This window comes from Williamsia sp. CHRR-6 (assembly GCF_018474015.1).
Classification (GTDB): domain Bacteria; phylum Actinomycetota; class Actinomycetes; order Mycobacteriales; family Mycobacteriaceae; genus Williamsia_A.
Map to the genome: position 1 here is coordinate 57,672 of NZ_JAHCSG010000005.1, position 57,406 is coordinate 115,077.

The window sequence follows — 57,406 nt, forward strand, 5'->3', positions numbered from 1 at the left end:
TCGGTGAGCCGCGCTGGTCCACGCTCATCGTGGCGGTGGACCGTGACACCGACGAACTCGATGAGCGGTTGCGGCGGCGGACCGAGCTGATGTTCGAGGCGGGGCTCGTCGACGAGGTGGAGGGTCTGGTGCAGCACGGTCTGCGAGACGGGGTGACCGCGTCGCGAGCCATCGGGTACGCCCAGGTGTTGGATGTTCTAGACGGTCGGCTCGATGTGGACACCGCGCGTGAGCAGACGTTCTTCGGCACCCGCCGCTACGTGCGTCGCCAGCGGAGATGGTTCCGGCGTGACCGTCGCATCCATTGGTGCGACGGTGCCGACCCGGCGCTGGTGGACAAGGTCAGCGACCTGCTGCGCCGCCCACCCAGCGGGTAGCCTCGCAGGATGCCTTCATTCGCCGGCGACGGGATCGATCGTGGTGGCGTGCCCTTCGTCAAGGCGCACGGCACGCAGAACGATTTCGTCGTGCTGCACGATCCCGAGGCCGCGCTGACGTTGGGGACCGACACCGTGGTCGCGCTGTGTGATCGTCAGCGCGGCCTCGGGGCGGATGGGGTGTTGCGGGTGGCGCGCGCACATGCGCTCTGTGCGACGGGCGTGCTCGACGAGTTGCCCGCCGGTGTTGCCGGTGACGACTGGTTCATGGATTACCGCAACGCCGACGGGTCCATCGCCGAGATGTGCGGCAACGGTGTGCGCGTCTTCGCTCACCACCTCGTCGTCTCCGGGGCGTTGACGGGTCCGGCGGCGGCCGGTGAGTTCACCGTTGGGACCCGGGCGGGTGCGCGCGGGGTGCGCGTGCACTGCGCCGATGCGGTCGGTGCCGACGTCACCGTGGACATGGGTCCGGCGACGCTGGGCGTGGCCAGCGACGTGCAGCTCGGCGAGGTGTCGCTGCGCGGGGTCGCCGTCGATGTCGGCAACCCGCATCTGGCCTGTGTGGTGCATGGCCTCGATCCCGATGGACTGGCGCGTTTCGACCTGCGGGTGGGCGCACACCTCGATCCTCAGGTGTTCCCGGCGGGGGCGAACCTGGAGATCATCACCCCTGCGGTCGACGGTTCGGTACATCTGCGGGTGCTCGAACGCGGGGTGGGGGAGACCCGCAGCTGTGGCACGGGGATCGTGGCCGCCGCGGCGGCGGCGTTGGCCGCAGCGGCGGGCTCGGCGACCGCGGTGCCTGGCGAATTGTCCGTGACCGTCCCGGGTGGTCGTCTGGCGGTGCGCATCACCGAGGACACCTCCTACCTGCGCGGAGCTGCGGTGCGGGTGGCGACGGGCACCCTGGTGTCGGGGTGGGATCTCGGGTGACCCGGTTCGGCGTGGGTGCCCGGCTGCGTGCCGGTGGGTGCTGCGGGACCGAAATTCGGATGCGCCTCACCCCGACGATGTGCGATACATGATGTCCCAGAGACGAACCGATCCGATCGAGGAGCACACCTTCTTCACCGACACGACACCAGCCGCGCCGCCCGCCGAGGCGGCCGGCGCGACGACGAACCCAGACCATGCCGCTGACCCGGCGGCCGACATCCCTGCGGTGACGCACGATTCGCGCTCCGACGACGCCCAGGGCGCCTCGTCGAGCCGGTGGCGGCGGACCCCAACCATTGGTGAGCAGCAACTCGACGAGCGGTCCTCGCTGCAACGTGTTCCCGGGCTGTCCACCGAGCTCACCGACATCACCGAGGTCGAGTACCGCCAGCTCCGACTGGAACGTGTTGTGCTGGTGGGGGTGTGGACCGACGGATCAGCCGCCACCGCTGCGGCCCGGATGGCGGAGTTGGCCGCGTTGGCCGAGACTGCGGGCTCGGAGGTGCTCGACGGGGTCATCCAGCGCCGCGACCGACCTGACCCGGCCACTTACATCGGCTCGGGCAAGGCCCACGAGCTGCGTGACGTCGTGGTGTCCACCGGGGCCGACACCGTGATCTGTGATGGTGAGCTGACACCGGCGCAGCTGACCGCGTTGGAGAAGGTGGTCAAGGTCAAGGTCATCGACCGCACGGCGTTGATTCTCGACATCTTCGCCCAGCACGCCACGTCGCGGGAAGGCAAGGCGCAGGTCGCGCTGGCTCAGATGGAGTACATGCTGCCGCGTCTGCGTGGCTGGGGTGAATCGATGTCGCGGCAGGCCGGTGGTCGAGCCGGCAGCAACGGCGGTGTGGGTCTGCGCGGACCGGGTGAGACGAAGATCGAGACCGATCGTCGTCGTATCCGCGAGCGGATGGCCAAGCTGCGCAGAGAGATTCGTGAGATGAAGACCGGTCGTGTAGTCAGTCGCAAGAAGCGGCGGCGCGCAGTGGTCCCGGCCGTCACCATCGCCGGATACACCAACGCAGGCAAGTCAAGTCTCATCAATGCCATGACCGGATCTGGCGTGCTGGTGCAGAACGCGCTGTTCGCGACACTCGATCCCACCACCCGGCGCGCCGAGCTGACCGACGGGCGCGAGGTGGTGTTCACCGACACCGTCGGGTTCGTTCGACACCTGCCCACGCAACTCGTCGAGGCGTTCCGGTCCACGTTGGAGGAGGTGGTGGGGGCCGATCTGGTGCTGCACGTGGTCGACGCCTCCGATCCGCTCCCGATGGAACAGATCTCCACCGTGCGTGGCGTCATCGACGAGGTGGTGCGTGAGGAGGGCGGTACCGCACCCCCGGAATTGTTGGTGATCAACAAGATCGACGCCGCCGATCCGTTGACCTTGGCCGCGTTGCGCAGTGAGTTCCCCGACGCGGTGTTCGTTTCGGCCACCACCGGTGTGGGCCTGCCCGAGTTGTTCGACCGGGTGCGGGCCGAGATCGGCAAACGAGACGTGGAACTGACGATTCTGGTGCCGTACGACCGGGGGGAGGTGGTCTCGCGTATCCACGCTCACGGTGACGTGCTGACCACCGAGCACCGCACCGACGGCACCTTCCTGCGGGTGCGGGTCCCGCAGGCGCTGGCCGGTGAACTCGTCGACTACGCGGCCACCGCCTGAGCACGACGGTCTAGACACTCCCGGCCCGATTGGGACCTTCTGTCGCAGAACGCCATGACCCGACCGGTGGAGCCGGTCGGGTCATGGCGTGCGTCGTGGCCGGACGTGCTTACTCGGCGTCGAGGTCCTTGGCCACCAACTCGGCGATGGTGTCGAGTGTCGCCTGATCGTCGGCGCTGACCACGATCTCGGTGCCCTTCTCGGCGCCGAGGGTCATGATCATGAGCGCCGATCCGGCGTCCACTGGCTCACCACCGGCGACCGCCAGGGTGACCGGCGTTTCTGCGGCGGCCACGGCCTCGGCGATGATCGTCGCCGGTCGGGCGTGCAGGCCGACGGCGGAACCGACGGTGACGGTGGTGCTGGGCATGAATCCTCCTGATGTGTGATGTGCCTTCGAGTGTGCCGCGACCGGCACCCCGTGTCACGGGTGATGGTGAGTCGGAGCGTTGATCAGGCCGCGACGGCAGCGGCCGGGGTGGATTCCGTCGAGGGCGCGCCAGATGTCGCCCGGTTGCCGAACTGCTTGGCCGCCACCACCGCGAGAGCGCCCACCACAGTGCCCGCGGCCAGCGAGATGAAGAAGCCGGCCACATTGCTCATCGCGAAGATCACGAACACCCCGCCGTGCGGAGCCCGCAGGCCAACGTCGAAGGTCATGATCAGGGCGCCGGTCACCGCACCACCGGCCATCATCGACGGGATCACCCGCAGCGGGTCGCCGGCCGCGAAGGGAATGGCCCCTTCGGAGATGAACGATGCACCCAACAGCCAGGCTGCCTTGCCGTTCTCACGCTCGGGTTCGGTGAACAGCGTGGGCCGCAGCACCGTGGCCAGGGCCATCGCCAGCGGGGGAACCATGCCGGCAGCCATCACCGCGGCCATGATCCGTAGCTCGGCCGATCCGCCGGTGGCCAGACCCTGCACGGCGAACGCGTACGCCGCCTTGTTGACGGGGCCGCCGAGGTCGAAGCACATCATCAGGCCCAGCACGATGCCGAGGATGATGACCGAGCTGCCGGACATGTCGGTCAGGGCCTTCTGCAGCTCGTCGGTGATCCACTTGAGGGGACGGCCGAGGACCATGAACATCAGACCACCGGTGATCAACGTTGCCAGCAACGGGATTATCACCACTGGCATCAGGCCACGTGCCCACTGGGGCAGCGGGATTCGGCTGATGTAGAGCGATACGAAGCCGGCGATCAGACCGCCGACGAGGCCTCCGATGAACCCGGCGCCCACCGTCGAGGCGACGTATCCGGCGGTGAAGCCGGGAGCCAGACCGGGGCGATCTGCGATGGCGAAGGAGATGTAGCCCGCCAAAGCCGGGACCAGGAAGAAAAACGCCAACGATCCGAGCGTGAAGAAGACGCCGCCGAGATAGTGGGCGAACCCACCGTCGGGCAGGTTGGTGAGGCTGTTGGTCAGCGCGATGGTCTTGCCGATCGAGTCGGTGGCACCCTCGGGCGTGTTGGCCATCTCGTAACCGCCGAGGAGGAATCCGAGCGCGATCAGCAGGCCACCTGCGGCGACGAACGGGATCATGTAGCTCACCCCGGTGAGCAGGATCTGTCGGATGCGGGTGCCCCAGCCCAGGTCACCGCCGCCGGCGGCGGCGGCCGCGTCGGTGGCCGACCCGGACACCCGGCGGGCATTCGGGTTTCCCGCGGCGGCAACGGCTTCGCCGATCATCGTGTCGGGCTCGTTGATCGCGCGCTTGACCCCGGACTCGATCACCGGTTTGCCCGCAAAGCGTTCGCGCCCCTTCACCCCCACGTCGGTGGCGAAGATGACAGCGCCTGCACGGGCGATGACGGCTGGGTCGATCGGCGTGGACTTCGACGAGCCCTGGGTCTCGACCACGAAGTCGATCCCAGCTCGCTCGGCGGCGTAGGTGAGGGAGTCGGCGGCCATGTAGGTGTGGGCGATTCCGGTCGGGCACGCGGTGATGGCCACCACCGTCACCTTCTCGGCTGCGGGCGCGGTCGGCTCGGAGGCCGGCGGGGTGGCCGCGGTGGCCCCGTCCTGAGCGTGACGCGATGTCGTCGAAGGTGCGGCGGTGGTCGGCGAGACGACGTCGTGGACGAGGTCGACGACGGTGTCGGCGTCGGCGGCGGCGCGCAATGACGCCACGAAGTCGGGGCGGACCAGCGCACGAGCGAGCGCGCTGAGCAACTTCATGTGCTCGGAGCCGCCGCCTGCGGGAGCGGCGATGAGGAAGACCAGATCGGCGGGGGCGTCAGAGGCGCCGAAGTCGACCGTGGGGGCCAGTCGCGCGAAGGCCAGGCTTGGACGCAATGCCGATGTGCTGCGGCAGTGCGGGATCGCGATGCCGCCGGGCAGCCCGGTGGCCGACTGCGCCTCGCGGGCCATGGCGGCGCTGATGATGCCATCGGTGTCAGATGCGCGGCCGGCCTCGACCAGCCGCTGGGCGAGGTAGGTGATGACCTCTTGACGGTCGGCGCCAGCGTCGACGTCGAGGGCAACGGTGTGGCGTTCGATGATCTGGGTGGGATCGGCGCCGGCGGGCGCCGGTTCGCTGATGGTGTCGGACATGGGATTGCCTGCTTTCGGTGTGATTCTCGGGGTCTGGTGCTCGCGGGTGTGGTGGCAGGTGGTCCGGCGGCTGATGTGCGGCCGGTGGGTTGTCACGCCGGTGCTCGGGCGACCTCGCGGACCGTGACCCCGCCGAGGGCGAGGTCGGCGACGGTGGGGGGTTGGGTTCCGGCCAGCCCCGCCGCGGCCGAGCCGTAGGCCACGGCCCGTCGTAGCGCCTCGCCTGGCCCGACCCGATCGAGGTCGGCGAGCAGGTATCCGGCCAAGGTCGCGTCGCCGGCGCCCACCGTGCTGACCGGGACGATCGGCGGTGGTGTGGCCGACCAAGCGCCGTCGGCGGTGACCAGCAGGGCCCCGGCCGCGCCGAGGGTGGCCAGCACCGTGCATCCACACCGGCGTTGCACCGACTGGGCTGCGGCCAATGTCGGTCGTAGGTCGCCCGACGCCGAGGTCGCCTCGAGTTCGGCGGCATCGGTTCCGCTGATCTCGGCCAGTTCCTCGGCGTTGGGCTTGATCAGATCGATGTGACCGGCGTGCGCCGCCTGCGCCACCGCCAGCAACGGGGCACCTGAGGTGTCGACTGCCACGCGTGCCACCTGCGATGCGAGTTGCTCGGCCAGATCCCGGTACCAGGCGGCGGGCACCCCCGGTGGTAGCGACCCACACAGGGCCACCCACGTCGCATCTGCACCGGTCTGCAGTACCAGTTCGGTGAGGGCGTCGAGTTCGCTTGGGGCGAGCCGAGTTCCGGGCAGGTTGATCTTCGTCGTGGTGCCGTCGGGTTCGGTGATGGTGACGTTGTTGCGGACTTCGGCGTCCACCGGGATCGCGCGATACGACAGCCCCACCCCGTCCAGTGCGGCCAGCAGGGGATCGGAGCGGTGAGCGGGGAGGATGGCCACGGTGGCCACGCCGGCGACCTGGGCGATCCGAGACACGTTGACGCCCTTGCCGCCTGGCTCATGGCGAGCCGACTGGGCCCGGGTGACGCTGCCGCGGACGAGGGGGGCGGACAGGCTGACGGTGCGGTCGAGGCTGGGGTTGGCGGTGACGGTGACGATCATGCGATCACCACCTCCACGCCGAGGGCTGACAGTCGGGCGGAGAATCCGGGGTCGATACCGGCGTCGGTGATCAACACGTCCACCTGGTCCACAGCGGCGAAACCGGTCAGGTCCTCGTTGCCGATCTTGGATGAATCTGCAAGCAACACAACTCGATTCGCCGCTGCGATCATGGCTGACTTCATTGCTCCCTCGTCGGGGTCGGGGGTGGACAGTCCGTGCCGTTCGGTCAGGCCGTTGGTCCCTATGAAGGCCACGTCGATGCGATAGCCCTGCAGCGCGCTGATCGATGCGATCCCCACGGCGGCCTGGGTGATCCCGCGGATCCGGCCACCGAGGAAATGCAGGGTGGCGGTGGGGTGGTCGGCCACCGAGGTGGCCACGGGCAGGGAGTTGGTGAACACGATGGTGTTGCGGTCGCGGGGCAGGCGCAGAGCGGCCTGCAGTGTGGTGGTGCCGGCGTCGATGAGCAGGCTGCCTCCGTCGGAGGGCACAAATCGGGCTGCGGCGGTGCCGATGCGCACCTTCTCGTCGGGGTGGCTGCTCGACCGTTCCACCACACCGAGCTCGGTCATGCGCACCGAGTCGAGGGGTACCGCACCGCCGTGCACCCGGCGCAGACACCCGGCGCGCTCTAGGTAGGCGAGGTCGCGGCGGACGGTCTCGCTGGTGACGTCGAACTCTTCGGCGAGCGCGGTGACCGATGCGCGGCCGCGCTGATGCACTCGTTCGGCGATCGCCTGCTGGCGTTCCTCGGCGTACACGATCACCCCTTACGTGGGAATGTGTGGATATCCGGTGTTGATATCGCTTTGTTTACGCCTGTATGTGTTGACATGTCAAGTCTATGGAGTAATCTGGATCACATCGATGACCCGACGTGAGCGCATCGCTGGCCCGATGTGTGTGCCCATGGAATGCGCCGGCCCCAGCCGCGGTGGGTCCGGAGCTCGATGGCCCCCGAGTGCGGTGGGTCTGGGTGTAAGGCGCGCCTACATGTGGTGGGGTTGGAACACACCGGATCGGTGGGCCAGCAGTACCGATCGCGCGCAGGAACAGATCGTGCATGAGTAGATGAGGTGGAGATGATCGGTCAGATGACGAGCACCCAGGGAAACGGCGGTGGCGAGTCGATCACCGCCATGACCGCCCCGGACCGCGTCACGGTCCGGGGCACGCCGGTGGTCGGTGGTGTCGCCTATGCGCCGGTCATGTGGCCCGGGCCACGGCCCGCACTACCGGCTCCGGGGCCGGCTCCCGAGGACCTCGATGCCGAGGTCGACCGGTTCCGTTCGGCTGCCGCATCGGTCGCCGACCGGCTGCGTGCGCGTGCCTCGGCTGCCACCGGGGTCGCCGCCGAAGTGCTGTCTGCGACAGCCGCCATGGCGGAGGACCGCGGATGGATCGGGACCGCGGAGAAGAGCATTCGTGCCGGTTCCCCCGCCCCGAACGCGGCAGCAGAGGCCACCGAGACCTTTGTCGCCATGTTCACCAAGCTCGGTGGCCTGATGGCCGAACGGGTGACCGATCTCAAGGACGTCCGCGATCGCGTCCTCGCCGAGTTGGCCGGACAGCCCGAACCCGGAATCACCACCCCCGACCACGAGGTGATCCTCTTCGCCGACGATCTGGCCCCGGCCGACACCTCGGGACTGGATCCGAATCGGGTGCGGGGCTTGGTCACTCGCCTCGGTGGGCCGACCAGTCACACCGCGATCATCGCCCGCCAGCTGGGTATCCCGTGTGTGGTGGCGGTCGGCGACCTGCACACGGTGCCTGAGGGCACGCTCGTGGTGGTGGACGGGTCAGCCGGCACCATCGTCGTCGAACCCGACGCCGAGCAGGCGCGTGCAGATGTGGCCGCGTCCCGGCGGGCGGCCGAGGAGACCGCTCGATGGACTGGCCCGGGACGGACAGCAGACGGTGTCGATGTCGCGATCCTCGCCAACGTGCAAGACGGAGCATCGGCGCGGACCGCGGCCACACACCCGGTGGCCGGTGTGGGTCTCTTCCGCACCGAGCTCGCCTTTCTCGACCGGGCGTCCGAGCCGACGCATGACGAGCAGACCGCGCTCTACCGCGAGGTCATCGAGGCGTTTGCGGCGTCGGAGGCCGGGTCCAAGGTGGTCATCCGCACTCTCGATGCGGGGTCGGACAAGCCGTTGCTGTTCGCCGACAGCGGGACCGAGGCAAACCCGGCTCTGGGGGTGCGAGGCCTGCGTGTCGCGTTCGCCCATCCAGGCCTGTTGGAACGACAACTCGACGCGATCGCGGCGGCGGCCGAGCAGACCGGCGGATCGCCGTGGGTGATGGCTCCGATGGTGGCGACCGCGGCCGAGGCCCGCGACTTCGCCGCCGATGTGCGCCGCCGTCGGCTGGTGGCCGGTGTGATGATCGAGATCCCCTCAGCGGCACTGCTGGCTCCGGCGATCCTGGCCGAGGTGGATTTCGTGTCCATCGGCACGAACGATCTGACGCAGTACACGATGGCCGCCGACCGGATGTCAGCCGAGTTGGCGCAGCTGACCGACCCGTGGCAGCCGGCGGTCCTTGCTCTGATCGAACGGGTGGCTGCGGCGGGTCGAGCCGCCGACAAGCCCGTCGGGGTATGCGGCGAGGCCGCAGCAGATCCGTTGCTCGCCTGTGTTCTGGTCGGGATGGGCGTGACCTCGCTGTCGAGCGCACCTGCCGCGGCGGCCGGAGTCGGCGCAGCGCTGGCTCGCGTCACCATGGCGCAGTGCATGGCGGCGGCTCACGCCGCTCTCGACACCGCGGCGCCGGCCGATGCCCGAGCCGCAGCGGCGGCGGCTCTGCGCAGCTGAGGCAGCGCAGACAACCGCCGCGCGTGGCGGTTGTCTGCGATCAGATCCGTCGCATGACGGTGACGACCTTGCCCAAGATCGCGGCGTCGTCACCGGGGATCGGGTCGAACGCCTCGTTGTGCGGCATCAGCCAGACATGGCCGTTGGTGCGTTTGAACGTCTTCACGGTGGCCTCGCCGTCGATCATCGCGGCGACGATGTCACCGTTGTCGGCCACGTTCTGTTGCCGGACCACCACCCAGTCGCCGTCACAGATGGCCGCGTCGATCATCGACTCGCCCACCACCTTCAGCAGGAACAGGGCCCCGTCGCCGACGAGTTCGCGCGGCAAGGGGAACACGTCTTCGACTGCTTCTTCCGCGAGGATCGGACCGCCGGCGGCGATCCGACCCAGCACCGGGACGTAGGTCGGGGTGGGTAGGGCGGAGGCCTCGGTCACCTCGGTCGGATCGTCTTGGACGTTGACCGCGCGCGGTCGGTTGGCGTCGCGTTTGAGGAAGCCGCGTCGCTCGAGTGTGCGCAACTGGTGGGCCACCGACGACGTGGAGTTGAGTCCGACCGAGTCGCCGATCTCGCGGATGCTCGGCGGGTAGCCCCGGTCGCGGACCGATGCGCGGATGACCTCGAGGATCTTCATCTGGCGGGGCGTGAGATCCGCCTCGCTCAAGGGTGCGTCGTCGGCCTGATCCGCGGTACCGGACCGGTCGATGGAGCGGGTGCTGTCGGACACGATGTCCCTCCTGTCACGGCGTGCGGTGGTCGAACATCTGGGCTGTTCGAATCCGGCACACCTGCCGTCACCAGCGACAGTAGAGGAAAAGATCACAAGTCTCAAACATTTGTTCGACCGTGTCGGGACTTTGTCAGACCGGCGTGATACAAATCGAACAGACATTCTTTCGAACGCCTGGTCGATGAGGAGACTGACATGAACGACACCCTGGCTCACCCCCGTCCCATGACCGGGCTCACCGGGGGCGCGGCGGCGTCACATGGCCCTGAGCTGCACACACGCCCTGTCCGGCGCCCGACCGCACGTCCGGCCGGGACGCCGCGACCCGTGGCGGGCACCGCGTCGACACGGCCCTCGGACACGGCGCGCAGCGCGACGTCGCAGCATCGATCGGGCACCCGCTGTGCAGATGCCCGTGTCCGCACCACAACCATCAGTCCGGTCGGATGGTTCGCCGCCATCGCGGTCGGATTCGTCCTGGCCGCGCTCGTGTGGGCGCTGGCCATCGTCGGCTCCGAGATCTCCGACGCTCACACACCTGCGGTGGCGGGAACCTCGGTCGTCCATGTTCGCTCGGGTGAGTCGCTGACCGCGCTGGCCCAGCGTGTCGCCCCGGATGAGCCTGCGGCTGCGGTCGTCGCCGACCTCCGCTACCTCAACCACCTCGACAACTCCGCGGTGGTGGCCGGGCAGCCGCTGCTCGCCCCGGTCTACCGCCGCTGACGCCGACGCCACGTGATGATCGACGACGTCGACGACGTTGGGTGGGCGGTGCCCGGGTGCGACGCCCCCCGGTCGGTATCCTTGCGGCCACGGGTTCGCCCTGAGCCCGTTGGTCGCACACCCGGCCGGCCCGACGTGGTCAGGATGTGCCGTGGAGTCGAGGACACATCGATGCATTGCCCTTTCTGCAAGAACGAGGACACCCGCGTGGTGGACTCGCGGGTCGCCGACGAAGGGCAGGCGATCCGGCGGCGTCGGTCATGTCCTGAGTGTGGTCGGCGGTTCACCACCGTCGAGAGTGCGGTCCTCGCGGTGGTCAAGCGCAACGGCGTGACCGAACCCTTTTCTCGCGAGAAGGTGATGAAGGGTGTTCGCCGAGCGTGTCAGGGTCGCGCCGTCGACGAGGACCGACTGCAGCAGCTCGCTCAGCAGGTCGAGGACACCGTGCGCAGTTCCGGATCTGCCGAGATCCCCAGCAACGAGGTGGGTCTGGCCATCCTCGGCCCGCTGCGTGAACTCGACGAGGTGGCCTACCTGCGATTCGCCTCGGTGTATCGCTCCTTCGAATCCGTCGAGGACTTCCAGCGTGAGATCGACGATCTGCGTGCGGCGTCGTCGACCGGCGCGGTCAGCTCATCGACACAGGGCGGCGATCGCCGCTGAGGTCCGCTTCTCCGACGCCGGGTAGGCGGTACCGACCTGCTCGGCGAACAGACTGATCCGCATCTCCTCGATCATCCAGTGGATCTGCTCGTTGACCACTGCGCGTCTGTCCGGCGTCACCCGGGCGACAGCCCGGTTCCATTCGGCCACAATGCGATCGACTGCCTCGAGGCCGCGTCGGTCGGTGGCCGCAGCCGCAGGCAGCCGCGACAGTCGCCGTTCGATTCCGTCGAGATAGGCCGGTAACCGCGCCAGGTGTACACCGGCGGTCTCGGCGATGAATCCGTCGTAGATCAGGTGATCGAGTTGATCACGAGCGTCCTCGGTCGCGTCTGCGGCACCCAGCCGCTCCAGTTGGGCTCGGATGGGTGCCACCCAGACCAGTGCCTGCGCCGCAGACCGCAGCACCGAGCGAGCGTCGCCGCGAGCGCGTTGGGCCACCGCGGCGCGCAATGCTGCGAACTGCTCGGGCGTGCGCACCGATCCGGTGTCGCCGACCGCATCGCGGATGGCCGCGCGCATGCAGTCGGCGAACAGTGCGGTCGCATCACGGTAGGGGCTCTGCGACAACGCGATGCGCTGCTCCACACTCAACTCCGCCACCGCTCCGGCTTTCAGCGGCGGGATCGACAGCTCGAGCAGCCGCCGGATGGCCAGGTGAGTCTGGGCCCGGGCGGTCGCGGCCGAGGTGGCAAGGTCGGTGACGACCCCGGTCTCGGTGGCGCGCAGGGTTGGATAGCTCGTCACGCGCTGGCCGGCCACGGTTTCGGTGATCGACTCATCCAGCGTCCCGATGCCCGCTGCGCTCCACTCGGTGTACACGATCGGGGCCGCTCGAGGCGTCGCGGCCGGGGTCGTGTGGGTGGACGATCGCCCGCGCGTGCCACCGGTCGTGCGGGTCGGCTCACCGCGTGCAGCGGGCCGCAGGGCGGCGGTGAGCTCGGCCAGGGTGGGTGCGGTGGCCAGCACCGAACCGTCGGCGTCAGTGGCCGCGAACGCCATCCGCAGATGATCGGGTAGCCGGGTCTGATCGAAATCATCGGCGCCGACCACCACACCGGTCTGCCGGGTGAGCTCGCGGGCCAACCCGCTGGTCAGGGGTTCGCTGCGCGGGGTCAGTGCAGCCAATGCTCGCACTGCGACGTCGGCGGCCGGCCCCAGCTGTCGGCGCACCGATTTCGGCAGTGTCCGTACCAGCGCCACCGCCAGTTCGTCACGCAGTCCTGGCACCAGCCAGTCGAAGCCGGACGGGCGGATACGAGGCAGCAGCGGCAGCGGAATACACACCGTCACGCCGTCGTGTTCGGATCCCGGGGTGAACTGGTAGACCAATGGCAACCGAGCCTCACCCTGCTGCCAGTGGTCGGGGAAGTCGCCCGAGGCGACGGTCGTGGTGTCGGAGATGTCGGCGATCGACAGATCAAGCAGTGTCGGCTGCTTCTTGCGGGTGCGCTTCCACCAGGTGTCGAAGTGGGCTCCGGAGACCACCTCTGCCCCGATCCGGGTCTCGTAGAACTCGAACAACTTCTCGTCGTCGACGACCAGATCGCCACGGCGCGAGCGGGTCTCGAGTTCACGGGCCTCGTCAAGCACGGTCTGGTTGCGGGTGAAGAAGGCGTGGGGGGTGCGCCAGTCGCCCTCGACGAGAGCGTGCCTGATGAACAGCTCGCGCGACTCCTCGGCGTCGATTCGGCCGTAGGGCACCGCGCGGCGGGCGACCAGCGGCACACCGTAGAGCGTCACCCGCTCGTAGGCCATGGCGGAGGCTCGCTTGGATGACCAGTGCGGTTCGCTGTAGGACCGTTTGACCAGCGGCCCGGCCAGCTTCTCGGCCCATTCCGGTTCGATCGAGGCGACGGTCCGGGCGAACAGCCGCGAGGTCTCGACGACCTCGGCGGCCATCACGAACCGTGGCGGCTTGCCGGCAAGCGGTGACCCGGGAAACACGACAAACCGAGTTCCGCGGGCGCCCTGGAATTCTCGGCTGTCGCCGTCGCGTACACCGATGTGGCCCAGAAGACCCGCGAGCAGCGACTGGTGGACCGATGTCGCCGACGTCGGCTCGGTGTTGGGGGTCCACCCCTTGTCGGCGACGATTCGCGACAGCTGCTGGTGCAGCTCTCGCCATTCCCGAATACGTAACCAGTGCAGGAACTCTCGCTCGCACTGGCGGCGGAACTGGTTGCCCGACATCTCGGTTCGGGCCTGCTGCAGGTGGTTCCACAGCATCACGATCGACAGGAAGTCCGATCCGGGGACGTGGAAGCGGGCGTGGGCGGTGTCGGCGGCCTGCCGATGCTCCACCGGTCGCTCACGCACATCGGGCAGCGACAGTGCCGAGACGATGACCAACACCTCGGCCAGCGCGCCGTTCTCACGGGCGGCCACCAGCATCCGGGCCCAGCGCGGGTCGACGGGAAGGTCGGACAGGTCCCGGCCGACCGGCGTCAGGTTGCGATCTGCGCCGCGTCCGTCGATGGCACCGAGTTCTTCGAGCAACGCGACGCCGTCGCGCACCGCGCGCGGGTCGGGAGGTTCGACGAACGGAAAGGCGTCGATGTCGCCGAGCCCGAGCGCGGTCATCGTGAGGATCACCGATGCGAGGTTGGTGCGCAGGATCTCCGGTTCGGTGAACTCGGGCCGAGCCGCAAAGTCGTCCTCGCTGTAGAGGCGGATGCAGATGCCGTCGGCCACGCGCCCGCAGCGACCCGCGCGCTGCCGGGCGCTGGCTTGAGAGATGGGTTCGACCGGAAGGCGTTGCACCTTGGTGCGCACCGAGTATCGCGAGATGCGCGCGGTGCCGACATCGATCACGAAGCGGATGCCCGGCACCGTCAGCGAGGTCTCTGCGATGTTGGTGGACAACACGATTCGACGCCGGTCGCTGGTGGCGAACACCTTGTGCTGATCGGCGGTGGACAGGCGCGAGAACAACGGCAGGATGTCTATGCCACGGTCGCGCAACGATCCCAGCGCATCGGCGGTGTCACGGATCTCGCGTTCGGTGGCCAGGAACACCAGGATGTCCCCGGGGCCCGCGCGGCACAGTTCGTCGACGGCGCGACTGATCGCGTCGATCTGGTCGAGGTCTTCGTGGTCGTCGTCGGGGTCGGCGCTCTCGCGCGGCCGGTAACGCACCTCCACGGGATAGGTGCGCCCCGACACCGAGATGATCGGCACCGGACGGTCGTCGGTGGCGAAATGGTCGGCGAAGCGCCCGGGGTCGATGGTGGCCGAGGTGATGATCACCAGCAGGTCAGGTCGGCGCGGCAACAGCTGCTTGAGATAGCCGAGGATGAAATCGATGGTGAGGCTGCGCTCGTGGGCCTCGTCGACGATGATCGTGTCGTAGGCGCGCAGCATCGGATCGCGACCGATCTCGCGCAGCAGGATGCCGTCGGTCATCACCTTGACCAGGGTGTCGTCGCGGGTTCGGTCGTCGAACCGCACCGCGAAACCTACCGTCTCACCCAGCTCGGTATGGGTTTCTTCGGCTATTCGCGCGGCTACCGACCGGGCTGCGATCCGGCGCGGCTGGGTGTGCCCGATCATTCCGCGCACACCGCGGCCGAGTTCCAGACAGATCTTGGGTAGCTGGGTGGTCTTGCCCGACCCGGTCTCGCCGGCCACCACCACCACCTGACGATCACGCAGGGCATCGCTGATCTCATTGCGGGCCAACGAGATCGGCAGATCAGCGGGGTAGTCCAGTCGTGGGACCGCAGCGCGACGCCGGGCGGTCCGGGTGCGCGCGGCCTGCAGCGCTCCGGCGAAGCGATTGCGGTCGGTGTCGGTGCGGGCCGCGCGGCGTCGGCGTTTGAGTCGGAACTCGTCGGCGATGGACACCTCGGTCCAGTCGATGACCGCCGGCTCATGGCCGCGGTCGACCGGTTCGGGGGTGTGGTCGGTGATGGGTGGGTGGGCCATGATCACCCCAGGATATTCGTCCCCGACGTGGCCTCCGTGCGTGTCACCCGGCGATGACCTCGACGTCGCGGATGACACAGCTGCCGTCGGATTCCTCGTTTGCGAGGTCGGGGAGATCGACCTGCGCGGTCAGTGCCCAGCCGCGATCGCCATCGGGGTCGTCGATGGTCTGGCGTACCCGCCACACCGTCTGGGACTCGTCGAGGGAGAACAGCTGCGGGCTGCGGGCGTCGGGGCCTGTCCCGATCTCGTCGTACTCGTCGAAATACTCGGCGAACTCTGCACGCCAGTCGAGGTCGGGATGCATGGCGTGCAAGGTGGCCCAATTGCGACGAGCGGCCGCGCTGACGATGGCGAACATGTGGTTGCGCACCTGCACGCGGCAGGCCCGCAGGTTGGGTCCCGCCGCGCGCGGTGCGGTTGGTTCGCCACCGGAATCGGCGTCGGGGTGGGTCAGTTGTTCCCACTCGTCGATGAGGCTCGAGTCGACCCGCCGGACGAGGTCCCCGAGCCATTCGATGAGGTCGTCGAGCTCGGGGGTGTGTTGGGCGGTGGGCAGCCCGTGACGGGCGGCGCGGTAGACGTCGGTGAGATACCGCAGCACCACGCCCTCGCTGCGTGCCAACTTGTAGCGGGCCACGAATTCCGTGAAACCCATTGCCTGTTCGATCATCTCGCGCACAACCGACTTCGGTGACGGCGGTGTCCCCGATACCCACGGGTGGCCACGGCGGTACATCTCGAAGGCGGCGTCGAGCAGGTCGGCCAGCGGCTTGGGGTGATCGACCTCCTCCAGCAGTTCCATCCGTTCCTCGTATTCGATTCCGTCGCTTTTCATCTCGGCGATCGCGGTGTCGCGGGCGGCGGAGCGTTGGGCGGCCAACACCTGACGCGGATCCTCGACGATTGACTCGACCACCGAGATCGCGTCGAGTGCGTACCCGGGATCGGCAGGATCGAGGATTTCCAGTGCGGCGATCGCGAACGATGACAACGGATTGGACAGGGCGAAGTTGGCTGGGACGTCGGCGGTGAGTGCCACCATCTTTCCGTCGGCATCAGGCTCCACCCGCTCCACCAGCCCTGCGGTGAGCAGGCCGCGATAGATCTCGATGGTGCGCAAGATGTGACGACGCTGTCGTTCGCGGGGTTCGTGGTTGTGCTCCAACAGATGTCGCATGGAGGTGAAGCAGTTCGCCGGGCGGGCGATCACGTCGATGACCATCGACGTCGACACCCGGAAATGCGACCGCAGCGGCTCCGGTGGGGCAGCGATGAGCCGTTCGAAGGTGGGCTCGCCCCAGGAGACGAACCCCTCGGGTGCCTTCTTGCGCTGAATCTTCTTGAGTTTCTTCGGGTCGTCGCCCGCGCGGGCCGCGGCTCGCGCGTTCTCTACATCGTGTTCGGGAGCTTGGGCCACCACGTAGCCCACCGAGTCGTAGCCGGCTCGTCCGGCGCGTCCGACGATCTGGTGGAACTCACGCGCCTGCAGGTGTCGGGTCTTGACGCCGTCATACTTGGTCAGTCCGGTCAGCAGGACGGTGCGGATGGGGACGTTGATCCCCACACCCAGGGTGTCGGTGCCGGCGATGACCCGCAGAAGTCCCTGCTGGGCAAGTCGTTCCACGAGACGCCGATAGCGGGGCAGCATGCCCGCGTGGTGGACGCCGATACCCGATCGCACAAGTTTCGACAGGGTTGCGCCGAAGCCTGCGGAGAACCGGAAGTCGCCGATCTCGGCGGCGATCGCGTCGCGCTGGGCGCGGTCGATGATCTTGGCGCTCAGCAGGGCTTGGGCGCGCTCGACGGCAGATTGCTGGGTGAAGTGCACGACGTAGATCGGGGCGCGGTCGTCTTCGATGAGCCGTTCGATGGTCTCGTGCACTGCGGTCAGCACGTAGGAGTACTGCAGGGGGACCGGGCGGGTGGTGCCGGTGATGTCGGCGGTTGTTCGTCCGGTGCGATCGGTGAGGTCGTCGACGAAGAAGCTCACGTCGCCCAACGTCGCCGACATGAGCAGGAACTGTGCGTGCGGCAACTCGATGAGCGGCACCTGCCACGCCCAGCCGCGCTCGGTGTCGCCGTAGTAGTGGAACTCGTCCATCACCACCAGACCCACATCGGCGTCGGCGCCGCGCCGCAGGGCCAGATTTGCCAACACCTCGGCGGTGGCGCAGATGATCGGAGCCTCAGGGTTGACGGTGGCGTCGCCGGTCATCATGCCCACCAGTTCGGCGCCGAATTGCGTGCAGAGGTCGAAGAACTTCTCGCTGACGAGAGCTTTGATGGGCGCGGTGTAAAACGTCCGTTCGCCCCGAGCGAGCGCGAAGTAGGCAGCGCCACTGGCGACCAACGACTTTCCCGAGCCGGTGGGGGTGGAGAGGATGACGTTGGAACCCGACACCAACTCCAGCAGTGCTTCCTCCTGCGCCGGGTATGGGGTCAGGCCCCGGCCGGCGGCCCAGCCGACGAAATGCTCGAAGGCTTCGTCGGCGTCACCTGCGGCCGCGACCGACAGCGGCGCGGCCTGCGCGTTCACGCCTCGGGATCTCGATCCTCGGCGGCGTGGCGTCCGCCGCTGCGCCGCGGCGGGGCATCGTCGTGACGTTCATCGGATTCGGGGCTTACCTGAGACGGCGCGCCGGGCTCGGTGGTCGAGGCGTCGGCCTCGGTGTCGCCAGGCGACCCCAGGTTGTCCTGTTCGGCGAGGTAACGCTCGAGTTCGGCTCCCAGCTCGTCACCGCTGGGCAGTTTTTCCTCTGCGGCCAGCAGCGATGCCTTCTCGTCGGCGGCGGCGGTGAACGCGTCGTACTGGCTTTCCAACGCGGCCACCACCGACTCCACCTCGGTGTTGCCTGCGACCTCGGAGTCGATCTGGGCGCGGACGGTGCCCGCTGCGTTCTCCAGCGCTGCCACCGGCAGGTCCAGGCCGGCCACGGTCGAGAGCGTCTCGATGAGTCGTGCTGAGGCGGCCGGGTACTGCGCCTGCGACAGGTAGTGCGGCACGTGCACCGACAGTCCGGCCGTGGAGTAGCCGTGTTGCGCCATCCGCAGCTCGACAAGCATGGAGGCGCTGGCCGGGATCTTCAGTTCGCTGCCCCACCGCGGCAGATCACCCAACATCGTCGGGTCTGACCCGTGCGCGGTGATCGTCGATGGACGGGTGTGGGGGATGGCCATCGGGATGGCGTTGAGCCCGATCACCGAGGACACGTTGAAGTGGTCGGACAGTCGCCGCACAGCGTCGACGAATCGCTCCCAGCGCAGATCGGGCTCGGCCCCGGCCAATAGCAGGAACGGACGGCCGCTGTTGTCGCGAATGGCGTGAATGGTCAGCGACGGCATCTCGACGTCGGTGAACTCTTCGCCGGAGAAGGTCATCGTGGGTCGGCGTGAGCGGTAGTCGATGAGCTCGTCGGCGGAGAACGTGGCCACGAGTTCGGAGTCGAGGCTCTCACGCAGATGATCGGCGGCGAGTGCGACCGCATGTCCGGCGTCGGCGAATCCCTCCATGGCGTGGACGAGGACCGGGCCGGTTCCCTCCTCGCCGGTCACCTGTGGTGCCGGGAACTCCAACTCGTACAGCGTGGACTTGTCGTCCATCGGATCCTCCTTCTCGACCTACATTGTCGCCCATCGCCTGGGCGCCACCCAAACCTTGCGCTGATCGAGCGGTCAGAAGCCTGCCAGACACGGCGGGCGCAACGCCCAGAACGCGCCGAGTGGGAATTGCTCGCTGTGATGTGCAACGACGGCAGTCGCTCCCCGGATTCCCCGACGTGCGCGAGCGCACAGGGTGTGGTGGTGCGCGAGCGCACAGGGTGTGGTGGTGCGCGAGCGCACAGGGTGTGGTGGTGCGCGAGCGCAGGCCGCGGAGTGTCAGCGCAGTCACGTGCACACATGGCAAGGTTGTCATCAATGCATGGGCGCGTGGCCTCGTCGGCCAGTGTTCGACACATCGAGAGGACAAGGACAGTCATGTCACAGCAGGTTCGTGGAGTCGTGTCGCTTGGCAAGGGAGAGCCAACCCAACTGCGCACCATCGTCATTCCCGATCCGGGGCCGCGCGATGTCGTGGTGCGGGTGCAGGCGTGCGGGGTGTGCCACACCGACCTCGCCTACCGCGACGGTGGGATCAACGATGAGTATCCGTTCCTCCTCGGACATGAGGCGGCTGGCATCGTCGAGCAGATCGGTGACGAGGTCACCCACGTGGCGGTCGGCGACTTCGTGGTGTTGAACTGGCGCGCGGTGTGCGGCCAGTGTCGTGCCTGCAAGCGGGGACGCCCGTGGTACTGCTTCGACACCTTCAACGCCAGTGTCCCGATGACGCTGGAGGACGGCACCGCACTCACCCCGGCGCTGGGTATCGGGGCTTTCGCCGACAAGACGCTGGTCCACGAGGGTCAGTGCACCAAGGTGGCATCCGACGCCGACCCGGCCGTGGCGGGTCTGCTGGGCTGCGGGGTGATGGCCGGGCTGGGTGCTGCGATGAACACCGGCAACGTGGGTCGGGGCGACAGTGTCGCGGTGATCGGCTGTGGCGGTGTGGGTGATGCTGCCATCGCCGGCGCGCGGCTGGCGGGGGCGTCGACGATCATCGCCGTCGATCGCGACGCCCGAAAGCTGGCCTGGGCCACAGACCTCGGCGCCACCCACACCATCGACGGCTCAGCGGTCGATGACGTGGTGGCCGCCGTCCAGGAGCTCACCGACGGTAACGGCGCCGACGTGGTGATCGACGCCGTCGGTCGTCCCGAGACCTACGAGACCGCTTTCTATGCACGCGATCTGGCGGGCACCGTGGTGCTGGTCGGGGTACCCACCCCGACCATGCGGCTGGAGTTGCCGCTGGTCGACTTCTTCTCTCGGGGCGGGGCGTTGAAGTCGTCCTGGTACGGCGACTGCCTACCCGAGCGTGACTTCCCGATGCTGATCGACCTCTATCAGCAGGGTCGGCTGCCGCTGGAGAAGTTCGTGTCCGAGCGCATCGGTCTCGACGAGATCGAAGCCGCCTTTCACAAGATGGAGGCCGGCGAGGTGCTGCGTTCGGTGGTGGTCCTGTGACGGTGCGCATCGACCATGTCGTCACCTCCGGCAGTTTCAGCCTCGACGGTGGCACCTGGGATGTCGAGAACAACATCTGGATCGTCGGCGACGACCACGAGGTGGTGATCATCGACGCCGCGCATGCAGCGGACCCGATCGTCGAGGCGGTGGCGGGGCGGACGGTCCGCGCCATCGTCGCCACCCACGGACACAATGACCACATCACTGTTGCCCCGGAACTGTCCGAGCGCCTCGATGCGCCCGTCCTGCTGCACCCGGGTGACGACATGTTGTGGCGGGACACCCATCCCGATGTGTCGCACGGCGACATCGAAGACGGCCAACGGATCTCGGTCGCCGGTACCGAACTGATCCTGATCAACACCCCAGGTCACTCGCCTGGATCGTGTTGTCTGTACCTGCCCGAGGCCGACGTGTTGTTCAGCGGAGACACACTGTTCTCGGGCGGTCCCGGCGCGACGGGTCGGTCCTTCTCGAGCTTCCCGACGATCATCGAGTCCATCCGCGACAAGATCTTCACCCTGCCGGCGGCGACCGAGGTGCGCACCGGGCACGGTGATTCGACTGCAGTGTCCGCGGAGGCGCCGCACCTCGAGGAGTGGATCGCGCGGGGACACTGAGGGGTCTGCGCATGTGGCCTGCCGGGCCTGCGCGAATGTGCATCGTCTGGACGTGTCGGTGACCAGAGGAGTCGGTTGCCGGTGGCACAGTGTGGGGATGAAGCACAGCGTGGGGCGTCGGCGCCGACCGGGACACACGACCTCGCCCGCCGCCGTGGTCGCCGCCGCCGTGGTCGCCGTCGGCGTGGTTGCGGCCGCCGGTTGTTCCTCGGACACCGACGGATCCCCCCGCGCGGGCGACGGATCGTCTGGGTCACGATCGCCGTCGACGGGTGCGATGGACCGCTATGCGTTGTCGCCGACAGACTTCCCGTCCTCCTACCCGGCGGTCCGGTTGAGTGGTGCACCGGCCGCCGAAGCGATGGCCGATGTCACCGGTCGCCCCCTGGCCGGGCAGGTCGACCCCGAAACCTGCCTGCCTCAACAGGTTCCGTCGGGTGTTGACGACGCAGTCGTCCTGGTCGGTCAATCGGCGGCTCAGGCGAACCTCACCGTGATCACCGTCCGCGTGAGCGTGGCGCTTGCGGAACTGTCCGCGCAGGTCGCGCGGTGTGCGACGTACACGGTGATCGACGGTCCAGCCCGATCTGCGGTGCGGATGGAGGCGTTGCCGCCGTCGCCGGTGGCGTCCGACGCCACGCTGGCCTACCGACGTACGCTGCGCTCGTCCACTGCGCCGTCTGCACCGGTGCAGACCATGACCACCCTGGTCGCCCAGAATGCCGACATCCGGGTGTACGTCGAATACCGGTCGGTGGGATCTGGTCCGCCAGACGGTGCCGCACTCGACGAGTTGTTCACCGCAGCGGTCAGCCGCGCGCGCGGACGCTGATCCACCGGAGCCACGTCCGGGCTGTCCACAGGCCGGCGCGGTCGTGGACAACTGTGGATCGATGAGTCGATGACCCGGGTTTTCGGCTCTTGGTGGACCGGGCGGGTCGGCACGGGTGATCAAGCTGTGTCCCATGACAATCCAACCGCCCACCCTCATCGTCGGTGATCCCGGCGACATCATCGCCGCCGTACCCGCCATGTTGGGCTTCGTCCCACAACGATCGCTGGTCCTCGTGGCCTTCGATGAGACCCAGACCAGAGTCGGTGTGACCATGCGTCACGACGTGGACTTCGATTCCGACGGTGCACCCAGTGAGGAGATGCGCACCGTCATCGCGCAGCTCTGCGATGTCTGTCTGCGCGACAACAGTTCTGGCGTGATGGCGCTGGTGGTCGACGACCGGCTGCCGTTCGACCTCAACAGTGCAACGGTGATCGGCGGCTGGATCGAGGTGTTCGCGCTGGTGGACATCGGACTGGAACACCTCGGTCTCACCGCGGGTTTCGTGATCCCCGAGTTGCTGGCAGGCGCGCAATGGCACACCGTCTGGGGGCGGATCGACAGGTTCGGGATCAGTGGTGTCATCGACGACCCGACGACTTCAGCCATCGCCGTTGCCCACACCTATGCGACCGGTCGTGTGGTGCGACGGACCCGGTCTGAACTCGTCGAGACCCTCGCCCCCGTGGCCCACTGCGCCGGGCTGTCCGTGGTCCCCGGACGAATCACCGGAGGGGCTGAATCTCGTTCTGCACGAGGGGAAACCGGGGATCCACCGCAGCGGTGCCCGGTTGTCGTCGATGTCGCCGACCGCTCGGACACCGCGCTGCTCACCCACGTGCTCGAGGCGGTTGCCGACGGTCTGGCCCCTGCGCCGCTGTGCGCTGATGTGGCTCTGCTCGACGCGGCCATCCGCCGGCTTCGCGTGCGCGATTCGTTGATGTGTCTGGCTGACAGTGGCTGGGCCGACGATGCGCGACGGCTCTGGGTCGAACTGACTCGCCGACTGTGCGGCCGGGGCCGCGCTGCGGCGGCCACCCTGCTGGCGCACCTGGATTACACCCACGGTGACGGTGCGATGGCCGGGGTCGCGTTGGACACCGCGCTGTCCGCCGACGCGGGTTACTCGATGGCCCAACTGCTCGATCAGTCGCTGCGCTCGGGCATGCGCCCGGAGTTCATCGCCGATCTGGTGCTCATCAGCCGAGCCACCGCAGCCGACCTGGGGGTCACCATGCCCCGGTGACAGCTCAGGATCGTGCGGAGTGGGCTCGGTCTCCGAGAGCTCGGATGTAGTCCCACGCGTCGGTGACGATGCCGGCGAGCTCGGTCTTGTCGGGCTGCCAGCCGAGCTCAGCGATGGCTTTGTCGCTGGAGGCGATGAGTACCGCCGGATCGCCTGCACGCCTGCTGGTCTCGACCACCGGGATGTCGATGTCGGTCACCTCACGGCAGGTGTCGATGACTTGGCGGACCGAGAACCCGGTGCCGCTGCCGAGGTTGTAGATGGCGTGACGTCCCGGTGTCGCAGCCGCCAGGGCCAGCAGATGCGCTTGGGCGAGGTCGTAGATGTGGATGTAGTCGCGGATGGCGGTGCCGTCGTCGGTGGGGTAGTCGGTGCCGAAGATGCTCACCTTGTCCCGGTGGCCCAGCGCGGCCTGCAAAACCAACGGGATGAGATGGGTTTCCACTGGCCGGTTCTCGCCGGCGCCTGCGTAAGCGCCTGCCACGTTGAAATACCGCAGGCTGACCGCCGCGAGATCGTGGGCCACGGTGTAGGAGGTGATGGCGTGATCGATCGCCAACTTGGTGGCGCCGTAGGCGTTGGTGGGCCTCGTCGGCGAGGACTCCACGATCGGCACGGAGTCAGGCTCGCCGTAGGTGGCGGCGGTGGAGGAGAACACCAGGCGGGGCACCTGGTGCACCCGGATCGCCTCGAGCAGGGCCAGCGACTCGACCACGTTGCCCTGCCAGTACAGCTCAGGATGGTGTACCGATTCGCCGACCAGTGACTTCGCGGCGAAGTGCAACACCCCGTCGAATTCGGTACCGGCCAGCAGATCGTCGGCGACAGCGCTGATGTCACCCTCGACGAACTCGGCCTCGGCGGGCACCGCGTCGCGGTTGCCGACCGACAAGTTGTCCACCACGGTCACCTGGTGACCGGCCTCGATCAAGACTCGTGCACACACACTGCCGACGTACCCCGCACCACCGGTGACGACCAGTTTCATCGTGTGTCAGACCTTTTCGACCTGGATGGAGTGGGCCATCTCCGAAGACAGCCGCAACCCGGCATGACCGGGGGTGCTGATCAGCACCGATCCGCCGGAGATGGTGACCGACACCCGGGCGTTGGGCACCACACCCGCCTCACGCAGTTCTGCGATCAGTCCGGGGTCGTCCTGAGCGTGTTCGGAGAGCCGACGGATGATGACCGCGACCGGTTCACCCTCGGGCAGGTCGGACAACCGGGTGGCGTTGTCGGCCGCCGGTGCGACGTCCACCCCGAGCAGATCCAGTCCGGGGATGGGATTTCCGTAAGGGGAGGTGGTCGGGTGATCGAGCACTTCGAGGATGCGCCGCTCGACGTTCTCGCTCATCACGTGTTCCCAGCGGCAGGCTTCGGCATGCACCTCCTCCCAGGGCATCCCGATGACGTCGACGAGCAACCGCTCGGCCAACCGGTGTTTGCGCATCACCGAGATGGCCAGGGTGCGACCCTGCTCGGTCAGTTCGAGTTGGCGGTCACCGGCCACCCGCACCAGACCGTCGCGCTCCATCCGGGCCACGGTCTGCGAGACGGTGGGACCGCTCTGTTCCAGACGCTCGGCGATGCGGGCGCGCAACGGGACGATCCCCTCCTCCTCGAGGTCGTAGATCGTCCGCAGATACATCTCGGTGGTGTCGACGAGGTCGTTCACGCTGTGCTTCCCGCTCTGGTTCCCGCTGCCGCTCTGGTTCCCACCGTCGGCCTGGTTCCCACTGTCGATCTGGTTCCCACTGTCGGATCAATCCTTTCCGCGTTGTGGCCCCGAGATTACCCGCATCGAGGTGCCACCACGCTGCGTCGACGCGCTCTAGCCTGGGTCCATGGACCCGCACCCGTCACCGCCGCCCGCGACCGCGGCGCAACCAGCCGGTCGCGACGACGTGGTGGTCGTGTGGAGTGAGCGATTCCTGGACTACCGGTGGAGCGGGTATCACCCGATGAACCCCGTCCGGTTGGCCCTGACCATGGGGTTGGCCCGCGGCCTCGGTGTGCTCGACGGCTACGACCTGGTGGTCCCGTCACCGGCCGACGACGCGTTGCTGCATACGGTGCACCGGCAGGACTACATCGAGGCGGTACGCGCCGCCGGGGTCGTGGCCTCCGGTGGCGTGGTGCCCGGCTTCTCGGCGGCACTGTGCGAGCGGATCTTCGGTCTCGGTGGCGCAGACAACCCCATCTTCCCGCGGATGCATGACGCCGCCGCGCTGCTGGTGGGTGGGTCGGTGGCCGCTGCGGATGCGATCGCGCGTGGTGCCGCACGTCGGGCGGTGAACATCGGCGGCGGCATGCACCACGCCATGGCGGGACGCACCTCGGGGTTCTGCGTCTACAACGATGCCGCGGTGGCCATCGCCCGGCTCCTCGACGGTGGATTCGATCGCGTGGCCTACCTCGACGTCGATGCCCACCACGGCGACGGGGTGGAACGCCGGTTCGTCGACGACCCGCGGGTGTTGACGGTGTCGCTGCATCAACACCCGGCCACGTTGTTCCCTGGCACCGGATACCCCACCGACGTGGGCTCCGGGGACGCAGCCGGGACGGTGGTCAACCTGGCGTTGCCGCCGCAGACACCAGATCGGCTGTGGCTGCGCGCCTTTCATGCGGTGGTGCCTTCACTGGTGGCCGATTTCGCCCCCCAGGTGATCGTCAGCCAGTGTGGTGCCGACAGCCATCTCGGTGACCCGCTCACCGATCTCGGCCTCACCGTCGACGGGCAGCGCGCGGCCATCCTGGCGATGCGGGATCTGGCCGACACCCACTGTGAGGGTCGATGGCTGGGTCTCGGCGGCGGGGGGTACGGAGTGGTGGACGTGGTACCGCGCACCTGGACGCATCTCATCGCGGCTGCGTGTGATCGCGACATCGACCCGAACACACCCACCACCCCCGACTGGCAAGACACCGCTCGGATTGCTTCCGAGTCCATTCATCCCGACTGGGTGACCACCACACCTGCCGAGACGATGTCCGACGGCGGTGACGTGGACTACCAACGCTGGGAAGGCAACTGGGGTCAGCACCCACCGGCAGGGATCAGCGTGCACCTGCAGTCGGCCATCGACGCTGCGATCCTGGCCACCCGCACAGCGGTGTTCCCGCTACGTGGACTCGACCCGAGTGATCCCCGTGACTGAGCCGACGGGGACCGAGCCGACGGGGACCGAGCCTGCGGGGACCGAGCCGACGGGGACCGAGCCTGCGGGGACTGAGCCGACGGTGACCGAGCCTGCGGGGACCGGGCCGACGGGGATCGGGCATGGAGCGGAGAACGGCGACGAGGGTGTGTCACCGGCCGACTCCACGTGGTCGTTCCCGAGGCACTGGACAGCCGACGTGCTCGCCTCCGATGGTCGTGCGGTGCACATCAGGCCCATCGTCGCCGACGACGCGAGCCGCATCGTCGCATTCCATTCGGGCCTGAGTGAACGCACCCGCTACATGCGCTATTTCGGTCCATACCCGGTGATGTCGCAGGCCGACATCACCCGGATGACCCACGTCGACCATCGGCAACGGGTGGCGTTGCTGGCTCTTCTCGGTGAGGAGATCATCGCCGTGGGAATCTATGAGGGCCTGGCCGCGGCGGGACGACCCGACGCCGCCGAGGTGGCTTTCGTGGTCGCCGATGCCCATCAGGGACGAGGCCTGGGGACCATCCTGCTCGAGCATCTGGCCGGTGCGGCGGCCGAGAACGGGTTCTCCCGTTTCGAGGCCGAGGTGCTGACCGAGAACCGTGCGATGCTGGCGGTGTTCCGGGAGGCGGGATACGTGCTCACCCGGAGCTTCGACGGCTCGACCGTGCACGTCGAGTTCGAGATCGACCCCACCGATGCCCTGCTTGCGGTGCGCAACGCACGTGAGCGGGCGTCGGAATCGCGCAGCGTGGCCAACCTGCTCCAGCCGTCCTCGGTGGCCATCATCGGCGCCTCCAGCGATCCGAGCAAAGTGGGTAACGCGTTGTTGGCCAACGTGATCGCCGGGAACTTCACCGGACCGGTGTACCCGGTCAACGCTGAAGCACGCGCGGTCCGCGGCATCCGCGCTTATCCCACCGTCAACGACATCCCCGATCCGGTGGACCTGGCCGTCGTGGCGGTGCCGGCCGAGACGGTGGGGGAGGTGCTGCGGGGTTGTCTGGACAAGAGGGTCAAGACAATGGTCGTGGTGTCCTCGGGCTTCGCCGAGTCCGGGGATGCGGGTGCGCTTGCCGAGCGCACCCTGGTCCACGAGATCCGTTCCTACGGAATGCGTCTGGTCGGCCCCAATGCGCTCGGGGTGATCAACACCGATCCGGCGGTGTCGCTCAACGCCACCCTGGCCCCTCGGGTGCCCGGACCCGGCCGGGTGGGCTTCTTTTGTCAGTCCGGGGCGCTGGGGATCGCGATCCTCGACGTCGCCGCGCGGCGTCGGCTGGGGTTGTCCACCTTCGTCTCCGCAGGCAACCGCGCCGATCTGTCGGGTAACGACATGTTGCAGTACTGGGACTCCGATCCCCGAACCGACGTGATCCTGCTTTATCTGGAAAGCTTCGGCAACCCGCGCAAGTTCGCCCGGCTGGCTCGCCGGGTCTCGCGCAGCAAACCGATCGTCGCGGTGAAGTCGGGTCGAAGGATGCTCTCGCCCAACCACATGCGGCATGATTCGCGCCTGGCCGATGCCAGCGCACGCGCTGTGCTTGCGCAGTCAGGGGTGATCCAGGTGGACACCATCGCCGACCTCTTCGACTGCGCGACGGTGTTCGGCTACCAGCCGCTACCGCGTGGTCCGCGGGTTGCGGTGGTGGGCAACTCGACCGTACTGGGCGTGTTGGCGGCCGGGGCGGGTGAGCAGTTCGGCCTGCAGGTGGTGGCTCAGGTCGATCTCGGAGCTGCGGTCCTGGTCGACGACTTCGAGCACGCGGTGCGAACGGCGACCGTCGACGAAGACGTCGACGCGATCTTGGTCGTGTTCGTCCCCCCGGTGGCGGTCGGGGCCGACCTCTACGCGCAGGCGTTACGTAGAGCGGTGGCCGACACAGACAAGACCGTGGTCACCACCTTCCTCGCGGTCGAGGGGATTCCGGAGACTCTGACCGTGCGCGATGAGCACGGGACGCCGGTGCGCGGGTCGGTGCCGTCGTTCCCATCGCCGGAGCGAGCGGCTGCGGCGCTCGGGCACGCGTGGCGGTACGCGCAGTGGACGGCGCGACCGCAATCGCAGATCGCGCGACCGGACGGCATCGATCCGCACGCGGCGTACGGCGTCGTCGCCGAATTCATCGACGATGGTGGTGCCGACCCGCGCTCGTCCGGTGGTGACCCGGCCGCGGAGACGATTGCCCTGAGCGAGCATCGATCGTCGGAACTGTTGGCGCACTACGGGATCCACGTGGTGCCGTTCGTCGACGTGGCTGATGCGGACGCCGCTGAGGCTGCGGCCACAGACTTGGGTCTGCCGGTGGTGGTCAAGGCCACCTCGCCGACGTGGCGTGGGCGACCCGACGGCGACGGTGCACGTCTCGACCTCAGCTCACCGGCGTCGGTACGTCGAGCGTTCGATGAGCTCGCCGCGTTGACCGGCGACGCTGTTCTGCAGGTGCAGCAGATGGCTCCGCGCGGGATCGCTGCGGTGATCCGCGTGCGCGACGATCCGTCGCTGGGTCCGCTGATCTCGTTCGGTCTCGCCGGGGCCAGTTTCGAGTTGCTCGGTGACCAGGCCTATCGTGCGGTGCCCCTGACCGTGGCCGACGCCCACGACCTCATCGACGCCCCCCGCTCGGCACCCCTGCTGGCCGGTTACCGTGGCTTGGCCCCGGTCGACCGTGAGGCGTTGGCCGACCTGTTGATGCGGGTGTCGGCGCTCGTCGACGACCTACCGATGATCCGCGAGGTGGCGTTGGACCCGGTGCTGGCGTCGCCGACCGGTGTCACGGTGTTGTCGGGCCGCATACGTCTCGGCCCGGAGCCCACACGCGTGGACACCGGGCCGAGACGGCTGAGCTGACTACGAGGTCTGGTCAGGAAGCGTAGGCGCGCAAGCGCTCTGCGCGATCTCCCTGACGCAGCTTCGACATGACCTCACGTTCGATCTGACGGACCCGTTCGCGCGACAGCCCGAACAGTCGGCCGATCTGGTCCAGGGTGCGCGGCTGCCCGTCGTCGAGCCCGAAGCGCAGGCGGATGACCTGCTGCTCGCGCTCGTCGAGGGTGGACAGCACCGTGCGGACGTCGGTGTGCAGCAGTCCGGCGATGACCGCACTCTCGGCCGAGGTGGCTTCGGCGTCTTCGATGAAGTCGCCCAACGGCGCCTCCTCGTCGGTGCCGACGGGCATGTCCAGACTCACCGGATCGCGGCTGTGGTCGAGCAGATCGGCGATCTTCTCGGCCGGGATGCCCGACTCGGCGGCCAGCTCGTCGTCGGTGGCCTCGCGACCCAGCTGCTGATGCAGTTCCCGCTTGATGCGGGCGAGTTTGTTGACCTGCTCGACAAGGTGGACCGGTAGTCGGATGGTGCGGCTCTGATCGGCCATGCCGCGGGTGATGGCCTGCCGGATCCACCAGGTGGCGTAGGTGGAGAACTTGAATCCCTTGGCGTAGTCGAACTTCTCCATCGCGCGGATCAAGCCCAGGTTGCCCTCCTGGATGAGGTCGAGCAGCGGCATGCCGCGGCCGGTGTAGCGCTTGGCCAGGGAGACCACCAGGCGCAGGTTGGCCTCGAGGAGGTGGGAGCGTGCGGCCTCGCCCTCGCGGACCAGCTGGGCCAGATCACGCTTCTTGACCGCCGACAGTCGCTTCTTGGTGGCCAAGACATGCTTGGCGTAGAGGCCGACCTCGATGGCCTTGGCCAGCTCCACCTCCTGCTCGGCGTTGAGCAGGGCTGTCCGACCGATCCCGTTGAGATAGACCCGAACGAGATCTGCGGCTGGGCTCTGCGCGTCGAGATCGGCCTCGCTCATCTGCGGACGGATGGTGTCTGCGGCCTTCGTCTTCGTGCCGGTGGTGCTGGTCATGGCGCCTCCTCGCGTACGTGTGACTTCACAGACTTCAACGGTTCGCTGTGCGCGAATAGTTCCTGAGCCCACCGGGCCGCAATCGCTGTGAGCTGCACAAACGCAGGTAACGGTCTGAGAAGTTACTGAGAGAAAGGGCTCGGAATGATAACCGCACTCCGAATGTCCGTTTCCCGGTGTCGCAACCGGCGATCTGCGTACCTCAGCTGTCCGGGGTGAGGAGGCCGTGTCGGACCAGTCCCGAGACGAGGGCGAGGACCGCGTCGTCGTCGAGATCGACACCGGTTGCCGCCGACAGCAGGGCCACCACATCGGCTAGCGGTAGGCCGTCGCGCCGCAGCCCGGCGACCAGTGCCCGTCCCCAACCATCCACCTCGTGGGCCCAGCGCGGTCCGTCGGTGCGATGCAGGCGACACACCACCTGCTCCCAGCCACCTTCGGGGGCGATCGCCGAGATCTCCTCCAACGCGACGGAGTCGCTGGATCCCAGGCGCGCGGCGAACAGGTCTGTCTCGCGTAGCCATGCGACACGATCGAGGTAGGCCGCGGCCTCGGGACCGAGCGGATCATCTACGGCGTGTGACATCTCCTCGGCCAACACGTCGCTGGGTTCACCGGTGCGGCGCAGGTAGACGAATCCGAATCCGATGCCCTCGACCGCCGCGCGGGCCAGATGGTCCAGCCACTCCTCGGCCGCGGCCGCTCCGGCACCGGCGCGTGGGTCGAGGCCCCCGTCGCGCAGCCATGTGCCCACGTACAGGGCCGGATCGGCGACGTCGCGCTGCACCACCCAGGCGTCCACGCCGTGGTCGGGGATCCACGACGCGACCCGTTCCCGCCAGTCCGACCCGGTGATCACCCAGGAGGCCAGCAGACAGGCGGTGCCACCGTCGACGAGGTGCTCCGCCACCGACGACACCACCATCTGGGAGGCGCCGTCGAGGTCGAGACCGGAGTCGCGATAGGTGTGGGTGACAGTCGGTGGGCCGACCACGAACGGCGGGTTGGCCACCACGTGGTCGAAGCGCATTCCGGCGACCGGCTCGAACCACGGCCCGCGGCGCAGGTCCACCCGCTCGGGTGCGATGGCGTTGATGGCCATCCCGGCTCGGGTGAGCAACAGTGATCGATCGGTGACGTCGGTGGCGGTGACGTGGGTGGCGCCGGCGCCCAGCGCGTGTAGTGCCTGCACCCCGCACCCGGTGCCCAGGTCGAGTACCCGCCCCGAGGCGGGCACACTGGCCCGCACCAACGACAGGGACGCGTGGCCCACCCCGAGGACGTGGTCGTCGGCGACCACGGTCGGTCGGATGCTGCCGTCGAGATCAGAGAACACCCATCGAGTGCCGTGTCCGGTGTCCACGGGGCGCAGGTCCATGCGTGTGCGCACGCCGTCGCCGTCGCGTTCGAGCAGCCCGGCGGCAACGGCCTGAGCGAGCGGCACCGCACCCAGGGCAGCATCGACGGCGTCTGCACCGCAGGTGTCGGCGAGCAGGAACAGTCGGATCAGTGTGCCGAGTTCGTCGGCGTCGGCGCACGCACGTCGCACCGGGACCGGCTCGGCGCGCCCGAGGGCGGCGTGGGCATCGGGGCCCAGCGCCTGCAGGACCCCGTCGGTGTCGAAGCCGGCGTCGAGGAACGGCTGCCGCAACCGCGCAGCCAGGCCGACCAGAGGTGCAGGTGGGATGATCTTGGGTTCAGATGACCCCGGCGAACCGGCCTGCTCGTTCACTCGCCTACCCGCTCAGTCGTCGTGGCGTTCCAACTCGCGGTAGTGCGTGGCGGCTATCGCAGGTGCGTCATGCACGCCGGACCACTTGTAGACCGGGACCTCACCCTTCTCACGGGGCGGACGATCGTTGGCCATCAAGACCGCCACCCAGGGAATGGGTATCGACAGGGCGATGACTGCCAGCGCGAGCAGTCCAGAGCCGGTGGCTCCGTACACGATGCCGGCGAGCACCAGGGCCGGCACTCGAAACGCCATCAGGGTGAGATATCGACGTACCCGGGCGCGGTGCTGGTCCTCCTGAGAGACTTGCGCCTGGGTGATCAGGATCGCTTCTCGTGCCTCTTCATGTGCCATACCTCCACAGTCCCACTTATTCGCAGTTCCCGCACTGATGCGCGTGCCATAGTGCGAACGCCGGTGTCGTGCTCGTTCGTCGCGCGGTGATCGGGCGCTCGGGTGGGGCACAATGTCGGGCATGGGTACGCAGACCATCGAGCGTCCGGACATCGACACCGGCGAGACCACCGACGACGACACTCCCAAGTTCTTTCACTACGTCAAGAAGGACAAGATCGTCGAGAGTGCGGTGATGGGCAACCATGTCGTCGCACTGTGCGGGGAGGTGTTCCCGGTGACGCGCTCGGCCAAGCCGGGATCGCCGGTCTGCCCCAAGTGCAAGAAGATCTACGAGAAGCTCAAGAAGGGCTGAGGCCTCACGGCGCAGATCCGCCTGTTCGACGGTGGCTCGTGGTCAGTGGCCGTTCTCCGGCAGGGTCGGCCGCGCGGCGCGATGGTCGGCGCATCGCTCGGGTGGGTAGCTTGCGGGGCACGGTACGCAGCGTCGCGGTGATGTCGACGGTCTGCTGGGACACCCAGTCGCGGACCTGTTCGCCAGCCGGCGTGTGGGTGATCGGCCACAGCGTCTGTACGGCCGCGTTGAACTGGGCTCCGATCACGATCGAGAAGCCCAGGAAAAACGTGAACAGCAAGAAGGCGATGGGAGCGGCCAGCGCGCCGTAGGAGTAGCCGGTCTGGGTGATCGACCCCAGGTAGACCCGCAACCCCGCGCAGCTGAGCCAGAACACCACCGCCGCCAACACCGCGCCACCGAGCAGGCGGTACCAGGGCGGCGGGATGGGCAGCGACACCCGGTAGAGCGCCGTCAGGCCGGCGATGAGCAGGACACCCACTGCAGGGAAGTACGCCAACGCCACCAGCTGGCTGCTCCACGATCGCCACGACTCCGGCGCCACATCGGCCACGTAGGTGGGTCCCAACGCCACCAACGGCAGGATGAACACCGACACGATCAGGAACCCGATGTAGAGGTTGAGTGCGAAGATGCGCTGCCACACCGCATTGCGCACCAGATGTTGGTCGTGGGCTTTGTTGATGGAATCGACGAAACTCGACATCGCCGACGATCCCGACCACAGCGACAGCACGAACCCCAGCGAGATCAGCTCGACACGACCTCGGGCCAGGACATCGTTGACCATCGGGGTGATGATCTCCTCGACCACGTCGGCGCTGAACACGCGGGTGCAGAAGCTGATGATCCGTAGCCGGATGGTGTCGGTGGTGCCGGGTCCGAACCAGTTGCCGATGAAGCCGATCGACCCGAGCAGCCCCAGCAGTAGCGGTGGCAGCGACAGCGTCTGCCAGAACGCCGCCTGCGCCGACATCCCGAAGATCGAGTCGTCCCATGCCTTGACCACGGTCATCCGCAGCAGGCGGGGGAGCGAACGCACGAACCCACGACCCGAGGCCGACGCCGCGGTCGCGGGTCGGTCGGGCGTGGCGGGCGGTGGCGTGTCGGGGTGTGTGATGACACCAGCATCCCTGATCGAGCTGCCGTGCGGGCAATCCGAGCGGGTCGTGTCGAGCACGCTCGATGCACTGGCCGATCGGCGCCGCCGGGTACGATCGTCGACGTCGCCACGTGCGATGTGACCGTCTGCGGGGTTGGTTCACGCCAGGCCCCCGACGCTCGGCGGGAGGGTCCGCGGGCGCAGTGTGTGTGATTCGAGGAGTTCAGCGATTTCCGAGGTAGTGACGACCGGTGCGCCCGAATCGCTGCGCACCTGGCAGCGTCGGGCGCTGACCAAATACCTGACCAGTCGACCCAGAGACTTTCTGGCTGTCGCCACCCCAGGGGCCGGTAAGACCACGTTCGGGTTGCGTATCGCCGCCGAGCTGCTGGCCGATCGAACGGTGGAACAGATCACCGTCGTCGCACCCACCGAACACCTGAAGCACCAGTGGGCGCAGGCGGCTGCCCGCGTCGGCATCGCCCTCGACGCGCGGTTCAGCAACTCGACCGGCTCGACCAGCGCCGATTTTGACGGGGTGGTCCTCACCTACGCCCAGGTGGCCTCCCACCCGTCCCGACACCGGGTGCGCACCGAGAATCGGCGCACGCTGGTCATCCTCGACGAGATCCACCACGGCGGGGATGCCCGCAGTTGGGGTGACGCGATCGGTGAGGCGTTTTCCGACGCCACCCGGCGACTGGCGCTGACCGGGACACCGTTCCGGTCCGACGATTCGCCGATCCCGTTCGTCACCTACGAGCCCGACGAGAACGGCTCGCTGCGCTCGAAACCCGACCACAGCTACGGCTACGCCGACGCGCTGGCCGACGGTGTGGTGCGCCCGGTGGTGTTCCTGGCCTATTCGGGGCAGGCCAGCTGGCGCAACAGTGCCGGCGAGGAGTTCACCGCGCGGCTCGGGGAGCCGTTGTCGGCCGAGCACACCGCGCGTGCCTGGCGCACCGCTCTCGATCCGCACGGCGACTGGATCCCGGCCGTGTTGCAGGCGGCCAACACGCGGCTCGGCCAGTTGCGGGCGTCGGGTGTGCCCGACGCCGGTGGCCTGGTGATCGCCTCGGATCAGAAGAACGCACGTGACTACGCCGAGTTACTGGCCGAGATCAGTGGATCGCCGGTGACGTTGGTGTTGTCCGACGAGCCGTCGTCGTCGTCCCGGATCGCCGAGTTCGCCGAGTCCGACGACCGGTGGATGGTCGCGGTCCGCATGGTCTCCGAGGGTGTCGACGTGCCACGCCTGGCCGTGGGGGTCTACGCGACCAGCGCCTCCACCCCCTTGTACTTCGCGCAGGCCATCGGCCGGTTCGTCCGGTCACGGCGGCCGGGGGAGACCGCGAGTGTGTTCCTGCCCTCGGTGCCGGTGCTGCTGCGTCTGGCCAGCGAGCTCGAAGCGCAACGCGATCATGTGCTGGGTAAGCCGCATCGGGTCGAGGAGGGGCTCGACGATGCGCTGCTCGCCGAGGCCAACGCGACCGACGACGAGCCCGGCGACGATCAACCGGCGTTCGTGTCGCTGCACGCTGACGCCGAGCTCGACCAGGTGATCTTCGACGGGTCGTCGTTCGGTACCGCCACGTTCGCGGGCAGCGACGAGGAGTCGGACTATCTGGGTCTACCGGGGTTGCTCAACGCCGATCAGGTCCGGGATCTGTTGCGCAAACGCCAAAGCGATCAGATCGAGACCCGATCCCAGGCGGCGTCGGCGCCTGCGGCCCGCCCAGACGCCGGTACCGCGACGGCGTTGGCGGGCCTGCGCAAAGAACTCAACAGCCTCGTCGCCATGCATCATCACCGCACCGGCAAGCCCCACGGCCTGGTGCACAGTGAGTTGCGATCACAGTTGGGTGGTCCGCCCACCGCGATGGCGACGGCCGAGCAGTTACGTGAACGGATCGACGCCCTACGTCGGTGGAGCTGACGGCACGACTCCGCCGAACGGGTTGGTTGGCGCTGGGCTGATGAACCGCAGATGCGAGAACCCCGGCCTCGCAGATGCGCGGGACCGGGGTTCTCGGATGTGGTCGAGGGGGGTCAGACGAGTTCGTCGTCGGGCGAGTAGACGCTGGCTCCGAGATCGGCCAGGCGTGCTTCGTGCGCGTTGTAGTGGTGACGGCAGAAGAGGAGTTCGCCGCCACCGGGGAGTCCGGCGCGTACGCGGGCGGCCGCACCGCAACGATCACAGCGATCGGCAGCGGTGAGGGGCATGGAGATCAGTGGGCTGACAACATCTGACATGATTCCTCCGTCCCGGGCGAGCGCGAACGCTTCCCTTCGCGAGCTTCCTCATCAGGAGTGGTGAGGTCTTCTCACTCTGTCAGACGATCTGGGGCCACGCGTTGTTCCCACGCCATCCGTAATGTGGCGTCACCCACCGTTTACACGATCGTGGAGGGCTCTGGTGGCACAGATCGGACGTCCGGCGAACGGACCGCCGTGCGGGTCCCCGGGACGCGGTCGGTGGGGTGTTCGCCCTCCAGTGTGGACGGTGTTCGTGGCCGGCGCGATCAGTCAGTATCTCGGTGCTGCCATCGCGATCCCGCTGTTCGATCAGGCCGATCCGGTGGTGGTGGCCTGGATGCGGACGGTGTTCGCCGGACTGGTGATCTGGGGCGTCGTGGGCGGTCGGTCGGTCCTCGCCGATGCGGTGCGCCGCAACCGCGCCATCGGGTTCGGGTTGGTCACCCTCGGCATGAACACTGCTTTCTACCTTGCGATTTCGCGGATCGATCTCGGCGTCGCGGTCGCTGTGGAGTTCATCGGTCCGATCGCGGTGGCCGCGGTCGCGGTGCGCGGGTGGCGCGGCGCGGCAGCGGTGGTGGCCACCGCCGCGGGGGTGGCGTTGGTGAGCGGAGCCACGCCCAGCGGCTCCTGGTCGGGTGTGGTGTGGGCGCTGGTGGCGGGGGCACTGTGGGCGGGCTACATCGTGCTCGGCGCCCGGGTGTCGGCGGGCGCGACCGGCTCGAACCGCCGGCCCTCGTCGGCCCGGGCCGCCATCGAGGAACTGGGGGTGGGACTGACCGCGGCTGGCCTTCTCGCGGCGCCGCTGGTGCTGGGTGTGAGCCTTGTCACCGAGTCCAACCGTGGCGGTGTCGCGCTATGCGTGGCCTCCGCTGGGATCGGCGTCGCGGTGCTCTCCAGCGCTGTGCCCTACGCCTTGGATCAGCTGGTGCTCACGCGGATCCCACGCGCGCATTTTGCGTTGATGCTCGCGTTGCTGCCGGTCACCGCGGTCGCGGTTGCGGCGGTGACGCTGCGGCAGGTGCCTAGCGCCGCAGAGTTCGGCGGCATCGCGTTGATCGTCGCCGCCATCGTCACCTCGGCGCGCACGGATCGCGCCTCGGGGGATGTGCCAGGCTGAGGGCATGTCCGACGACGCCGGTGCCGCCACGTTGGTTCACATGTGTTCGCAGCAAGAGTGGGACCGTGTCGTCTCCGAGGGTCAGTTGCGACCTGCTGCCGACGTCGGGTTCATCCACTTGTCGGCGCGCGGCCAGGTCCACATCCCGGCGAATCTGTTCTATCGGGGGCGCACCGATCTGGTTCTCCTCGAGGTCGACGAGTCGCTCCTCGATGCGTCGGTGGTGTGGGAGCAGGGTGTGCCCGCGCATCCGGATGGGATCCTGTTCCCACACCTGTACGCGCCGCTACCGGCGGCTGCCGTCTCCCGGGTGTCGCGGTACCGTCCTGAACCCGATGGGACGTTTGCGCCGCTGCGCTGATCAGTTGCAATCACAACCGTCGCAGCAGCTGCAGCAGCTTTCGCAGCAGCAGTCCTCACAACAGTCTCCGCAGCCGTCGCCGCAGCACTCCCGGCACGTGCTCTTGCAGCAGTCGTCCTCCTCCTCGGGCTGCGGCGGCGAGTTCTTACCGAACGGATCGAATGCGGCGGCAGTGGCCAGACACACGGCGGTGCTCGTGAGCACCCCGGCGCGCGAGTGGGGGTGCCCGCCCGCCTCGCGTGCGGCGAACGTCCGGTCGATGCTGTGGCGCAGTCCGCGGTCGAGCAGTCGGCGAACCAGCCGATCGTCGCGCAACACGAGAGCGTCTAGATGGGCGACGATCTCGCCGTGGAGGCGGTCGCATTCGCGCGCAACGTCATCGATGTCGGTGCCGGTCGCCTCGAGCGGGTTGTAGTCACCGGCGCGGCGGTCGCGGTCGAGGTCGGCGACGGCGTCGAGCAGATGCGCGCAGCGCCCGAACGCTGCACCCATGACCGCCAACGCCTCCCGGTTACCGGGCACCCCTGCGAGGTCGGCGGTGGCGGCGAACACCGCTGCGCACGCCTCGGCCGTGGCGTCGGTGACCTCGCCGAGATCGGTGGCGCGCCGTTCGGTGTTCGCCTGTCCGGCCAGCCGGTTGATCACCGAGGTGGTTCCGACCGAGACCGCCACCCGGGCATCGGCATTCGCCGCGCGCTGCAGGCGTCGCGACGCGGCCCGCGTGACAGCGCGACGTGATCGCGACATCGACGACAACCCGGCCTGGTCTTCGGCGAGGTCGTCGAGTGTCTTGGCGGCGGCCAGGGTGAGTCCGGCGGTCGCGCCCAGTCGCACGCTGAGAGCATCAGGGGCCACCACCGAGGCGGTACGCATCCCGCGCAGTGGACACCGTCCCGCCGTGGTGCGCGGATCCTGTTGTGGCTGTTGCGCTTCCAGCAGGATCGACGCGGTGACGGCATCGGTGTTGACGGTCGCCCGCGAGAGCTGCCCATGGTTGTCCCGCAGCGACAGACACAACCCGCACAGGTGGGCGCGCCACATCTCACGCAGTTCAGGATCGGCATGACGCAAGCAGGGGGAGAGGAGTCCCAACATGAGCGTAAGTAGAACATGTGTACGTCGGTGACCGCGTCCCGACACTGACACGGCCGCCCCGGGGAAGATCTCCGGGGCGGCCGAGTCGGTGGAACGAGTGTGCCTAGTCGAGGTAGTCGCGCAGCACCTGCGAACGCGACGGGTGACGCAGCTTCGACATCGTCTTCGACTCGATCTGACGGATGCGCTCACGCGTGACGCCGTAGACCTGACCGATCTCGTCGAGGGTGCGGGGCTGTCCATCGGTGAGACCGAAGCGCAGACGGACCACGCCCGCCTCACGCTCGGACAGCGTCTCGAGCACCGACTGCAGCTGATCCTGCAGCAGCGTGAACGACACGGCGTCGACGGCCACAACAGCCTCGGAGTCCTCGATGAAGTCACCGAGCTGGCTGTCGCCCTCGTCGCCGATGGTCTGATCCAGCGAGATGGGCTCACGCGCGTACTGCTGGATCTCCAGCACCTTCTCCGGCGTGATGTCCATCTCCTTGGCGAGCTCCTCAGGGGTGGGCTCGCGGCCCAGGTCCTGCAGGAGTTCGCGCTGGATGCGACCGAGCTTGTTGATGACCTCCACCATGTGCACCGGGATGCGGATGGTGCGGGCCTGATCGGCCATGGCGCGAGTGATGGCCTGACGAATCCACCAGGTGGCGTAGGTGGAGAACTTGTAGCCCTTGGTGTAGTCGAACTTCTCGACCGCGCGGATCAGACCGAGGTTGCCCTCCTGGATCAGGTCCAGGAATGCCATGCCGCGGCCGGTGTAGCGCTTGGCCAGCGAGACGACGAGGCGCAGGTTGGCCTCGAGCAGGTGGTTCTTGGCGCGGTTGCCGTCCCGGGAGATCCAGTTCAGATCGCGACGCTGGGTGGGGGTGAGCTTCTCACCCGCCTCGGCGATGCGGCGCATGCGTTCGGTCGCGAACAGGCCCGCCTCGATGCGCTTGGCCAGCTCGACCTCTTCCTCGGCGTTGAGGAGGGCGACCTTGCCGATCTGCTTGAGGTAGGCGCGTACCGAGTCGGCCGAGGCGGTCAGCTCAGCATCCTTGCGGGCCTGCCGCAGCGCCTCTGACTCGTCCTCGTCCCACACGAAGTCGCCGGAGGCCTTGTCTGCCTCGGTCGGCTCCTCGACCTCCTCGGCGTCGGCGGGCGCGGGGGTGGTCACCTTGGCCGCGGCTTCGGGCTCGTCACCGTCGACCTCGATCTCGTCGACGACGATCTCCTCGTCGACGATCTCGATCTCGGCATCGGGACCGTCGATGTCCTCGATCGCGGTGTCCTCGCCGTCGGCGGGGGCCGCGGGTGTTGCAGCTGCGGCCGCAGCTTTCTTGGCAGGGGCCTTGCGGGCGGTCTTCTTGGCGACGGCCTTCTTCGCCGGGGCCTTCTTGGCGGGAGCTTTCCGGGCCGGGGCCTTCTTCGCGGCGACGGGTGCAGTTGCTTCGGTGTCGTCGCTGTCCGGTGTTTGCTCGCGCGTCTTGGTGGCTGCCACGTACGACCTTTCGGGGCTTCGAACTCAAATGGCTTCACGACGCAGATGCCCGCGCCGAAGCGAAAGTGGATGGCCGACTCGGGCCGACCGCATCATTGTAACGATTCGTGGACCCTCGGGTTTGCCGCGCCGCGTTCGGTGTCGTCTCGGTGACGCCGTTCAGACACGCAGACCGGCGGTGACAGCCATCGCTGCGCCCACGATGCCCGCGCTGTTCTGCAGTTCTGCGGGCACCACCGGCGTGCGGTTGGTCAGCTTGGGGATCCACTTGTGCGCCTTGCGGCTGATACCGCCGCCGGCAATGAACAGGTCGGGCCAGAGCAGGTTCTCGTAGGCGCTCAGCACAACCGACACCCGTTGGGCCCACTGCTCGTAGCTGAGCTCGAGATCGTCCTTCACCTTCGACGACGCCTGATGTTCAGCCTCCTCCTTGCCGACCTGCATGTGTCCCAGTTCGGTGTTCGGGATCAGCTGCCCGTTGAACAGGATCGCCGAGCCGATACCGGTGCCGAAGGTGAGCAGCACGACCAACCCCGTGACGTCGCGTCCCGCGCCGTGGGCGTCCTCGGCCATCCCTGCGGCATCGGCATCGTTGAGCACCGAGATCGCGCGGTCACCCAGCGTGGTGGCCAGCAGTGCGTAGGGGTCGACACCGATCCAGGACTTGTCGATGTTGGCGGCAGTGCGCACCGTGGCCTGGGACACGACGCATGGCAACGTGACACCCACGGGCCCGGTCCAATCGAAATGATCGACGACCTCTTTGATGCCCCCGGCCACCGCGGCCGGGGTGGACGGCTGCGGGGTGAGGATCTTGAACCGTTCACCGACCAGCTCACCGGTGTCGAGGTCGACGATGCCGCCCTTGATTCCCGACCCCCCGACGTCGATCCCGAACGCGTGGTTGGTCGATGTCGTGGCGGAGGTGTCGGTTACCGACATCTGTGGGTCCTCTCGGTCTGTGTGTGGGGGGTGCCGACCAGTCGGTGAACTGCGCGGGACCAGCCCTCGCGGCCCGAGCACGTCGCGGCGCACCCACAGGCTAGTCAGATCGACGATCGGCCGTGGGTCGGACTCTTCGGTGAGCACGCCGAGACGATGCGCGCACGCGGCGACGGTCGGATGCCCGGACGCGTCGAATGTGGTCCCATGGGCGGGTGACCGACACCGCTCCGATCGACACCTCTGGGGTCGACGCCGCTGCCCTGACCGCCATCGCCATGTCCGTCGGTGTTCGTGCCGCCTCCCACGTGCGTTCCCGTCGAGAGGAACTGGCCGCCGATCTGGCCGCGCGCCGCGTGGTGGCGGTCTCCGCCAAGAGCACTCCGACCGATCCGGTGACGGTGGTCGACACCGAGGCCGAGGCGCTGATCCGGGGTCTGCTGCAGCAGGCCCGCCCCGACGACGCCATCCTGGGCGAAGAGGACGGCGGTTCTGTGGACGTACCTGACGGGGTGCGTTGGGTGGTCGATCCGATCGACGGCACCGTGAATTTTCTCTACGGCCTTCCCACGTACGCGATCTCGATCGCCGCCCAGATAGGCGGGGTCACCGTGGCCGGCGCGGTGGTCGACGTCGCGCGTGCGGTCGTCTACGCCGCACAGCGGGATCAGGGTGCATTCGTCACCCACTGCGACAACGTGACCGACACCGGAGTGGTGATCGACCCCGTCGGGTGCCGCCGCCTGCAGCCGTCGACGACCGTCGACGTCTCGATGGCGTTGGTGGCCACCGGATTCGGCTACTCGGCGGCGCGACGCGAGGTCCAGGGCGGGATCGTCGCCGCGTTGTTGCCGCAAGTGCGTGATCTACGTCGGGTGGGGTCGGCGGCGTTGGACCTGTGCATGGTCGCCGCCGGGCAGGTCGATGCCCAGTTCGAGCACGGACTCAGCCCGTGGGACTGGGCCGCCGGGGGACTGATAGCGCACGAGGCCGGCGCGCGTGTCCGGTTACCCGGGCCGGATACCCGCAGCGCGGGCGGTGATGTCACCGTCGCCGTGGCGCCCGGCATCGCCGACCGCTTCTTCGAGGTGCTCGACGAGGTGGGCGCACTCGATGCGATCCCGAGCTGACAACGCGGGTGGGCCCGAGCTGACGCGATGCGGCTGAGGGCCGGTCAGCAGCTGCCCTTGTGTACGGACTTGACGAGCGCGGGGTCGGCGCCGGTGCCCGAATTGGCGGGGTCGGCGGTGCGGAGCGATTCCAACACGGCTTGAGCGTCCTGCGACAGCTCGCGGCTGGTGTACTGCTTGCCCAGCACCAGGTCGATCACCTGGCCGGGGCGGCCGTCGTCGATGAGTTCGGTGCACGGTTGCGCCACCCACAGGGCGGCGGCCGCCGCTCGGCTGGACTGGCCGAAACGGATCTGGCCCACGCAGTCGAGGGTCTTGTCGGCGTAGACGGTGTCGTCGCCGAAGGGGTTCTCGGTTGCGGGTGTGAATCCGTTCGACGTCAGGTCGTCGAGCACACTGCGGGCCTGTCCCCGCTGGGCGGAGGCATTGAGCACGCGCACCTGAAACGACGCCAGCGGACCGGGGGCGACGGCGAGCAGCTCGTCGCGGGAGACGACCTTCAGCTCGGGCGCTGGTGCGGGTGTGGGCGCGCCGGGGGGCGGGGAGGGCGCCGGTGCCGACGGGCTCGGCGGCCGGTTGCATGAGGTGGCCACCGACGAACCGCCGCCATCGACCAGCGCGCTGACCCACACCACGAGGCCAAGGATCAGCAACACGACCGAGGCGATCACGAAGGGCACGTGTCGTCGCCGCTGGAACGGACGACCACGATCATCGGTGGGGTAACCGGTGGTGATCTGGGAAACCACGCTCGTACGTTCCTTCCGCCAACAGACCTGCGAGAGCCGCGAGTGTCCGGTGCACCACTGTAAATGGCTGGGTGCACGTCGGGGGGATCGGCGCGGTGTTGACCCTATCGCCGGGCTGCGCTAGTCTTCGCCCGCCATCGCCGGTCTGATCGACGACAACGGCTTGACCAGGTGTGGCGAACGTCACCATTCCCCATCCCGGCGCGGGCAACGATTCGACGGAACTCGTCGTTGTCCAATGTGCGTGGCGCAGGCCCGAAGCAACAGGGCCGTTGAGGGTGCGACGGTGGGCGGATTTCCTACAACTGGTCGAGCATCGCTCGTCGACAGACGTGAACTAAGGCAGGACAACATGGCTACTGACTACGACGCACCGCGTCGCACCGAATCAGAAGATCTCAGCGAGGATTCCCTGGAGGAGTTGAAGGCGCGGCGCAGCGAAGCTCAGGCCGCCTCGGTCGACGTCGACGACAGCGACACGGCCGAATCGTTCGAGCTGCCCGGCGCCGATTTGTCTGGTGAGGAGCTGTCGGTTCGGGTGGTACCCAAGCAGGCGGACGAGTTCACTTGTACGAGTTGCTTTCTCGTCTACCACCGCAGCCGGTTGGCGCGCGAGAACGGCAACTCGCTGATCTGCGTGGACTGTGCCTGATCGAACGTCGTGACGCGCGGCCGCGGCCGCATCCCGAAGGCGCCTTGACGGCCCTTCAGGCGATGTCGGCCGCTGCATCCGGCAGGCCCAGCGCAGCGATGAGCTCGGCAGGCCGTCGGGTGCTGACCAGCCAGTACGGCGTCGGGTCGTCGGGGTCGTCGAGGACCAGCAGCACCATCGTCTTGACCCAGGCGCGATGTACGAGGAACGCAGCCGGGTCGAGCTGGCGCCCCATCGCAGCGCTCTTCGCACTGGCCGGGATCGTGGCGGCACGCGCGATCACCGACACCGGGATGTGTGCACGGTGAGCCCAGAGTTCATGGTCGGAGTCCACACGGATCCGCGCTCGTCCCAACGACCACAGCATCCAGACGATCAACGCGGCGACTACCGGGTAGGCCACCACGCTCCAGGGCGCCTTGCGCAGGGACAGCTGGATCTCGTATCCGAAGACGCCCACGATGACCGCCCCGAAGGCCCACCACCAGTGTGGAACCCGTAGCCGCTCATTGAACAGGTCGGTCACGGTGGTCCCGTGCTGCGCGTTGGTCGATGAATCGGAGGCCACCAGCCCAGCGTAGTCTGCGGTGGTGGCAGGTGATGCGCAGGTGACGGCGGTGCGGTTCCGACGACTCGATCCGACGATCCCCGCTCCGGTTCGGGCGCACCCGGGTGACGCCGGCGTCGATCTGTGTAGCACTGTGGCGGTGACCATCGCCGCCGGTGAGCGGGTTCTGGTCCCCACCGGGATCTGCGTGCAGCTTCCGTTCGGCACCGTCGGTCTCATCCATCCGCGCTCGGGCCTCGCCGCGCGCGCGGGCCTGTCGATAGTCAACGCACCCGGGACGGTGGATGCGGGGTATCGGGGCGAGATCAAGGTCTGTCTCATCAATCTCGATGCGCACCAACCGATCTCGATCAACAAAGGTGACCGGATCGCCCAACTGTTGGTTCAACGGGTGGAGTTGCCCGAGTTCGTCGAGGTGGACCACCTCGACGAGACCAGCAGGGGCGCAGATGGATACGGGTCAAGTGGCGGCCATGCGCTGCTGGGTGACCATGAACAGAAGGGCGAACAGGCGTGACCGATGGATCCAAGGAACAGATCGGCGCGGGGCGCGGTCCCTACGACATCGACGATCTGGAGTCAGGGGTCGATCTGACCAATTCTCATCTCGACCTGGGTTCGGTCCTGGTCCCGGTGGTCGAGGGTGGACAGGTCACCGTGGAGATGACCGCCGAACACCAGCCGCAGGCGGTGTACCTGGTGACACCGATCGGTCGGATCAGCGTGGCCGCGTTCGCCGCCCCCCGTTCGCCCGGTCTCTGGCGAGAAGTGGTGGGGGAGTTGGTGGAATCGCTACGCAACGACGGCGCCGAGGCGACCATCGAGGACGGCCACTGGGGGCGTGAGGTGGTGGCGACGGTGCCGGGCGCGGTGCATCGGTTCATCGGTGCCGACGGTCCCCGATGGATGGTTCGGTGTGTGGCCAGCGCACCGGCCGAGTCGGCCGACGATCTCGCACCCATCGCCCGCGCGGTGTTGAGCGAATCGGTGGTGCGCCGCGGCAACGATCCGGTCCCGCCCCGTGAGGCGCTGCCGATCGTGCTCCCGCAGGTTCTCGCCGAGCAGGTTCTCGCTGCCCAACAGGAGATGTTCGCAGCCGGCGAGCTCGACGCCGATCCGGCCGGAACCGATTTCCCCGGGTCGATCGACTCCGACGGCGGCGGGCTCGCCGAGCAGACACCCGACCTCGACGACGTCGACGACGTAGGGGCGCTCGCGCAGAGTGCACGGGCGCAGGTGGTGGCCGAAGGCGACGCGATAGAGGTGGAGAACGTCGAGGCGGGCACGTCTGCCGAGGAGGCCACGGTGCCCGACGAGCAGCCGCAGCGTCGTTCGGCGGGATCGGCGCTGCAGCGGTTGCGCCGCCGACAAGGCCGCTAGCGCGGCGTCGCCGGCGTCACCGCGGCCCGATCAGCTCACGCCACAGTCGCAACGCGGTGACCCCCACGCGGCTCGGTTCGAGCTGGGGGTCGGCACACGACCAGCTCTCGATGGTGATCGTGGCGATCGCCGAGTGTGATGCCAGAGCGGCCCACCGTTGGGCCACCGTCACCGGATGGATCGGGTCGTCGACCGCAGCCACGACGGCCAGCGGCACATCCAATGCGGCAAGGACCTCGGCGCCCGGACCGTGATGGCGTGCCGCCTCCGACAGTTGCGTCACCAGGCCTGCACCGAGGGCTTGCCACGAGCGGCTCAGTTCCTCGGCCAGCCACGGGGGCGCACCGGCCCGCATCGCCTCGATTGTCGCCGCCAGGCCGTCCCGCGTGATCGCTTCGGCCGTGGCCCGGGCGCTGATCGCGGCGATCGCGTCATCGGCCCGGTCCACCCACGGAGGCAGGATGGCGATCACCCCGTGACATGAATCGTGCTGGTGCACCGCCCATCGAGCGGCGATGCAGGCTCCGATCGACACGCCTGCCACCAGCACCGGGCCACGCTCGGCCGCGGCGTCCAGGGCCGCGCGGTAGGCCCGGTCGATGCCGTCGACGCCGGGGTCGACGGCCACCAGCTCGATCGCCAGCCCCTGGGCCAGAGGACTCAACAGCCGACGGACGTAGTCCCCGTCGGACCCGGTTCCGGGCAGCGCGACCAGCGTGATCGGCCGCGATCGCGCAGCCGTGGATGGCTCGGTGACACGCATTCGGACATGGTGCCCGCGGGTGGCCCCGACCGACGCGGCGGGGTTAGGCTGGCGGCGCGGTCGACACCGACGGCTGCGGCGCAGCAATGGTGCTGCGGGATCTGGTGCGGGAAGGCTGGAAGATGACCACTGCCGGAGGCTCGAACGTCCACAAGGGACGGCTTGCCGGGGTTCTTCGATGACGGCGACGGGTTACCTCAAGCGGTTGACCCGACGGCTCACCGAGGATCTGCACCAGGCGGACGCCGAGAAGATCTCCGAGGAGTCGCAGGCCATCGGAGCACAGCGTGCCTGTGACTGCGCGCGCGGTGACGAAGTGGTCATGCTCGGCGAACTGCGGTCGGTGCAGACGTGCCCCAAGTCCAGTCGCACCGGGGTGGTGGCGGAGTTCTTCGACGGCACCGAGGTCGTGAACCTCACCTGGATCGGTCGGACCCGCATCCCGGGCATCGAACCGGGTCGCAAACTCACCATCCGCGGCCGCGTCGGCGAGAAGGATGGCTCCAAGGTGATCTACAACCCTTATTACGAGTTGCTCGGTGACAGCTGAGTTCCCGCGCAAGACTTCGGAATCCCCGCGCACGATCGACCCTGGCGACGCAGTCGAGGTGATCATGTCGGCGGATTCTGATGGTCAGGACCCCGCCACGCGATCCACGCCCACGCTGCTCGAGCAGATGGGTGGGGTGCCCGGGCTGATCTACTCGACGGTCCCGATCGTGGTGTTCGTCTCGGTCAATGCGCTGTGGCACCTGACGGCGGCGGTGGTCGCCGCGGTCGCGGTGTCGGTGGTCATCCTCGCGGTCCGGCTCGTGCGTCGTGAACCCGTGCAGCCGGCTGTCTCCGGTGTGCTCGGCGTCGCCATCTGTGCGTTCATCGCCTACCGCATGGGTGACGCCAAGGGGTTCTTCTTGGTCGGGATCTGGACCACCCTGCTCTATGCGGGAGCGTTCGTGGTGTCGATCCTGGTGCGGTGGCCGTTGGTCGGTGTGATCTGGAATGCGGTGAACGGCAACGGAACCGCCTGGCGCCGACACCGCCGCACGCTGATCGCCTACGACATCGCCACCGCGGTCTGGGCGGCACTGTTCAGTGTGCGTTACCTCGTACAGTCGTTTCTCTACGATTCCGATCAGACCGGCTGGCTGGCCGCCGCACGCATCGGGATGGGGTGGCCGCTGACCGCTGCCGCGGTGCTGGCGACCGTGCTGATCGTGCGGCGGGCCGAGCAGATCGAGGACGAGACATCCGACGAGGCCGCCACCGGCTGACCGTCCTCGGCCCGGGTGCCGACGTGATCAGGTGGTGCTCAACACCGCCTCGTGGAGCGCATCCTCGGCTTCGGTGGGGGCGATGAACACCAACTCGTCGCCTGCTTCCAGTGGGTCGTCGGGCTGCGGGACGAACACCCGCCCGCCGCGCAGCACTGCCACCAGCGCCGCATCGCGGGGCAGCGCCAACTTGCGTACGGCTTTGCCCGCGAACGGTGTGTTGGCCGGCAGGGTGACCTCCACCAGGTTCGCCTGACCCTGGCGAAACGTCATCAGACGCACCAGATCTCCCACCGACACCGCCTCCTCGACCAGCGAGGCCAACATGCGTGGGGTGGACACCGCCACGTCGACACCCCACCCCTCGTCGAAGAGCCACTCGTTGCGGGGATCGTTGACGCGGGCCACCACCCGCGCCACCGCGAACTCGGTCTTGGCCAACAGGCTGACCACGAGGTTCGCCTTGTCATCGCCGGTGGCCGCGATCATCACGTCGCAGGTGTGCAGGTGGGCCTGCTCGAGGTTGTCGAGTTCGCAGGCGTCGGCATTGATCCACCGGGCGCCCGGCACCGACGCCTCGTCGATGTTGTCGAGTCGGCGCTCGAGCAGCAGCACCTCGTGGGAGTTCGACAGCAACTCGCGGGCGATCGAGCGCCCCACGGCGCCGGCCCCGGCGATCGCGACCTTCATCGGGTCATCTCCTTCATCGACTGCGGTCAGTCCTGGCGTGGCGCCGCGGCGACGGCGGCGGCGTTCTCGCGGTTGTCCTGCAGCACCGCGACGAAGAGGTTGTCGTCCTGCTGCAGCACCGTGCGCGGCTCGGGCAGCAGGGCGTTGCCCAGCCGGTTGATGAACGCGATCCGGGCGCCGGTCTCGAGCTGGAAGGTGGCTGCGGTCTGACCGATCCAGCTCTCGTGGAAGGTGATCGGGGTGATGAGCACCGATCCCGACGGGTCGCGCCAGGAGTTGGCCGGGCTGCCCTCGCCGAGCGCGGCGACGAAACGCTGTGTGGTCCATGGGACCGTCGCCACCGTCGGGATGCCCAGCCGCTCGTATACGGCGGCTCGTTTTGCGTCGTAGATCCGGGCGACCACCTTGTCCACACCGAACGTCTCACGCGCCACGCGGGCAGCGATGATGTTGGAGTTGTCACCGGAGGACACCGCAGCGAACGCGTCGGCGTCGGCGATGCCTGCCTCGCGCAACACGTCACGGTCGAAGCCCACGCCGCGAATCGTGACACCGGCGAACGTCGGGCCGAGTCGGCGGAAGGCCGCCGGATCACGATCGATCACCGCCACCGTGTGCTCTTTGGCCTGAAGGGCAAGGGCGAGCGATGATCCGACCCGCCCGCACCCCATGATCACAACCCGCACCCGCGGCCTCCTTGATGTGTCTGCTCGCCCGCTTGGGGTGTCTGCTTGCCCGCTCGGGGGTGTCTGCTCGTCGACTCGCGCCTCGAACCGTACCGCCCCGCGTCGCTGCGAGGTCGATCACACCCTAAGGTGGGCGGGTGTCCACAGTGTCGAAGCTTTCCGTAGCGGCCAAGCGACTGGTCCTCGGACGACCCTTCCGCAGTGACACCCTGGGACACACGCTGCTACCCAAGCGCATCGCCCTGCCGGTCTTCGCCTCCGATGCCATGTCCTCGGTGGCCTACGCGCCGCAAGAGATCTTCCTGGTGCTGTCGGTGGCCGGACTGACCGCCTACAGCTACACCATCTGGATCGGTCTGGCCGTCGCGGTGATGATGGCGGTGGTGGTGGCCAGCTACCGCCAGAACGTGCACGCCTACCCCTCCGGTGGCGGCGACTACGAGGTGGCCACGGTAAACCTCGGGCCGTCGGCAGGGCTCACCGTGGGCAGCGCGCTGCTCGTCGACTACGTCCTCACCGTGGCGGTGTCGATCTCCTCGGCGGCGGAGAACTTCGGCTCGGCCATCCCGTTCGTCGAAGAGCATCGGGTGCTGTTCTGCGTTGCGGCCATCATCATCCTCACCAGTGTCAACCTTCGCGGCATCCGTGAATCGGGCGCGGCATTCGCCATCCCCACCTACGCCTTCATCTTCGGCATGATCGTCATGTTGGCCTGGGGGCTGATACAGGTGTACGTGCTCGGCGACGACGTACGTTCGGAGACCGCTGATTTCGGGATCAAGGCCGAGCAGGGTCACCTCGTCGGTATCGCGTTCGTCTTCCTCATCGCGCGGGCGTTCTCGTCGGGGTGTGCGGCGCTGACCGGTGTGGAGGCGATCAGCAACGGCGTACCGGCGTTCCGCAAACCCAAGTCCCGCAACGCCGCCACCACGCTGCTATTGCTCGGGTCGATCGCGGTGGTGCTGCTGCTGGGGATGATCGTGTTGGCCCGCAAGATCGGCGCGAAGTACGTCGAGGACCCCGCGGCCGATCTCACCGGCGCGCCCGACGGTTATCAGCAGAAGTCGCTGGTGGCGCAGCTCGCCGACGCGGTGTTCAACGGGTTCACCCCCGGCTTCTACTTCGTCACCACGGTGACCGCACTGATTCTGGTGCTGGCCGCCAACACCGCCTTCAACGGCTTCCCGGTGCTCGGATCGGTTCTGGCGCAGGACCGCTACCTGCCGCGTCAGCTGCACACCCGCGGTGATCGCCTGGCCTTCAGCAACGGCATCTTGTTCCTCGCGGCGGCCGCCATCATCTTCGTCGTCGCCTTCGGGGCGCAGGTGACCGCGCTGATCCAGCTCTACATCGTCGGTGTGTTCGTGTCCTTCACACTCAGTCAGATCGGGATGGTGCGGCACTGGACCCGGCACCTCAAGACCGAGACCGACCCCAGTGCCCGGTCGCGCATGTACCGATCCCGGATCATCAACTCCATCGGGCTGATGATGACCGGCTCGGTGCTGATCATCGTGCTGATCACGAAGTTCCTCGCCGGAGCTTGGATCGCGATCGTCGCGATGGTGTCGATCTTCGTGCTGATGCGGATGATCCATCGCCACTACGCGTCGGTGCAGGAAGAACTCGACGACGACGACTACGAGATCGTGCTGCCGAGCCGGACGCACTCGGTGGTCCTGGTGTCGAAGCTGCACCTGCCCACCCGGCGGGCCCTGGCTTACGCCCGGGCGACCAGACCCGATGTGCTGGAAGCGATCACGGTCAATGTCGACGACGGCGACACGCGTCGGCTGGTGGCCGAGTGGGAGGACTCCGATGTGACCGTCCCGCTGAAGGTGATCGCCTCGCCGTATCGCGAGATCACCCGCCCGGTGGTGGAATACGTCCGCCGGGTGCGTCGGGAGTCTCCTCGCGATGTCATCACGGTCTTCATCCCCGAGTACGTGGTGGGCCACTGGTGGGAGCAGATCCTGCACAACCAGTCGGCACTGCGGCTCAAGGGGCGGTTGCTGTTCGAGCCAGGTGTGATGGTGACGTCGGTGCCCTGGCAGCTCACCTCATCGGATCGCCGCAAGAACCGCGATGGCGTGTACCCCGCCCCCGGAGACGCACGTCGTGGGATGGTGCCCACCGAGAACCTGCGCGGGCCTCGATCGACATGATCCGACGCCGATGAGCGGATCTGGTTGGCAGGGAAGTAGTTTCGAGTTGGCAGACCTGCGTCCGGCCAACGGCGGCGAGATGGTCGGGCGGCACGAGGGTCGGGCGGTGTTCGTGCGTGGGGCGTTACCCGGCGAACGGGTGCGAGTGCGGGTGACCGAGGATCGGGCGGCCGCCTACTGTCGGGCCACGGTGACCGACGTGCTCGCCGCGGCCCCGACACGCATCGAGCCCCGATGTGCCGCAGCGGCCTCCGGGGCCGGGTGTTGCGACCTGTCGTTCGTGTCCGATGCCGGTGCCGCACAGATCAAGTCGCAGGTCCTGCACGACGTCCTCACCCGGATCGGCGGGTTGTCAGAGCAGCGGTGCCACGAGTTGATCGCGCCCCTGTCGATTCTGGGTGAATCCACCGGCTGGCGCACCCGGACCCGGCTCGCGGTCGACGCCGACGGCAACGCCGGAGTACGCGCTCACGGCTCGGATGCGGTGGTGACGGTCGCGTGTGCCCAACCGGTCGACGGACTGCTCGACGGGATCGCCGAATCCGACTGGACGCCCGGCACCGAGCTGGTGGCGGTGCGCGACGACGACGGTCGACACCATGTGGCGCAACTTCAGCGACCGCACGACTCGCGGCGGGGATCGGGCCGGGGTGCGCGAGACCGGCGTGGCCGCGCACAGCAGGCGCGCGCGGCGTCGGCGCGGCGTACCCCGCGGGTCGTCATCGGATCGTCGGTGGTCTGCCAACGGGTCGGCGACCAGGAGTGGCAGCTGCCGATCACCTCGTTCTGGCAGGCCCACACCCGCGCACCCGAGTTCTACAGCGCTGCGGTGCGGCGCGCGGTGACCCAGCTGGCCCCGGCTGCGCGGACCGCGTGGGATCTCTACGGCGGGGTCGGGGTGTTCGCGGCGGCGCTGCGCGCGCAGGCCACCGAGCTCGAACGCGTCGTCCTCGTCGAATCGGATCCGGCGGCGGCAGGCTGCGCGCAGAACACGTTCGCCGACGACGCCCGGATCATCGTCGATCGAGCGCCGGTGGCGCAGCGACTGCGCGATCTGCCCCCGGCACAGGTGGTGATCTGTGATCCACCGCGCACCGGGGTCGGGGCGCAGGTGGTGGCCGGCATCTGTGCGGCGGCACCGGATCTGGTGGTCCACATCGGCTGCGATGTCGCCACATTCGCCCGAGACCTACGTGCCTATGCCAGCGCTGGATACCAGCCGGTCGGCATCACGCCCGTCGATGCGTTCCCGTTGACCCACCACCTCGAGGTGATCGCGGTGCTGCGCCCAGCGCACGAGGTCGGGCCGACCACACGGTCAGGTGACGTCACGAACACCACACCCGCGTGAGGTCCTCGACACCGATGCCGGGCCAACCGCATCCGTAGACTGGCGAGACGTACTTGAGTGAGGAGCGTCCATGGGCGTGCTCGATCGGATCACATCACCGGACGATCTCCGGTCGCTGAACGCTGCGCAGCTCGATGCTTTGGCGCGCGAGATCCGCGACTTCCTGGTCGACAAGGTCTCGGCCACCGGAGGTCACCTGGGTCCCAACCTCGGCGTGGTCGAGTTGACCCTCGCCCTGCATCGGGTGTTCTCCTCCCCAGACGACGCGATCATCTTCGACACCGGGCACCAGTCCTACGTGCACAAGATCGTCACCGGGCGCCGCGACAAGTTCGACACCTTGCGTCAACGTGACGGGCTGACCGGATATCAGGAGCGGGCCGAGAGCGAGCACGACTGGGTGGAGTCGTCCCACGCCTCGGCGGCACTGTCCTACGCCGACGGGTTGAGCAAGGCGTTCGAGCTGAGCGGGCAGGACCGACATGTGGTGGCGGTCGTCGGCGACGGGGCACTGACCGGCGGGATGTGCTGGGAGGCGCTGAACAACATCGCCTCGGGCAATCGCCCGCTGGTGGTCGTGGTCAACGACAACGGGCGATCCTATGCGCCCACCATCGGCGGGTTCGCCGATCATCTGTCTGCGCTGCGGATGCAGCCGGGCTACGAGCGCGTCCTCGAGGGTGCGCGGCGGGCGATCACCGGGGTACCGAAGGTGGGGTCGCTGGCGTTCGCGATGCTGCACAGCGTCAAGAGCGGGATGAAAGACTTCTTGTCCCCGCAGGCCATGTTCTCCGATCTCGGGGTGAAGTACCTCGGACCCGTCGACGGGCACGATCAACACGCACTGGAGACCGCGTTGTCGCGAGCCAAGGCGTTCGGCGGTCCGGTCATCGTGCATGCGGTCACCGAGAAGGGTCACGGGTACGCGCCGGCGGTCAACGACGAGGCCGACCAGATGCACGGCATCGGCGTCATCGACCCGACCACCGGTCAGGCAACCGCAGTGGCTCCGCTGGACTGGACGTCGGTCTTCTCGGCCGCGATGGTCGAGGCCGGGGCGCGTCGCCGCGACGTGGTGGCCATCACCGCGGCGATGGCTGCACCCACCGGCCTCGCGGCCTTCGGGGAGCGGTTCCCCGACCGGCTCTTCGATGTCGGCATCGCCGAACAGCATGCGCTCACCTCGGCGGCTGGTCTGGCGCTCGGTGGAATGCATCCGGTGGTCGCCATCTACTCCACCTTCCTCAACCGCGCATTCGACCAACTGCTGATGGATGTGGCGCTCCTGCGCCAGCCGGTCACGCTGGTGCTGGACCGCTCCGGGGTGACCGGTCCCGACGGTCCCAGCCACCACGGGATGTGGGATCTGTCGTTGATGGCCCTGGTGCCCGGACTGCGGGTGGCCGCCCCCCGCGACGCGGTGCGGCTACGGGAGGAACTCGACGAGGCTCTCCAGGTCGACGATGGCCCGACCGCGCTGCGTTACTCCAAAGGTGCGGTACCCGAGGACATTCGGGCAGTGGAGCGTCTCGACGACGGAACCGACGTGCTCTACCGCGGTGCCGCGGGAGTCGACGGTGACGTCTTGATCGTCGCGGTCGGATCGTTCTGCCCCCTTGCCGTGGACACCGCGCAGCGGCTGGCCAAGCAGGGAATCACGGCCACTGTCGTCGATCCGCGCTGGGTGTTGCCGGTTCGCGACTCGATGGTCGATCTGGCGCGTCACCATCGCCTGGTGGTCACCGTGGAGGACAGCGGTGTGCACGGTGGCGTCGGCTCGGCGGTCAGCGACCGATTGCGGGCCGCCGGTGTGGAGGTGCCGGTTCAGCAGCGCGGTATCGCTCAGCAGTTCCTGGCCCATGGCAGCCGGGGCCAGTTGCTGGGTGATCTGGGGTTGACCGCCCAGGACATCGCTCGCGCCATCACGGCCACGGTGTCGCGCTTGCAGGCCTCGCCCTCGACCGACGACATCACCGCCGACAGCTGAGATCAGGTGGTCTCGTCGGGGGAGTGATCTCCAGCCGACGCCGCGTCCGGGTCTGACGGTTCGGGCCCGGCGGGTTCGGGGTCGGCTGGCGGGGACGTCTCTTCGTCGCGGAACGCGGCGGTGAGCAGCGGAGCGCACAGGTCTCGTTGCCAGGCGCGCGCACCACCGGCGGCCAACCGCTCGACGATCGCGGTTTCGGTCACCGGTTCGACGCCGTCCCAACACAGTTGCCGGAGCAGGTCGGGTGCCAACAGGTTCTCCATCGGGGTGCCCACCGACTCCGACAGCGCGGTCATCTGCTTGCGTGCGCGCGTGATTCGTTGCGCAGCAACGGGATTACGGTTTGACCAGCGGCTCACCGGCGGCAGACCCACCCCGCCGGCGCTGCGCGGTGGCAGCTCAGAGGTCGGCAGTGCCGCTGCTCGTCGAATCGCCGCGAACCACCGCTGGGCCTGACGCCGCTGCCGGTGGCCGCCGAACACCGGCAGCGCCGTCAACGCGTCGACCGAATCTGGTGCGGCGAGAGCGGCCGCGACGATCGCCGAGTCGGGTAGTACCCGCCCGGGCGCGATGTCACGGTCGGCGGCGTAGGCCTCCCGGGTGGCCCACAGCTCCCGCACGATGGCCAACGCCCGGGGTGTCTTGACGGTGTGCAGCGACGAGGTTCGACGCCACCGGTCCACCCGCGGGGGCGGCTCGGGCTTGGTCCGGACGTGGTCGAATTCCTGTGCTGCCCAATCATCTTTACCGGCAGCCACCAACGCCGCCTGTACGGCGTCGCGTAGTTCGACGAGTACCTCGACGTCGAGGGCGGCGTAGTTGAGCCACTCTGCCGGTAGGGGCCGACGAGACCAGTCCGCCGCACCATGCCCCTTGGCCAGGCCCAAGCCCAAGAAGTGGGCCACCATCGCGGCCAGATTCACCCGGGCCAGGCCCAACAGGCGTCCGGCGAGTTCGGTGTCGAACAGGTCGGCACAGACAAAACCGAGTTCCCGCAGGCACGGCAGGTCCTGATCGGCGGCGTGTAACACCCACTGCGGTCCCTCGAGCACGGCGATCAAGGAACCCAACGCCTCGGGATGATCGACCGGGTCGATCAACATCGATCCGCTGCCCGCCCGTCGGATCTGGATCAGGTAGGCCCGCCCGGAATACCGGAACCCGGAGGCGCGCTCGGTGTCCAGGGCGATCGGACCCGATCCTTGCGCGAGACGTCGTGCGGCACGGTCGAATTCGTCCGGTGTCGCGAGCAGCGGGGGAACTCCGTCGGCGGGCTCGGTCAGCGGTGTGACCTCGGGCTCACCCGATGCCTCGGCGCCGTCGGGCGGGTCCGGAGAGATCATCGGGTCAGCGGGCGTTGCTGTCGAAGCTGACCACACCGGCCGGCGGCAGTCCGGCGGCGGAGGCGAGTGCTTCGCAGAACGCTTCCACGTGTGACGACAGATCCAGACCGGTCGCCGTCCACGACGCCCGTAACTCGAGCTGATGGGCTCGGGGAGGTCCGGCGATGTCGCCGTAGCGCACCGAGGTCGTCGAGGTGACGGTCCCGCCCAGCGCGGTGATCTCGGTGTTCGCCAGCGCGTCGACCAGCCAACTCCACGCCACCTCGGGCAGCAGCGGATCGGTGGCCAGTGCCGCCTCCACCTCGGCCTGCATGAACGCCACCAGACGCATCGTCCCGTTCCACGCCTCATGACCGTCTGGGTCGTGCAGCAGGATCAGTCGGCCGAAGGCGCTGCCCTCGGAATCGGTGGGTACCTCGGCGCCCTCGGCCAGGGTGGGCCGGACCTCCACGCCCAAGGCATGGCTGTAGGGCGCCAGGCGCTGCGGTGGACGGATGCTGCCGACCTCGATCTCGGGCCGGATACGGGCACGATCCAGCGAATCGACTGCGGTGCGGAAATCGGCAGGCTCCGCGCAAGCCCCGAGAGAGGTCACAGCTGCGACGGTAAGCCGCACCGCCGGTCGGCGGTAGGAGGCGCGCCGCATCGTGGCAGCATGGGACGGTGACCAGCGCCCCGACCCCATCGTCCCCATCGCCGTCGTCGGATCAGCTGCCGCTGGTCGCCGCGGCAACCGGTCTGCAACCCGCCCGCCGTCCGGTGTGGTTCATGCGTCAGGCCGGGCGCAGCCTGCCTGAATACCGGGCGATCCGGGCCGGGCGAGGCATGTTGGAAGCCTGTTTCGACTCTGATCTGGTCACCGAGATCACTCTGCAGCCGGTGCGTCGTCACGGCGTGGACGCGGCCATCCTGTTCTCCGACATCGTGGTTCCACTCAAGGCGGCCGGGGTGGATCTCGACATCGTCGCCGGCACCGGTCCGGTCATCGCCAACCCCGTACGGGACGAGGCGAGCATCCGTGCACTGCCGCATCTGCTGCCCGCCGAGGTCGGTGCGGTGGGTCGCGCGGTGACGCGTCTGATCGCCGAACTGCCTGCGGGGGTGGCGCTGATCGGTTTCGCCGGTGCCCCGTTCACCCTGGCCTCGTACCTGGTCGAGGGTGGACCGAGTCGCAACTACGAGCGCACCAAGGCGCTGATGCACGGGTCGCCGCAGGTGTGGCATCAGCTGGTCGGGCGCTTGGCCGACATCACCATCGCGTTCCTGCGGGTGCAACTCGACGCGGGTGTGCACGCGGTGCAGCTGTTCGACTCATGGGCGGGCGCGCTGTCGTTGGCCGACTACACCGAGTTCGTCGCGCCGCACAGCGCACGGGTGCTGGCCGAGGTGGCCGAGTATCGGCGGCCGCGCATCCACTTCGGGGTGGGCACCGGTGAGTTGTTGGGTGCGATGGGCCACGTGGGTGCCGATGTGGTCGGCGTGGACTGGCGCATCCCGCTTGACGTCGCCGCCGACCGGGTGGGTCCTGGAAAAGCGTTGCAGGGCAACCTCGATCCTGCGGTGCTCTTCGCGCCCTGGGAGGTCGTGGAAGCCCACGTGCGGC

General features: G+C 68.2%; 51 protein-coding genes (2 of these 51 only partly in view). 26 read left to right on the forward strand and 25 right to left on the reverse strand.

Annotated elements, in window-relative coordinates:
* The 3 genes from miaA to hflX all read left to right on the forward strand — a co-directional run.
* Positions 1–377, forward strand: the 3' portion of a protein-coding gene (gene miaA / locus KIK15_RS14115; RefSeq protein ID WP_214245636.1) for a tRNA (adenosine(37)-N6)-dimethylallyltransferase MiaA. 535 nt of this gene lie to the left of the window's left edge; only the last 377 of its 912 coding nucleotides appear in the window; the start codon falls outside the window, past its left edge; its stop codon occupies positions 375–377.
* 9 nt (positions 378–386) lie between these two features.
* Positions 387–1,313, forward strand: coding sequence for a diaminopimelate epimerase (gene dapF / locus KIK15_RS14120; RefSeq protein WP_214245366.1), 927 nt, complete (start codon positions 387–389; stop codon positions 1,311–1,313).
* Between the two features lie 88 nt (positions 1,314–1,401).
* A complete protein-coding gene (gene hflX / locus KIK15_RS14125; RefSeq protein WP_250324684.1) occupies positions 1,402–2,988 on the forward strand; it encodes a GTPase HflX in 1,587 nt (528 codons plus the stop codon).
* Positions 2,989–3,097: 109 nt separating this feature from the next.
* On the opposite strand, the gene KIK15_RS14130 is transcribed toward hflX, so the two are convergent.
* The 4 genes from KIK15_RS14130 to KIK15_RS14145 form a co-directional block, all read right to left on the reverse strand.
* A complete protein-coding gene (locus KIK15_RS14130) occupies positions 3,098–3,358 on the reverse strand; it encodes an HPr family phosphocarrier protein (RefSeq protein ID WP_214245367.1) in 261 nt (86 codons plus the stop codon).
* An 83-nt stretch (positions 3,359–3,441) separates the two neighbouring features.
* Positions 3,442–5,547 (reverse strand): fructose-specific PTS transporter subunit EIIC, encoded by a 2,106-nt coding sequence (locus KIK15_RS14135; protein WP_214245368.1) that lies wholly within the window; start codon positions 5,545–5,547, stop codon positions 3,442–3,444.
* 92 nt (positions 5,548–5,639) lie between these two features.
* Positions 5,640–6,611 (reverse strand): 1-phosphofructokinase family hexose kinase, encoded by a 972-nt coding sequence (locus KIK15_RS14140; RefSeq protein ID WP_214245369.1) that lies wholly within the window; start codon positions 6,609–6,611, stop codon positions 5,640–5,642.
* Positions 6,608–7,375 (reverse strand): DeoR/GlpR family DNA-binding transcription regulator, encoded by a 768-nt coding sequence (locus tag KIK15_RS14145; protein WP_214245370.1) that lies wholly within the window; start codon positions 7,373–7,375, stop codon positions 6,608–6,610. The genes KIK15_RS14140 and KIK15_RS14145 overlap by 4 nt, the downstream gene beginning before the upstream one ends.
* Positions 7,376–7,753: 378 nt before the next feature.
* Between KIK15_RS14145 and ptsP the strand changes: the two genes are divergently transcribed.
* Complete coding sequence (gene ptsP, locus KIK15_RS14150; protein ID WP_214245638.1) at positions 7,754–9,433, forward strand: phosphoenolpyruvate--protein phosphotransferase; 1,680 nt, start codon at positions 7,754–7,756, stop codon at positions 9,431–9,433.
* 40 nt (positions 9,434–9,473) lie between these two features.
* Here the strand turns inward: ptsP and lexA are convergent, their stop codons facing one another.
* Complete coding sequence (lexA, locus tag KIK15_RS14155) at positions 9,474–10,142, reverse strand: transcriptional repressor LexA (protein ID WP_374222865.1); 669 nt, start codon at positions 10,140–10,142, stop codon at positions 9,474–9,476.
* A gap of 219 nt (positions 10,143–10,361) precedes the next feature.
* Here lexA and KIK15_RS14160 point away from each other — a divergent pair, with 219 nt between their 5' ends.
* Both KIK15_RS14160 and nrdR read left to right on the forward strand, forming a co-directional pair.
* Positions 10,362–10,889, forward strand: coding sequence for a LysM peptidoglycan-binding domain-containing protein (locus tag KIK15_RS14160; protein ID WP_214245372.1), 528 nt, complete (start codon positions 10,362–10,364; stop codon positions 10,887–10,889).
* Between the two features lie 171 nt (positions 10,890–11,060).
* Entirely contained in the window at positions 11,061–11,552 is a 492-nt protein-coding gene (gene nrdR, locus KIK15_RS14165; RefSeq protein WP_214245373.1) for a transcriptional regulator NrdR, read from the forward strand.
* Here nrdR and hrpA read toward each other — a convergent pair.
* Genes hrpA through KIK15_RS14180 form a run of 3 tightly spaced genes read right to left on the reverse strand, consistent with a single transcriptional unit; the run spans position 11,523 to position 19,082 of the window.
* Complete coding sequence (gene hrpA / locus KIK15_RS14170; RefSeq protein WP_214245374.1) at positions 11,523–15,479, reverse strand: ATP-dependent RNA helicase HrpA; 3,957 nt, start codon at positions 15,477–15,479, stop codon at positions 11,523–11,525. The genes nrdR and hrpA overlap by 30 nt on opposite strands.
* A gap of 43 nt (positions 15,480–15,522) precedes the next feature.
* The gene (locus KIK15_RS14175; protein ID WP_307851896.1) at positions 15,523–18,018 is read right to left on the reverse strand and encodes a DUF3516 domain-containing protein; all 2,496 of its coding nucleotides are present in this window, start codon (positions 18,016–18,018) and stop codon (positions 15,523–15,525) included.
* Entirely contained in the window at positions 18,015–19,082 is a 1,068-nt protein-coding gene (locus KIK15_RS14180; protein WP_214245375.1) for a proteasome assembly chaperone family protein, read from the reverse strand. Before KIK15_RS14180 ends, KIK15_RS14175 begins: the two co-directional genes overlap by 4 nt.
* A gap of 375 nt (positions 19,083–19,457) precedes the next feature.
* Between KIK15_RS14180 and KIK15_RS14185 the strand changes: the two genes are divergently transcribed.
* The 4 genes from KIK15_RS14185 to KIK15_RS14200 all read left to right on the forward strand — a co-directional run bounded on the left by KIK15_RS14185 (position 19,458) and on the right by KIK15_RS14200 (position 23,250).
* Positions 19,458–20,546: an S-(hydroxymethyl)mycothiol dehydrogenase gene (locus KIK15_RS14185; RefSeq protein ID WP_214245376.1), complete on the forward strand. Its 1,089-nt coding sequence runs from the start codon at positions 19,458–19,460 to the stop codon at positions 20,544–20,546.
* Positions 20,543–21,169 (forward strand): MBL fold metallo-hydrolase, encoded by a 627-nt coding sequence (locus KIK15_RS14190; RefSeq protein WP_214245377.1) that lies wholly within the window; start codon positions 20,543–20,545, stop codon positions 21,167–21,169. The genes KIK15_RS14185 and KIK15_RS14190 overlap by 4 nt, the downstream gene beginning before the upstream one ends.
* Positions 21,170–21,266: 97 nt before the next feature.
* Positions 21,267–22,001, forward strand: coding sequence for a hypothetical protein (locus KIK15_RS14195; protein WP_214245378.1), 735 nt, complete (start codon positions 21,267–21,269; stop codon positions 21,999–22,001).
* Positions 22,002–22,134: 133 nt separating this feature from the next.
* The gene (locus tag KIK15_RS14200; RefSeq protein ID WP_214245379.1) at positions 22,135–23,250 is read left to right on the forward strand and encodes a DUF4192 domain-containing protein; all 1,116 of its coding nucleotides are present in this window, start codon (positions 22,135–22,137) and stop codon (positions 23,248–23,250) included.
* A gap of 4 nt (positions 23,251–23,254) precedes the next feature.
* On the opposite strand, the gene galE is transcribed toward KIK15_RS14200, so the two are convergent.
* The gene (galE, locus tag KIK15_RS14205) at positions 23,255–24,238 is read right to left on the reverse strand and encodes a UDP-glucose 4-epimerase GalE (RefSeq protein ID WP_214245380.1); all 984 of its coding nucleotides are present in this window, start codon (positions 24,236–24,238) and stop codon (positions 23,255–23,257) included.
* Between the two features lie 6 nt (positions 24,239–24,244).
* Entirely contained in the window at positions 24,245–24,928 is a 684-nt protein-coding gene (locus KIK15_RS14210) for a metal-dependent transcriptional regulator (protein WP_214245381.1), read from the reverse strand.
* A gap of 286 nt (positions 24,929–25,214) precedes the next feature.
* Here KIK15_RS14210 and KIK15_RS14215 point away from each other — a divergent pair, with 286 nt between their 5' ends.
* Together KIK15_RS14215 and KIK15_RS14220 are read left to right on the forward strand one after the other, a co-directional pair.
* A complete protein-coding gene (locus KIK15_RS14215) occupies positions 25,215–26,414 on the forward strand; it encodes an acetoin utilization protein AcuC (protein ID WP_374222866.1) in 1,200 nt (399 codons plus the stop codon).
* A gap of 115 nt (positions 26,415–26,529) precedes the next feature.
* Positions 26,530–29,262 carry a GNAT family N-acetyltransferase gene (locus tag KIK15_RS14220; protein WP_307851925.1) on the forward strand — a complete coding sequence of 911 codons (2,733 nt, stop codon included), beginning with the start codon at positions 26,530–26,532 and terminating at the stop codon, positions 29,260–29,262.
* A 13-nt stretch (positions 29,263–29,275) separates the two neighbouring features.
* Here KIK15_RS14220 and KIK15_RS14225 read toward each other — a convergent pair whose 3' ends face one another.
* From KIK15_RS14225 to KIK15_RS14235, 3 genes are all read right to left on the reverse strand, one after another.
* Positions 29,276–30,268 (reverse strand): sigma-70 family RNA polymerase sigma factor, encoded by a 993-nt coding sequence (locus KIK15_RS14225; protein WP_214245383.1) that lies wholly within the window; start codon positions 30,266–30,268, stop codon positions 29,276–29,278.
* 202 nt (positions 30,269–30,470) lie between these two features.
* Positions 30,471–32,000: a methyltransferase gene (locus tag KIK15_RS14230; protein WP_374222858.1), complete on the reverse strand. Its 1,530-nt coding sequence runs from the start codon at positions 31,998–32,000 to the stop codon at positions 30,471–30,473.
* Between the two features lie 12 nt (positions 32,001–32,012).
* A complete protein-coding gene (locus KIK15_RS14235) occupies positions 32,013–32,354 on the reverse strand; it encodes a DUF3099 domain-containing protein (RefSeq protein ID WP_214245384.1) in 342 nt (113 codons plus the stop codon).
* Positions 32,355–32,475: 121 nt separating this feature from the next.
* Here KIK15_RS14235 and KIK15_RS14240 point away from each other — a divergent pair, with 121 nt between their 5' ends.
* A complete protein-coding gene (locus KIK15_RS14240) occupies positions 32,476–32,709 on the forward strand; it encodes a DUF3039 domain-containing protein (protein WP_214245385.1) in 234 nt (77 codons plus the stop codon).
* 4 nt (positions 32,710–32,713) lie between these two features.
* On the opposite strand, the gene KIK15_RS14245 is transcribed toward KIK15_RS14240, so the two are convergent.
* Positions 32,714–33,751 carry a YihY/virulence factor BrkB family protein gene (locus KIK15_RS14245; protein ID WP_307851897.1) on the reverse strand — a complete coding sequence of 346 codons (1,038 nt, stop codon included), beginning with the start codon at positions 33,749–33,751 and terminating at the stop codon, positions 32,714–32,716.
* A gap of 301 nt (positions 33,752–34,052) precedes the next feature.
* Here KIK15_RS14245 and KIK15_RS14250 point away from each other — a divergent pair, with 301 nt between their 5' ends.
* Positions 34,053–35,747, forward strand: coding sequence for a DEAD/DEAH box helicase (locus tag KIK15_RS14250; protein WP_214245386.1), 1,695 nt, complete (start codon positions 34,053–34,055; stop codon positions 35,745–35,747).
* A 113-nt stretch (positions 35,748–35,860) separates the two neighbouring features.
* On the opposite strand, the gene KIK15_RS14255 is transcribed toward KIK15_RS14250, so the two are convergent.
* Positions 35,861–36,064, reverse strand: coding sequence for a hypothetical protein (locus KIK15_RS14255; RefSeq protein WP_214245387.1), 204 nt, complete (start codon positions 36,062–36,064; stop codon positions 35,861–35,863).
* 250 nt (positions 36,065–36,314) lie between these two features.
* On the opposite strand from KIK15_RS14255, the gene KIK15_RS14260 reads away from it, so the two are divergent.
* The gene (locus KIK15_RS14260) at positions 36,315–37,187 is read left to right on the forward strand and encodes an EamA family transporter (RefSeq protein ID WP_307851898.1); all 873 of its coding nucleotides are present in this window, start codon (positions 36,315–36,317) and stop codon (positions 37,185–37,187) included.
* Between the two features lie 4 nt (positions 37,188–37,191).
* A complete protein-coding gene (locus KIK15_RS14265) occupies positions 37,192–37,548 on the forward strand; it encodes a DUF952 domain-containing protein (RefSeq protein WP_214245389.1) in 357 nt (118 codons plus the stop codon).
* On the opposite strand, the gene KIK15_RS14270 is transcribed toward KIK15_RS14265, so the two are convergent.
* The 3 genes from KIK15_RS14270 to ppgK form a co-directional block, all read right to left on the reverse strand.
* The gene (locus tag KIK15_RS14270; RefSeq protein WP_250324685.1) at positions 37,549–38,643 is read right to left on the reverse strand and encodes a DUF5685 family protein; all 1,095 of its coding nucleotides are present in this window, start codon (positions 38,641–38,643) and stop codon (positions 37,549–37,551) included.
* A 103-nt stretch (positions 38,644–38,746) separates the two neighbouring features.
* Positions 38,747–40,126 carry an RNA polymerase sigma factor gene (locus KIK15_RS14275; RefSeq protein ID WP_214245390.1) on the reverse strand — a complete coding sequence of 460 codons (1,380 nt, stop codon included), beginning with the start codon at positions 40,124–40,126 and terminating at the stop codon, positions 38,747–38,749.
* Positions 40,127–40,285: 159 nt separating this feature from the next.
* A complete protein-coding gene (gene ppgK / locus KIK15_RS14280; protein ID WP_214245391.1) occupies positions 40,286–41,068 on the reverse strand; it encodes a polyphosphate--glucose phosphotransferase in 783 nt (260 codons plus the stop codon).
* 197 nt (positions 41,069–41,265) lie between these two features.
* On the opposite strand from ppgK, the gene KIK15_RS14285 reads away from it, so the two are divergent.
* Positions 41,266–42,198 carry an inositol monophosphatase family protein gene (locus KIK15_RS14285; RefSeq protein ID WP_214245392.1) on the forward strand — a complete coding sequence of 311 codons (933 nt, stop codon included), beginning with the start codon at positions 41,266–41,268 and terminating at the stop codon, positions 42,196–42,198.
* 44 nt (positions 42,199–42,242) lie between these two features.
* Here the strand turns inward: KIK15_RS14285 and cei are convergent, their stop codons facing one another.
* Positions 42,243–42,947 (reverse strand): envelope integrity protein Cei, encoded by a 705-nt coding sequence (gene cei, locus KIK15_RS14290; protein WP_214245393.1) that lies wholly within the window; start codon positions 42,945–42,947, stop codon positions 42,243–42,245.
* Positions 42,948–43,299: 352 nt separating this feature from the next.
* Here cei and KIK15_RS14295 point away from each other — a divergent pair, with 352 nt between their 5' ends.
* Positions 43,300–43,599, forward strand: coding sequence for a DUF4193 domain-containing protein (locus tag KIK15_RS14295; protein WP_214245394.1), 300 nt, complete (start codon positions 43,300–43,302; stop codon positions 43,597–43,599).
* Positions 43,600–43,654: 55 nt separating this feature from the next.
* Here the strand turns inward: KIK15_RS14295 and KIK15_RS14300 are convergent, their stop codons facing one another.
* Entirely contained in the window at positions 43,655–44,167 is a 513-nt protein-coding gene (locus KIK15_RS14300) for a DUF3093 domain-containing protein (RefSeq protein WP_307851899.1), read from the reverse strand.
* 22 nt (positions 44,168–44,189) lie between these two features.
* Between KIK15_RS14300 and dut the strand changes: the two genes are divergently transcribed.
* Together dut and KIK15_RS14310 are read left to right on the forward strand one after the other, a co-directional pair.
* Positions 44,190–44,684 (forward strand): dUTP diphosphatase, encoded by a 495-nt coding sequence (gene dut, locus KIK15_RS14305; RefSeq protein WP_374222859.1) that lies wholly within the window; start codon positions 44,190–44,192, stop codon positions 44,682–44,684.
* Positions 44,681–45,547, forward strand: a complete 867-nt coding sequence (locus KIK15_RS14310; RefSeq protein WP_214245396.1) for a DUF3710 domain-containing protein — start codon at positions 44,681–44,683, stop codon at positions 45,545–45,547. The genes dut and KIK15_RS14310 overlap by 4 nt, the downstream gene beginning before the upstream one ends.
* A 16-nt stretch (positions 45,548–45,563) precedes the next feature.
* Here KIK15_RS14310 and KIK15_RS14315 read toward each other — a convergent pair whose 3' ends face one another.
* Positions 45,564–46,310 carry an alpha/beta fold hydrolase gene (locus KIK15_RS14315; RefSeq protein WP_214245397.1) on the reverse strand — a complete coding sequence of 249 codons (747 nt, stop codon included), beginning with the start codon at positions 46,308–46,310 and terminating at the stop codon, positions 45,564–45,566.
* Positions 46,311–46,488: 178 nt separating this feature from the next.
* Between KIK15_RS14315 and KIK15_RS14320 the strand changes: the two genes are divergently transcribed.
* Positions 46,489–46,860 (forward strand): OB-fold nucleic acid binding domain-containing protein, encoded by a 372-nt coding sequence (locus KIK15_RS14320; RefSeq protein WP_214245398.1) that lies wholly within the window; start codon positions 46,489–46,491, stop codon positions 46,858–46,860.
* Between the two features lie 64 nt (positions 46,861–46,924).
* Positions 46,925–47,581 carry a DUF3159 domain-containing protein gene (locus tag KIK15_RS14325; RefSeq protein WP_214245645.1) on the forward strand — a complete coding sequence of 219 codons (657 nt, stop codon included), beginning with the start codon at positions 46,925–46,927 and terminating at the stop codon, positions 47,579–47,581.
* A 27-nt stretch (positions 47,582–47,608) separates the two neighbouring features.
* Here KIK15_RS14325 and KIK15_RS14330 read toward each other — a convergent pair whose 3' ends face one another.
* Both KIK15_RS14330 and KIK15_RS14335 read right to left on the reverse strand, forming a co-directional pair.
* On the reverse strand, positions 47,609–48,271 hold the full coding sequence (locus tag KIK15_RS14330; protein ID WP_214245399.1) for a TrkA family potassium uptake protein: 663 nt from the start codon (positions 48,269–48,271) through the stop codon (positions 47,609–47,611).
* 26 nt (positions 48,272–48,297) lie between these two features.
* Complete coding sequence (locus KIK15_RS14335) at positions 48,298–48,957, reverse strand: TrkA family potassium uptake protein (RefSeq protein WP_214245400.1); 660 nt, start codon at positions 48,955–48,957, stop codon at positions 48,298–48,300.
* A gap of 137 nt (positions 48,958–49,094) precedes the next feature.
* On the opposite strand from KIK15_RS14335, the gene KIK15_RS14340 reads away from it, so the two are divergent.
* The 3 genes from KIK15_RS14340 to dxs all read left to right on the forward strand — a co-directional run bounded on the left by KIK15_RS14340 (position 49,095) and on the right by dxs (position 54,460).
* Complete coding sequence (locus KIK15_RS14340) at positions 49,095–51,122, forward strand: APC family permease (protein ID WP_214245401.1); 2,028 nt, start codon at positions 49,095–49,097, stop codon at positions 51,120–51,122.
* A 10-nt stretch (positions 51,123–51,132) separates the two neighbouring features.
* Complete coding sequence (locus tag KIK15_RS14345; RefSeq protein ID WP_214245402.1) at positions 51,133–52,473, forward strand: class I SAM-dependent RNA methyltransferase; 1,341 nt, start codon at positions 51,133–51,135, stop codon at positions 52,471–52,473.
* Between the two features lie 70 nt (positions 52,474–52,543).
* The gene (gene dxs / locus KIK15_RS14350) at positions 52,544–54,460 is read left to right on the forward strand and encodes a 1-deoxy-D-xylulose-5-phosphate synthase (RefSeq protein WP_214245403.1); all 1,917 of its coding nucleotides are present in this window, start codon (positions 52,544–52,546) and stop codon (positions 54,458–54,460) included.
* Between the two features lie 2 nt (positions 54,461–54,462).
* Here dxs and KIK15_RS14355 read toward each other — a convergent pair whose 3' ends face one another.
* Positions 54,463–55,803, reverse strand: coding sequence for a ribonuclease D (locus KIK15_RS14355; RefSeq protein ID WP_214245404.1), 1,341 nt, complete (start codon positions 55,801–55,803; stop codon positions 54,463–54,465).
* A 4-nt stretch (positions 55,804–55,807) separates the two neighbouring features.
* Positions 55,808–56,398, reverse strand: coding sequence for a DUF3000 domain-containing protein (locus KIK15_RS14360; RefSeq protein ID WP_214245405.1), 591 nt, complete (start codon positions 56,396–56,398; stop codon positions 55,808–55,810).
* Positions 56,399–56,466: 68 nt separating this feature from the next.
* Between KIK15_RS14360 and hemE the strand changes: the two genes are divergently transcribed.
* Positions 56,467–57,406, forward strand: partial view of a uroporphyrinogen decarboxylase gene (gene hemE / locus KIK15_RS14365; RefSeq protein WP_214245406.1) — the 5' portion only. It continues 134 nt past the right edge of the window; only the first 940 of its 1,074 coding nucleotides appear in the window; it begins with the start codon at positions 56,467–56,469; its stop codon lies off the right edge, out of view.

What these genes read in the sequence shown, in the direction of transcription:
- dapF (WP_214245366.1), top strand. Translation starts at nt 387, where the DNA reads ATGCCTTCATTCGCCGGCGACGGGATCGATCGTGGTGGCGTGCCCTTC.
- KIK15_RS14180 (WP_214245375.1), bottom strand. Translation starts at nt 19,082, where the DNA reads ATGGACGACAAGTCCACGCTGTACGAGTTGGAGTTCCCGGCACCACAG.
- hrpA (WP_214245374.1), bottom strand. Translation starts at nt 15,479, where the DNA reads ATGGCCCACCCACCCATCACCGACCACACCCCCGAACCGGTCGACCGC.
- KIK15_RS14225 (WP_214245383.1), bottom strand. Translation starts at nt 30,268, where the DNA reads ATGACCAGCACCACCGGCACGAAGACGAAGGCCGCAGACACCATCCGT.
- dxs (WP_214245403.1), top strand. Translation starts at nt 52,544, where the DNA reads ATGGGCGTGCTCGATCGGATCACATCACCGGACGATCTCCGGTCGCTG.
- KIK15_RS14255 (WP_214245387.1), bottom strand. Translation starts at nt 36,064, where the DNA reads ATGTCAGATGTTGTCAGCCCACTGATCTCCATGCCCCTCACCGCTGCC.
- galE (WP_214245380.1), bottom strand. Translation starts at nt 24,238, where the DNA reads ATGAAACTGGTCGTCACCGGTGGTGCGGGGTACGTCGGCAGTGTGTGT.
- KIK15_RS14270 (WP_250324685.1), bottom strand. Translation starts at nt 38,643, where the DNA reads ATGTTGGGACTCCTCTCCCCCTGCTTGCGTCATGCCGATCCTGAACTG.
- KIK15_RS14330 (WP_214245399.1), bottom strand. Translation starts at nt 48,271, where the DNA reads ATGAAGGTCGCGATCGCCGGGGCCGGCGCCGTGGGGCGCTCGATCGCC.
- KIK15_RS14295 (WP_214245394.1), top strand. Translation starts at nt 43,300, where the DNA reads ATGGCTACTGACTACGACGCACCGCGTCGCACCGAATCAGAAGATCTC.
- KIK15_RS14135 (WP_214245368.1), bottom strand. Translation starts at nt 5,547, where the DNA reads ATGTCCGACACCATCAGCGAACCGGCGCCCGCCGGCGCCGATCCCACC.
- KIK15_RS14160 (WP_214245372.1), top strand. Translation starts at nt 10,362, where the DNA reads ATGAACGACACCCTGGCTCACCCCCGTCCCATGACCGGGCTCACCGGG.
- KIK15_RS14345 (WP_214245402.1), top strand. Translation starts at nt 51,133, where the DNA reads ATGAGCGGATCTGGTTGGCAGGGAAGTAGTTTCGAGTTGGCAGACCTG.
- KIK15_RS14315 (WP_214245397.1), bottom strand. Translation starts at nt 46,310, where the DNA reads ATGCGTGTCACCGAGCCATCCACGGCTGCGCGATCGCGGCCGATCACG.
- KIK15_RS14285 (WP_214245392.1), top strand. Translation starts at nt 41,266, where the DNA reads ATGTGGTCCCATGGGCGGGTGACCGACACCGCTCCGATCGACACCTCT.
- KIK15_RS14140 (WP_214245369.1), bottom strand. Translation starts at nt 6,611, where the DNA reads ATGATCGTCACCGTCACCGCCAACCCCAGCCTCGACCGCACCGTCAGC.
- KIK15_RS14240 (WP_214245385.1), top strand. Translation starts at nt 32,476, where the DNA reads ATGGGTACGCAGACCATCGAGCGTCCGGACATCGACACCGGCGAGACC.
- ppgK (WP_214245391.1), bottom strand. Translation starts at nt 41,068, where the DNA reads ATGTCGGTAACCGACACCTCCGCCACGACATCGACCAACCACGCGTTC.
- KIK15_RS14130 (WP_214245367.1), bottom strand. Translation starts at nt 3,358, where the DNA reads ATGCCCAGCACCACCGTCACCGTCGGTTCCGCCGTCGGCCTGCACGCC.
- ptsP (WP_214245638.1), top strand. Translation starts at nt 7,754, where the DNA reads ATGACCGCCCCGGACCGCGTCACGGTCCGGGGCACGCCGGTGGTCGGT.
- KIK15_RS14185 (WP_214245376.1), top strand. Translation starts at nt 19,458, where the DNA reads ATGTCACAGCAGGTTCGTGGAGTCGTGTCGCTTGGCAAGGGAGAGCCA.
- KIK15_RS14320 (WP_214245398.1), top strand. Translation starts at nt 46,489, where the DNA reads ATGACGGCGACGGGTTACCTCAAGCGGTTGACCCGACGGCTCACCGAG.
- KIK15_RS14215 (WP_374222866.1), top strand. Translation starts at nt 25,215, where the DNA reads ATGAACCCCGTCCGGTTGGCCCTGACCATGGGGTTGGCCCGCGGCCTC.
- KIK15_RS14265 (WP_214245389.1), top strand. Translation starts at nt 37,192, where the DNA reads ATGTCCGACGACGCCGGTGCCGCCACGTTGGTTCACATGTGTTCGCAG.
- KIK15_RS14235 (WP_214245384.1), bottom strand. Translation starts at nt 32,354, where the DNA reads ATGGCACATGAAGAGGCACGAGAAGCGATCCTGATCACCCAGGCGCAA.
- hflX (WP_250324684.1), top strand. Translation starts at nt 1,402, where the DNA reads ATGATGTCCCAGAGACGAACCGATCCGATCGAGGAGCACACCTTCTTC.
- nrdR (WP_214245373.1), top strand. Translation starts at nt 11,061, where the DNA reads ATGCATTGCCCTTTCTGCAAGAACGAGGACACCCGCGTGGTGGACTCG.
- KIK15_RS14355 (WP_214245404.1), bottom strand. Translation starts at nt 55,803, where the DNA reads ATGATCTCTCCGGACCCGCCCGACGGCGCCGAGGCATCGGGTGAGCCC.
- KIK15_RS14200 (WP_214245379.1), top strand. Translation starts at nt 22,135, where the DNA reads ATGACAATCCAACCGCCCACCCTCATCGTCGGTGATCCCGGCGACATC.
- KIK15_RS14195 (WP_214245378.1), top strand. Translation starts at nt 21,267, where the DNA reads ATGAAGCACAGCGTGGGGCGTCGGCGCCGACCGGGACACACGACCTCG.
- KIK15_RS14325 (WP_214245645.1), top strand. Translation starts at nt 46,925, where the DNA reads ATGTCGGCGGATTCTGATGGTCAGGACCCCGCCACGCGATCCACGCCC.